The following is a 57,671-nucleotide window of genomic DNA, read 5'->3' as shown; positions in this document are numbered from 1 at the left end:
CCGACGTCCTGAAACACGATGTCCGTACCGAGCGTGTCAAACTGAAGAGTTACATCGTCAATCTGGCTTATGGTCTCAAACCGATGGCTACCATCAAGGTGGAAATCAACGGACAGGAGTACGAGGAAAACAGTAGCGGTGACGGTCAGTACGATGCTTTTGTCCGTGCCTTGCGTAAAGTATATAAAGGCACGTTGGGACGGCGTTTCCCCATGCTGACCAATTATGCTGTCAGCATTCCGCCCGGAGGACGTACCGACGCTTTCGTGCAGACAGTCATCACATGGAGCTTCGATGACAAAGTTTTCCGTACCCGCGGTCTTGATGCCGATCAGACGGAAGCTGCTATCAAGGCTACGATGAAGATGCTGAACATGATAGAAGACGAATACGAAAACAAAAATTAGTGATGAGAAAGATTGTATTGAAGCCTTGGCAACTTTATGTGCTGATATTCATTCTGGTGCTGGGTGTCAACGTCGGTTTGCGTTGGCTCAGTCCCGATAAGGAATGGAAAGACGGTAATTTGCTGGTGAATCTTGTGGTGTCAGCTTTGCTGACGTGCGGTTTCATTGCAGGCGACCGTCGGCTCCGTAAGAATAGAAAATACAAAGATAAAGTGAAAGAATTACTGAAGAATAACGAATAAACAATATGGAACTGAAAGTAGCAGTATTGGCCGGTGACGGTATCGGCCCCGAAATATCCGCCGTAGGTGTGGATGTAATGACCGCCGTTTGCGAGAAGTTTGGTCACAAGGTGACGTATGAATATGCCATTTGTGGTGCGCATGCTATCGATGAAGTGGGCGATCCCTTCCCCGAAGATACCTATAATATATGTAAGAATGCCGATGCTGTACTTTTTTCGGCAGTAGGCGATCCTAAGTTCGATAATGATCCTACGGCCAAAGTGCGCCCAGAACAAGGACTGCTGGCCATGCGCAAGAAACTGGGACTCTTTGCCAACATTCGTCCCGTACAGACTTTCAAATGTTTGCTTCATAAGTCGCCTCTGCGTGCCGAGCTGGTTGAAGGAGCTGACTTCCTCTGCATCCGTGAACTGACGGGCGGTATGTATTTCGGCGAGAAGTATCAGGATAATGACAAGGCATGGGATACGAACTATTACACTCGTCCCGAGATTGAACGTATCCTTCGCGTAGGTTTCGAATATGCCATGAAGCGTCGCAAGCATCTTACTGTGGTCGACAAGGCTAATGTTCTGGCTTCTTCCCGCCTTTGGCGTCAGATTGCTCAGGAGATGGCTCCGCAATACCCTGAAGTAACGACCGACTACATGTTTGTGGATAATGCAGCCATGAAGATGATTCAGGAACCGCGTTTCTTCGACGTGATGGTGACCGAAAATACTTTTGGTGACATTCTGACCGATGAAGGTTCTGTGATCAGTGGTTCGATGGGCTTGTTGCCTTCCGCTTCAACGGGAGAGAGTACACCGGTATTCGAACCCATCCACGGTTCGTGGCCACAGGCTAAAGGACTGAACATTGCCAATCCGCTGGCTCAGGTACTGTCTGTGGCTATGCTTTTCGAATATTTTGATTTGAAAGAAGAAGGCGCCCTTATCCGTCGTGCCGTTGACGCTTCGCTCGATGCCAATGTTCGTACCCCCGAAATTCAGGTAGAAGGTGGTGCCAAGTATGGTACAAAAGAAGTAGGTGCTTGGCTGGTGGATTATTTGAAGAAGGCTTGATGTAAGTCCGATGAAAGAAGAAGTTTTGAAACAGAGAGTGCAGCAGAAGATTCTGCTCCTCTCTTTTCTGATTCTTGTAGGGAAGTTCGTTGCTTATTGGCTGACAGATTCTGTCGGTATTCTGACCGATGCTCTTGAAAGTATTGTTAATGTTGCGGCGGGTGCCATGAGCTTGTATGCACTCTATTGGTCGGCTCGTCCTAAAGACAAGAGTCATCCTTTTGGTCACGGAAAGGTTGAGTTACTTTCGGCTTCGGTAGAAGGCATCATGATCAGTATGGCCGGGCTGATGATTATTTACGAAGGTATCAAACGGCTGTTCTTTCCGGTAGAAGTACAGCGGCTCGATATTGGTATTATCATTGTAGCACTTTCGGGTTTGCTGAATTATGCGATGGGATGGTACAGTATCCGTACAGGAAAGCGTTATTCATCTGTTGCACTGGTGGCAGGCGGCAAGCATTTGCAGTCGGATACCTATTCTACTATTGGGTTGGTAGCTGGTTTGTTGCTGCTGCATTTCACGCACATCATGTGGATAGATAGTGCGCTGGCATTACTTTTCGGATGTATTATCATTTTTACCGGCATATCTATTTTACGTAAGACTACTGCCAACTTGCTTGATAAAGCCGATGAAGTATTGTTGCAACAGCTGGCCGAAACTCTCAACGAGAAGCGTGGTCCTGAATGGATAGATATTCACAATACCAAAGTCATTAAGTATGGAAGTTTTCTGTATATGGATTGTGACCTTACCATACCTTGGTACTATACAATAGAAGAAGGACACAAATCGGGCGACCGGCTGAAGGCTGCCCTTGAGGAGCGTTTTGCTGACCGCATTCAGTTGACTGTCCATCTGGATCCTTGCAATATCTTTGACCGTTCGCGTTGCGATTGCTGTCCGTTGGAGTGCAAATACCGAAAAGAGGCTTTTAAACAATTGGAGACTATCAGTTTTACCTCTTTTGTGCGGTTGGAAAAGGAAGACTGATATTAAAATAAAATGAGATAATTAGTTGTGATATGCAGAAGATAGCAAAGAACCTTATCGACCTTGTAGGACATACGCGGCTTATGGAATTGTCAGCATACAGCCGTCTGCATGGTTTGTCTTGCCCGCTTGTGGCAAAACTTGAAATGTTTAATCCTTCGGGCAGTGTCAAGGCACGTACGGCATTGGCTATGATTGAAGATGCCGAGAAACGGGGTGTGCTGAAACCCGGTGCAACCCTGATTGAACCTACCAGCGGAAATACCGGTATTGGCCTTGCCATGGTAGCTACCATCAAAGGGTATCGGCTGGTGCTGACCATGCCCGAAACCATGAGTCTGGAACGTCGTAACCTGCTGAAAGCACTTGGAGCGGAAATTGTGCTGACACCGGGTGCCGAAGGTATGGCGGGCTCCATTGCCAAAGCCGAGGCATTGCGCGATGCTACGCCCGGTGCCGTTATTCTTCAACAGTTTGATAATCCGTCGAACGCTGCCGTACATGAATGTACGACCGGCGAAGAAGTGTGGGCCGATACGGACGGAAAGGTCGATGTCTTCGTGGCAGGAGTCGGGACGGGAGGTACAGTCAGCGGAGTAGCCCGTGCGTTGAAGAAACATAATCCTCGGGTTCGTGTAGTAGCTGTCGAACCGGCTGCATCGCCTGTACTCGAAGGCGGTAAGCCAGGACCACATCGCCTTCAAGGGATCGGTGCTAATTTCATACCGGGCAATTACGACGCTTCTGTCATAGATGAGGTTATTCCAGTGGTCGATGACGATGCTTTCCGTGCATCCCGCGAGTTGGCTGCTACCGAAGGACTGCTTGCCGGTATCTCTTCGGGTGCTGCGCTTCACGCCGCCAGTGTTTTGGCAAATCGGCCCGAGATGAAAGAGAAATGTATTGTTGTACTTTTGCCCGATACAGGCGAACGCTATATGTCATCAGGGTTGTATTGATTTGTTTTTTCCCTACTAATCCTTCTTTGACTTATGAAAAAAATTACGTTTTCTTTTCTTTTGGCAGCTTTCTCTATTCTTCCGGCTGCGGCGCAGACTTATAACGAATTGTGCGAGCGTGCGGTGGCAGCGACCGAACAGGACAGTCTTCAGCAGGCTGAGTCATACATCCGTCAGGCATTGCAGCTCGAACCTGCCAATCCGCATAATGCCTTGCTGTTTTCCAATCTGGGTACTATCCAGCGCCGGCAACACCGGTATGAACTGGCTTTGGAGTCTTATCGGATGGCATTGAACATCGCACCTATGTCCATTCCTATTTTGATGAATCATGCTACGCTTGCTTTGGAACTGGGGCAAGACGATAAAGCCCGTGCCGATTATTCTCAGGTTCTGGAGTTTGATCCGCACAATCGTGAGGCTTTGTTGATGCGTGCATATATCTACATGCAGCAGCGAAGCTATAAGTTGGCCCGTCAGGATTACGATACTTTACTGAAGGTGGAACCGCAAAGTTACAGTGGCCGGCTGGGACTGGCCACACTCTGTCAGCGCGACACTAAGTATGATGAAGCCTTGATGGTACTCGATGGAATGCTGGCCGATAAGGGTGGGGCGACACCTTATACGCCGCATGAACTGGCTGTTATCTACGTGGCCCGTGCCGGTGTGGAGCTGGATATGCTGAAAAGCGATCTGGCTATGCTTGATTTGGAGAAAGCTATTCAGCTCGACCCCAGCCAGGCCGAAGCCTATCTGATGCGTGGGCGTATTTATCTGCTTCAGAAGAAGAAGGCTCAGGCTAAACAAGATTTTGAAAAAGCAGTTTCGTTGGGAGTTCCTCAAAGCGAAGTCCGCGACTTGATGCGCCAGAGCAAATAAAGCGTTACACCTCAGACAAATCGTCTGATAAGCTCGACGAAGGCCTGTCCGTATTTGCGTTTCTTGTATTCGCCTATGCCACTGATGTTTCCGAATGCTTCGATAGTGGTTGGCCTTTGCTGCACCAACAGGTGTAGTACTTTGTCGGATAATACAATGTAGGCAGGCAGGACTTCTTCGTCGGCCAGACGCTTGCGTAAGGCTTTTAATGCTTCGAACAGTTCTTCTTCTCCGGTTTCGATGCCGGCGAGGGGGAGTTGAGGCGTACTGACAACCTTTCTGTATTTGCTTTGTTTCTTATCTTTTGTTTCTTCGCGTCTGATGACTACCAGACTTGCTTTTTCCCTGCCGAAGAGTACGTCGTTGCCGGCAGGAGTAATCTTTAAATGATTGTTTTCGTTATAGGCTATCTCGAAGTATCCCAGTTGTAGCATTTGCAGCAGATAGTCTTGCCAGTCGCGGGCAGGGATGTCTCGTCCTGCTCCGTATGTTTTCAACTGATGGTATTCTTTCTCTTTCAGCTCTGCGTTCAGGTTGCCTCGCAGAATGTCTATCAGCATTTGTGTGCCTACCTGCTGGTTGGTACGTGCGATGGCGCTTAAAGCCTTTTGTACGATGATGGTACCGTCGAAGCGCTCGGGCGGGTTTTTGCATACATCGCAATTACCACAATCGTGCGTTCGCTGTTCGCCAAAGTAGTTCAGCAGAATACGCCGCCGGCAGATGTCGGCTTCGGCATACTGTTGCATGCGGTGCAGCTTTTCCAGATTAATATCACGCTGCCCGCTTTCGGTAGCAAATTTGGTCAGCAGAATGAGGTCGGCCATAGAGTAAAATAGCAGGGTGTCACTGGGCAGTCCGTCGCGTCCGGCACGTCCAATCTCCTGATAAAAGCTTTCAATGCTTTTGGGCAGGTTATAGTGTATCACCCAGCGCACGTTGCTTTTGTCGATCCCCATGCCAAAGGCGACTGTGGCGCATACCACCTGTACACGGTCGTTGATGAAATCTTCTTGTGCCTGATTTCGTCTTTCTGGCTCCAGTCCGGCATGATAGATGGCTGCCCGTATTCCGTTTTTCCGTAGCATTTGTGCTACTGTTTCCGTCTTGTTCCGGCTCATGCAGTAGATGATTCCGCTTTCTCCCCGGTGTCTTTCTATAAAGTCGAGAATCGCTTTGCTTTTCTCTTTTTGCTGATACCCTCGTTTCACAGTCAGACTTAGGTTGGGACGGTCGAATGATGATATAAAGATGCGCGGCTCTCGTAGCCGCATCTGTTTAACGATGTCCTGCCGGGTCAGTTTGTCGGCGGTGGCGGTCAGGGCAATGATAGGTATCCGTGGAAACATCTCCCGCAGAATACCCAGTTGGGTATATTCGGGTCGGAAGTCGTGTCCCCATTGCGAGATGCAATGTGCTTCATCGATGGCAAAAAACGAGATGTGTATGTCGCGCAACAGGTAGTTGGCTTCGGCCAACAGTTTTTCTGGCGAGATATACAGTAGTTTCAGTTTGCCTTCCATGCAGGAACGGCGGATCTGCATGTTCTCGGTTTCATCATTGTTGCTGTTCAGCGCAGCGGCTGCTATTCCGTTGGTACACAGACTCTCTACCTGATCTTTCATCAAGGAAATAAGTGGAGAAATTACGATGGCTGTACCTTCGCAAAGAAGTGCAGGTATCTGGTAGCAAATGGATTTGCCTCCTCCGGTAGGCATTAGTACCAGCGCATCTTTTTTCTGTAGCAGGTGACGGATAATTTCTTCTTGCTGGGGTCGGAAACTGTCGTAACCGAAATATGTCTTGAGGGTATGTAGCATATAATGATGTTTGGTTTCAGGGGACAAAATTACATTATTTATCAGGAATGTCTGCAATTCTTTGAATGCTTGTTTATTATTAATTTGTCAAGTGTAGAAAGCAATTATACGTTAAAAAATCTTATTAGACCTGCTTTAGACGCTTTATATCCATATTTTGCATGTTTATGCACTAAAAATATGTACGGAAAAAGTTGCATATAAAAAAAAAATGTCAGACTTTTGTAAAGTATAAAAGGAAATTGTTGAGATTTTCTTGAAATGAATAAACCCCTAACCAGTTAAGTAAAATGAGTGATTTAGAAAACAAAGTGCAGGAAGAAACTTCAAAGAAGCGTCCTTACAACCTGCGCGAGAAGAAAGAAAAGAATGCTGCTTACCGTTCTTTGATCCGTCCGGAATTGGCAGATGAGTTGTACGACAAAATATTGAACATTATTGTTGTGCAGAAGAAGTACAGAGATCCCGATTATTCAGCCAAAGATTTGGCAAAGGAGTTACAAACAAATACACGTTATTTGTCTGCTGTGGTTAATTCTCGTTTTGGAATGAATTATTCTTGTTTGTTGAATGAATATAGAATCAAGGATGCATTGCATTTGTTGACCGATAAACGTTATGCCGACAAAAATGTAGAAGAAATCAGCACGATGGTAGGCTTCGCCAATCGTCAGTCGTTCTATGCTGCGTTCTACAAGAATATGGGCGAGACTCCAAACGGTTACCGTAAACGTCATGCCGAGAAAAATAAAAAGTGAAAAGCTTGCATAAAGCTTGGCCGAGTTTCGCAAATTTAATTTCATGACACAACATGGGAATGGTTAATTGAGTTTGCGAAAGTGGGAAAGCTCGTAAAAAGGAAATATTCTGAAACTGGGTTTTGGAATACTTCCTTTTCTCGTTTAAAAATACAGATATCATTAGCTACTGTTTTTTTTGAGTAGTTTATTTTAATGCGAATCTTGTCCTTATTTTGAATATGATGAAGAAACAATTATTATCGATGGCCGCTGGGGTAGCTTTATTGGCTGCATGTGGCGGAAATCCCAAAACAACAACTGCCGAGGCAGACAAATTTGATTATACAGTGGAACAATTTGCTGATTTACAGATTTTACGTTATCGGGTGCCAGGGTTTGAAGACCTGTCCCTGAAACAGAAAGAACTGGTTTACTATCTGACTGAAGCGGCTTTGCAGGGTCGCGATATTCTGTTCGACCAGAATGGTAAATACAATCTTCGTATTCGCCGTGCACTCGAAGCTGTTTATACCGGCTATAAAGGCGATAAGAATTCTGCCGATTTCAAGGCAATGGAAGTGTATCTGAAACGGGTGTGGTTCTCCAACGGCATCCATCATCATTACGGATGCGAAAAGTTTGTGCCGGGCTTTACTCCGGAATTCTTCAAGCAGGCTCTGGCCAGTGTCGATGCTTCCGAACTGCCTTTGGCCGAAGGGCAGACATTGGATCAGTTCTGTGATGAGATATTTCCGGTGATTTTCGATCCTACCGTAATGCCTAAGCGTGTCAATCAGGCCGATGGCGAGGATCTGGTGCTTACTTCCGCCTGCAACTATTATGAGGGAGTGACGCAGAAGGAAGCCGAAGACTTTTATAATGCCATGAAGGATCCGAAGGACGAAACGCCTATCTCTTACGGATTGAACAGCCGCTTAGTGAAGGAGAATGGAAAAATTCAGGAGAAAGTATGGAAGGTCGGCGGTCTTTACGGACAGGCACTCGAAAAGATTGTCTATTGGCTGAAGAAGGCCGAGACTGTAGCCGAAACGCCCGAACAGAAGGCTGTTATCGCCAAACTGGTGGAATATTATGAAACGGGCGACCTGAAGACGTTCGATGACTATGCCATCCTTTGGGTAAAGGACTTGAATTCGCGTATCGACTTCGTCAACGGATTCACCGAGAGTTATGGCGATCCGCTGGGAATGAAGGCCAGCTGGGAGTCGTTGGTCAACTTCAAGGACCTGGAGGCAACCCGCCGTACCGAGATTATCAGCAGCAATGCCCAGTGGTTCGAGGATCATTCGCCCGTCGATAAGCAGTTCAAGAAAGAAAAGGTAAAAGGTGTATCGGCCAAAGTGATTACCGCTGCCATCCTGGCCGGTGACTTGTATCCCTCCACGGCAATCGGAATCAACCTGCCCAATGCCAACTGGATTCGCAGTCAGCACGGTTCCAAGTCGGTTACCATTGGCAACATAACCGATGCTTACAACAAGGCTGCTCATGGCAATGGCTTCAATGAAGAGTTCGTTTATAGTCAGGCCGAGCTGGACAACATCAACAAATATGCCGATCTGACCGATGAACTTCACACCGACTTGCACGAGTGTCTGGGACATGGTTCCGGCAAATTGCTTCCGGGTGTCGATCCTGATGCACTGAAGGCTTATGGCTCTACCATCGAAGAAGCACGTGCCGACTTGTTCGGTTTGTATTACGTAGCCGATCCTAAACTGGTCGAGCTTGGCCTGCTGCCCGATGCCGATGCTTATAAGGCGCAGTTCTATACTTATCTGATGAATGGCTTGATGACGCAGTTAGTGCGTATTGAGCCGGGTAATCAGATTGAGGAAGCCCACATGCGCAACCGTGCCCTGATAGCCCGTTGGGTGTACGAGAAGGGTGCTGCCGACAAGGTGGTCGAACTGAAGAAGAAAGACGGCAAAACCTACGTGGTAGTGAACGACTACGCCAAAGTGCGCACTCTGTTTGGCAACCTGTTGGCCGAGATACAGCGTATCAAGTCAACCGGCGATTTCGAGGCAGCCCGTCAGCTGGTCGAGAACTATGCCGTGAAGGTTGATCCTGAACTTCATGCCGAGGTGCTCGAACGCTACAAGAAGCTGAACCTGGCTCCTTACAAAGGTTTTGTCAATCCGAAGTACGAGGCCGTTACCGATGCCAATGGCAATATCACCGATGTAAAGGTGACCTACGACGAAGGTTATGCCGAGCAGATGCTTCGCTATAGCAAGGATTATGCTACTCTGCCTTATGTCAACGAATAAGGCTTGAGGTCGCTTTGTTTGGATAATTCAGGCATGGATTGCACGGAAAAACACGGAGAGGAAAATAAAGATAATCCGTGAAAATCCGTGTCACCCGTGCCTAAAATGATTTTATATACCGCATTTGAATGATGGACTTACACGAACAACTGAAAGATATCAAGACTCAACTCCGCCTTTCGATGAACGGCGCCGTGTCACAAAGCATGCGCGAGAAAGGTCTTGTCTATAAACTGAATTTTGGTGTGGAACTGCCGCGTATCAAAAGCATTGCCGCCGCTTACGAGAAAGATCATGCGCTGGCGCAGGCCTTGTGGAAAGAAGACATTCGCGAATGCAAGATTCTGGCCGGTCTGCTGCAACCCGTTGAAACGTTCTATCCCGAGATTGCCGATATCTGGGTGGACACCATGCCCAACAACGAGATTGCCGAACTTACATCGATGAATCTTTTCCAGCATTTGCCGTATGCTCCGGCCAAGGCTTTACAGTGGATTGCCGATGAACGCGAGCTTGCACAGGTCTGCGGTTTCCTGACCATTGCCCGTCTGCTGATGAAGAAGGGCGACATGACCGACCGCGTGGCCAATGAGTTTCTCGATCAGGCAGTTTGTGCTTTTCTGTCGGGAGGGTATCAGGTACGCAGTGCCGCTATGGCCGCCATTCGTCGCTTCATACAGCACAGCGAAGAACATGCCTTTATGGTTTGTCGCCGTGTCGAGGGGATGAAGGATTCTTCCCAAGAATCGGAACAGCTTTTGTATGGCTTGGTAAAGGATGAAGTAGGAGGGTAAAGACGTAAGTAAGAAGGGGAAATTCAAAAAAAGAAAGAACTGTACTTCAAAAGTTTTTATTAAATCTTTGGAGTGCAGTTCTTTTTTTATATTTTTGCCGTGCAAGAGTAGCGACTCTACACAATACATATTAGAATTTTAAGAAGCGTTATGCTTATCTTGTAAAGTTGAAACCTGAGAAATTTCATAAGTGAATACAAGGATAGCATAGTGGTTCTCACGCATATAGCGTGGGCTGCTATTACCTTATCTGTCTGTATTCACAGGTTTTCTCAGGACCTCAACTTTAGACGTGGGCATTGCAGTTCCACGCTTCGTGTTTTTATAACTATCTTGGGGGCTGGAGATAATAATATGGGAGGTGATTATATGGAAAAGGTGGTCTGTCCGAATTGTGGGGAAAAGTTAGTGGTGGATAGATGTTTAAGTGAAAAAGATGCTGTAATGAAGTGTTGTCATTGCAAGAAGAACTTTAATGTCTCTTACGATGAGAAGACTTTTCCTGCTAAATTCAACTCATTCAACTGGGGTGCATTCTTAATGGGGTGGATATGGTGTTTAGGTAATGGAAAAATAGGGTTAGGTTTTCTGTTATTCTTGTTATATTGCTTTGTGAATATACCTTATATTGGGATTTTGTTTTCAATTCCAGGGCTTATCATTTCTTTTTGGTTAGGCGTAAGAGGGAATAAAATAGCATGGAATAATAAAGCGTGGAAATCGGTAGAAGAATTTGAGAAAGTACAAAAAAGTTGGACTGTCGCAGGGGTAATACTTCTATCTATTGCTTTCATTTTCGGTCTTTTCGCTGTTTCTAAACTTTAACTGTAATATTATGAGAATAGAAGAAATTGATCCTAAGGAAAATCATCCCGTCATTAATGAACGCCAAACGAACATTAAGACAATAAAAGAAACCCATCCGAACAAAAATAAGCAGATGCCCTCACGTAGTTATTGGTTCCCATTATCAGAAGGAAACAATAGGTTATTATGTGTATTATGTGTTATTTTAACGGTAATCGTGGCAGCAGGGCAAGATGAGGATGATGTCGTGACTGCTATCTTCGTTACTCCCATTGTTGGATTTATATTATACTTGGCTGCAATTTGGGTATATCAAGGTTTCAAAGAATCCTCAAAAGTCTCCGACGACAATGAAAAATAGATACGCAATCCCGTTGGCTGTATTAATCATATTGATATTGGGTATATTGAGCTCTATTGTCGATATGGAAGTCGAAGAAAAGAAAGAAGAAAATCGGGAACGGTATTTATCGGGATATTACGATGAACCCGTCTTAATGGAGCAGTCTATTTTTACGAAAGATTGGGATACATATCAGATGTATGGGGTATTTAGCATTAAAATACCTCCTTCGATGGAAGTTAAAGATACAAGTTGCATTTATACGCCTAATATGTACGATTATCACTGGAAAAGGAGACGTATTAAAAGTCTCCCTATCATCTTTACCCAAAAGGGACTGGCTGCAAGAGACTCTTCTGCATTCAACACTTATTGTCGGATCATTATTGATTTGGAACAAGGGCAGAAAGGAGATTTCTTGAAAGCGGACGAAAAAGAAGAACTGTCCATTGAGGATATTCGCTATATTCAAGAATTAGTAGATGTTGGCGACTACAAGTTGTTGGGAAAACCGGATGTCTGTTGGGCTAGAATCGGAACTATATATGCCCTAAACATTGAATACGAAAGGGAGGGTGAAGAAAATTACCAAACAAACGTAAACACCTATCTACTATTTAATGATGACCAAAATATTGTCATAACATTATCTTATAGGAGAGAAGATGAAAGCCTGTGGGAAAAGGACCTGGAAGCTGTCATAGGCAGTTTCAAATGGGGGTAGTCCTTGATAGGAAGCCGTCGTAACTAAGTTTTCAAGTTCAGAAATCCTGCTATTGATACGTGACACAAATAAGCTGATAAAACACCCTCTACATTTTATCAGCTTATTTGCATTTTTACGGGTTCAGCTTATCCTAACGGATCCTCACCTCCACCTCCGGATGAAGTCCCTCCTTCGCTGCTGTCAGGAGTGGTCAGTGCTTTGTCGTATTCAATCCATTCGAGGCTTTTGCTAACCATACTGCGGGTGGCTGCTCCTGTAGAAGCAGGATAGGTGGTCTCGGGGGTGAAATTTACTTTTACGCGTTGCAGTTGTGTCTGAAAATCGAAGTCTTCTTCGTTTTTCACGCCTTTTGTGTTCAGTCCTAATCGGAAAGAACCGAGTCCTTCCAGTTTTACGCTTTTGCCTTGGGCCATGTATTGTGACATGACGTCTGCCATTTCCGTCAATACGGCTTTAACGTCCGTTTTGGTGACGGTGCTTCTGTCGGCCAATGCTTCTGCTATTTGATCGGTATTGATGGCGGTGCCTATGGTGATGGCACGGGGATAATATACTTCGGTTTTCTTATTGTATGCTTTTTTATAGAATGCCATATTCGTGATATTTATTGGGGGTTAATAATCTGATTGTGTTTTGTGATGGGTTTGTCGCGATGGCTTTATGGGGGTACTTGTTGGGCTATGTCCTGTTGTCTCTATGGGCATATCCCAGCGAAGTTTAGGCCATGAGGGCTGTATTATGATAGTGGATGGTGAAATAATGGGATGGCGAAGCTGGTCTTATTTGTATGGATTATGGTTTTACTTTGTAATCTATTTTATCATTTGCTTTTGATGCTCTTCTTCTCTCTTTTAGATAATATAACGGAGAAAATCTGTTTATGTTGCTCTGTTGTTTAGGTTTTTCATACATAATACATATTTTTTAATAGCGTTTTTGCCTATGTTTGAAGCACTAAGCTATAAAATAATAGCAAAAGTCTTTTTTGAAGGGCGCTTCCGTGGCTTTTGAATTCGAAAGAACGTTTTGTTTTATAGCTAAGTACTTATTCCTGAGCCCTTAACGAATTGGGGATGGATTGGTCTCTGAGACGTGAGTTTGGAACATTCAGAAATTGCGAAATCTGGATTGGGAATTTGCGATGGAGAATTTTTCCAAAGGGGCTTTCGGAGGTAATTTTTCTTAACCGAAAAGTTGCCATGTTGGGTATTTCAAAAGGTATTAGCTTTTGAAACAGGTTTTTGTATGCAAAATTAGTATTTTTAGCCAAGAGCCCAAGATTTGTTTCTCTCCTTCCTTTTCCCTCTTCTGATACTCATATTGTAAAAAAAAGTAGTAAGAAAATTACAAAAAAAAGAAACTTTTCCCGATTTTCTTCGTTACTACTTATGAGTAGTTAATTAAGTAGTAATATCAGTAGTAAGTAGTCATACTATAAATAATATCAGTAGTAATATCAATAGTAGGTAGTCATACTAATGTATTATCAGTAGTAAGTAGTTATATGATGTCCTTACTTTAGATATTATGTCTTTACTTTGGAAATCTATTTTTCTCTCTTTCTCTGTAGTTTCTAAAGAAAAAATCCCTATTATCACTTGCTTTCAACAAAAAAGGCTTAACTTTGTAAACTGTAAGTAACTGAACCCCGATATGGAAAGTCAGAATGTGAAAGATACGGTCAGGCAGATATTCACCGAATATCTCAATGCGCACGGGCATCGCAAGACACCCGAACGTTACGCCATACTCGATACCATCTATTCCATTGACGGGCATTTCGACATTGATACGCTTTACTCGCTGATGGCCGATCAGGAGAATTTCCGTGTCAGCCGTGCCACCCTCTACAATACCATTATTCTGCTTATCAATGCCCGGCTGGTCATCAAGCACCAGTTTGGCACATCTTCCCAGTACGAAAAATGTTATAACCGCGATACGCATCATCATCAGATCTGTACGCAGTGTGGCAAGGTGACCGAGTTTCAGAATGAAGAGCTGCAGCATGCTATTGAAAATACCAGACTGGGGCGTTTCAACCTGACGCACTATTCATTGTATATGTATGGCTTGTGCAGCAGGTGCGAGCGTGCCAACAAACGGAAAAATAAGAACAACAATAATAAAAAAGAAAAATGAAAGTAGACATTCTATTAGGATTGCAATGGGGCGACGAAGGCAAAGGCAAAGTCGTTGACGTATTAACTCCGAAGTACGATGTAGTAGCACGTTTTCAGGGTGGACCGAATGCCGGTCATACGTTGGAGTTCGAAGGACAGAAATATGTGCTCCGTTCCATCCCCTCGGGTATTTTTCAAGGTGACAAGGTAAATATCATCGGTAATGGTGTCGTGCTCGATCCGGCTTTGTTCAAGGCTGAGGCCGAGGCGCTGGAAGCTTCCGGACATCCGTTGAAGGAGCGTTTGCACATCTCCAAGAAGGCACACCTCATTCTGCCTACTCATCGTATTCTGGATGCTGCTTACGAAGCTGCCAAAGGCGATGCCAAAGTAGGTACTACCGGTAAGGGAATCGGTCCTACGTATACCGACAAGATCAGCCGTAACGGTGTGCGCGTAGGCGACATCCTGCACAACTTCGAGCAGAAATATGCAGCCGCCAAGGCCCGTCACGAGCAAATCCTGAAGAGCCTGAACTATGAATACGACCTGACCGAACTGGAGAAAGCCTGGTTCGAGGGTATCGAATACCTGAAGCAGTTCCCGCTGGTAGACAGCGAGCACGAAGTAAACGGACTGTTGAAGGAAGGCAAGTCGGTGTTGTGCGAAGGTGCACAGGGCACGATGCTCGACATCGATTTCGGTTCTTATCCGTTTGTAACCTCTTCCAACACCATTTGTGCCGGAGCCTGCACAGGTCTGGGTATAGCTCCTAATAAGATTGGAGATGTATACGGTATCTTTAAGGCCTACTGTACACGTGTCGGAGCTGGTCCGTTCCCTACCGAGCTGTTCGACGAAACCGGTGAGAAGATCGGAGCACTGGGACATGAGTTCGGAGCAGTGACAGGTCGTAAGCGTCGCTGTGGATGGATCGACCTGGTAGCTTTGAAGTATTCGGTGATGATCAACGGCGTTACCAAACTGATTATGATGAAGAGCGATGTGCTCGACACATTCGATACCATCAAGGCATGCGTAGCTTACAGAATGAACGGTGAAGAAATCGAATACTTCCCCTACGACATTACTGAAGGTGTAGAGCCGGTTTATGTAGAACTGCCGGGTTGGAAGACCGACATGACCAAGATGCAGAGCGAAGACGAATTCCCTGAAGAGTTCAATGCGTACCTCACCTTCCTGGAAGAACAGTTGGGCGTACCCGTTAAAATCGTTTCAGTAGGTCCCGATCGCGAACAGACGATCGAACGATATACCGAAGAATAAGCCAGAATTTCGGATTCGAAAGAAGAAGAGGGTTTGTCAGGAAAAACATGATGCCTTGTCCGCTGCCTGATGGCGGGGATGTTGCGTAATCGTGGTTTCCGGACAGGCTCTCTTCTTTTTTATTGAGCACGAGTGAGAAGTTTTCCGGGGTATTACCGGCTGGGGCAGTACGTAGCCGTTTACAGTTTCAGGGCTTCGTAGATGTGGCGGTGTTCTTCTCCCCAGTCGTCCATTATGTCGATGATGGGCAGCAGGCTTTTACCCAGTTCTGTCAGATGGTATTCGCTGTGGGGTGGCAGTTCCGGATAAATAGTCTTGGCTATGATCTGGTCTTCTTCCAACTCGCGGAGGTTCTGGTCCAGTACGCGGTTGATGGCTTCCGGTATTTCCCGATGAAGCTGGCTGGGACGTTTAGGCCCCTCGCGCAAGGCATCGATGATGCAAGGTTTCCATTTTGAGCTTATCACACACATGGTGATGCGGATGCCGCACGACAGATCCAAAGGATTTTTTCTTTTGTACATGGTTTATTTTTGTTTTATGCGCAAATGTATGAATTATATTCTGTTGTAAGTCAGTATACCAGTTAATTTATCGGTATATGTATAATTTCTCATGTATTTATTAATTCAATGTCGTATACTATCTTTGTGCTTATAATTGCAGATATGGATATACTATTATTGTTTACTGGTATAATTATAAAAAAGGACTGACATTATGAATTACAGAATTTTAGGGAAAACCGGCTTTCGTATCAGCGAGGTTTCACTTGGCACATGGCAGCTGGGTTCGAAGTGGGGCGATCCTTTCGATAAAGAAGTAGCCTTCAAAACGCTTGAAGCAGCATGTGAGCAAGGCATCAATTTCTTCGATACAGCCGATATTTATCAGGGCGGATTGAGCGAAAAAACTATTGGCGAGTTCTTGAAAGGACGTAGCGAGCGCATTTACGTGGTGACGAAATGTGGTCGGGGACTTAATCCTCATAATGCGGAAGGCTATAATGCCGAAAACCTCCGTCGGTTTGTTTTCAACTCCTTGCAGAATATGCAACGGGATTGTCTCGACATGGTACTTCTGCACTGTCCGCCTTCGGAGGTCTACTCCAAGCAGGAAGTGTTCGATACGCTCGATGCGTTGAAGCGGGAGGGTTGTATTCTGCATTATGGAGTAAGCGTGGAACGTATCGATGAGGCTCTGGAGGCAATGAACCACGACATCTCGGCCATAGAAATCATATTCAACATGTTCCGTTTGCGTCCGGCTGATGAACTGTTCGCTAAAGCCAAGCAGCAGAATGTGGGGGTTATTGTCCGGGTGCCTTTGGCAAGCGGGTTGCTTTCGGGAAAATATACGCTGGAAACTACCTTCGGTAAAGACGACCACCGTTCGTACAACCGTAACGGAGAATTTTTCGATAAAGGCGAAACCTTTTCCGGTGTCGATTATGCTACCGGCGTAAAGGCGGCACAAGTGATCAAAGAACGGTTGAATACAGACAACCTGGCTTTGGCTGCCTTACGCTACATTCTGATGTACGATGCTGTCAGCACGGTGATTCCCGGAGCCAGCACACCTGCCCAGATTGCAGCCAATGCAGCCGCTTCTGCCCTTCCTGCATTTACTGACGAAGAGATGAAGGTGGTGCGTGAGGTATACGATGAATATATCAAGGAGCAGGTTCATAAGTTGTGGTAAAAACGGCATTATTCGCTGTTTTTATTCGCGGTTTTCATCGATTTCATTAACTTTGTATGTTGTACGCCCGTGGTGGCAGAACGGTTGTCTGTTCTGCTGGCATGGGATACATTATATATAATATAGTATATAACTATAAGGTTACATCGGGACCTGAATATAGCTTACTTATTGACGGGTACTGAGGTAGCTTTTACAAAAAACAATGGTGATTTATGAAAACACATTTTCTTGCTTCCCTGCTGTTGTTGGCCGGCTTGTCGCTGCCTCTGCGTGCACAGCATTATGTTCCTACTGAGGAGAATCTGAAATCGCGTCAGGAGTTTCGCGATGCCCGTTTCGGCATTTTCCTGCACTGGGGCCTGTATGCCATGCTGGCTACGGGCGAGTGGACCATGACCAACAACAACCTGAACTATAAGGAGTATGCCAAGCTGGCGGGAGGTTTCTACCCATCCCGCTTCAATGCAGCCGAATGGGTGGCAGCCATCAAGGCTTCGGGTGCCAAGTATATCTGCTTCACCAGCCGTCATCACGAAGGATTCTCCATGTTTCATACCCAGTACTCTGATTATAACGTAGTCGATGCCACTCCCTTCAAGCGTGACATTCTGAAGGAACTGGCCGACGAGTGCCACAAGCAGGGCATCCGTCTGCACCTGTATTATTCGCACCTCGACTGGTATCGCGAAGATTACCCATGGGGCCGTACCGGCCGCGGGACAGGACGCCCCGACGCCAAAGGCAACTGGCCTACCTATTATCAGTTTATGAACAACCAGCTCACCGAACTGCTAACCAACTACGGCCCGATAGGAGCTATCTGGTTTGATGGTTGGTGGGATCAGGATCAGAATCCCGACTTCGACTGGCAGCTTCCCGGACAGTATGAGCTTATCCACAAGTTGCAGCCTGCCTGCCTTGTAGGCAACAACCACCATCAGGTGCCTTTCGAGGGTGAAGATATCCAGATTTTCGAGCGCGATCTGCCGGGCGAAAACAAGGCTGGACTTTCGGGACAGGACGTCAGCAGCTTGCCGCTGGAGACGTGCGAAACCATGAACGGCATGTGGGGATATAAGATTACCGACCAGAACTACAAGTCGGTTAAGACTTTGATTCACTACTTGGTGAAGGCGGCAGGCAAGGATGCCAACTTGCTGATGAACATCGGCCCTCAGCCCGACGGCTGTCTGCCCGAAGTGGCTGTACAACGCCTGAAGGAGGTTGGCGAATGGATGCAGACTTATGGCGAAACCATTTACGGCACGCGTGGCGGATGCATTGCTCCGCACGACTGGGGAGTGACGACACAAAAGGGGAACCGCCTGTTTGTACACATCCTGAACCTACCTGACAAAGCACTCTTCCTGCCGCTGGAAGGCAAGCAGGTGAAACAGGCGCTCGACTTCGTTACCCGTCAATCGCTGAAGTTCAAGCGGGTGGAAGGTGGCATCACCCTGTTGCTTGATGAAGTGCCGACCGAAACCGACAAGGTGGTTGAATTGGTGCTCGGCTAGTGAACCGAAGCCGATGACTCAGAAAACAAATGCAATGGCGGCGCCCAGTGTGATGTTATGCATGCTGGTGCGCCGCGTGTACGATTGTACGTCTCTGTTTCCTTCGTCGTCCGTCCACGAGTTTTTCAGGTCGTATGTCAGGCGGGGAGCGGCATAGTCATAGTCGGCAAACAGGCGCAGAGCTGCATCTTTCTTGTAGCGGTAGGTCAGCCAAAGTCCTGTTCCTATCTTGAAGGAACTGCTTCTTCTTATTTTCAGGAAATCGTCGTCCACAAACTCTTCATTCAGCAGTTCCTGTCGCGACAGACCTTCCTGCTGCATGTAGTAATCTACGTCTTCTTTGTAGAACCGGTTGTAGGTCGCTTCGTCCACCCGTGTGCGGTCGAATATCTGCGGATTGATGCGGCACACCGATTGCAGGTCGAAGTTGGCGGTCAGCCTTCGTCCTGCCAGCAGTTTGGTACCGATCTGGAACTGTGGACTGAGAGGGTAGGAGAGGTAGAGGCCTAAGTCCACGTCGAACATGCCCAGGTGGTCCGATTCCAGACCGTTCAGCAGAAACATGTTTACCGGTGCACCTTCCTGCCGGTCGTTGTCCATGTCGAAACGTTTCATGTTCTCGGCAGGGATTTCCGCTATAAGCGGAGTAGTCGATACTTTCAGTCGTCCGCCTATGCCGATGTAGGTATTCAGGAAGTAGGCTCCTTCAGCGCTGACCACCGTACTGGCACCGATGTGCAGCTTCATGCCCAGTGGTGTTCCCATTTCTGTGTCGTACAGTTCGGCGGTTTTCAGGTGAGACGGTCCAGTGGCTACCCCCATGTTGAAGGCGAGGAAGGAGGGCGGATCGTACCGTCCGAAATCTGCCGCTGCATTGCGGGCAATGTGCTGAGGCTTGAATATCAGGTCGCTGAAGAAATACCCCAGATCGGTCGCAATCATTCCGATTCCTGCTCCTACCAGCACGTCGCCTATCCAGTGGCGGTTGTTCAGCTGTCGGGTGATGCCGGTCAGCCCGGCCAGCGTGTAGCCGCCGATGCTGTACCAGGGGCTCTTCATGCCGTACTCTTTGTGCAGGATGGTGGCGCACATAAAGGCAGTGGCCGTGTGTCCCGAAGGGAAAGAGTTACGGGTTGAGTTGTCTGGCCTTCTTTCTTTGACGGTATATTTCAAGGTGTTGACCGTTCCGGCCATCAAAGCGGCTGAAAGCATATTGCTTACCGCCAGTTCTTTCCACGAACTGCGCCCTTCTATGCCGGCCAGCTTCAGTCCCCAAGTGGCAGCCAGTGGCACGTATTGCGTATAGTCATCGTAGCGTTTGTGGAAGTTGGGCTCGAACCGGTTGCGTAGGGTACGGAAATGTGTGTTCTGTTCCTTCACGATGATGCCCGACACGATTAGAGGAATGCCCATGTACGAGAAGTTTCGGGCGAAGGCTCCGTTGCTTTTGCCGGGTTGTGGAATGGCGATGCTGTCAGTCGTGTCATGTACATTACATGTTCTGGTATCTGCTTTGAGCTGGAGGAAGACAAGCTGCAATAAGATGGCGGTTAGGATAATTTTCAATGTCATAAATTCGTTCGGATAGTTCTTTGTCTCTGCCCCGTTTGTTTCGGGCTGGTAAAGATAATGCCTTGCGAGGAAAAAAACGGAGAAAGATGATGTACATGTTTTCTTTGCAATGTATTGTTTTACAGTTTATTGTGACTTTGTTTGCTGTACATTTGTTTTTTGTCTGTATGGCTGTCTGTCATGCGGGAGTGTTTTCTTTTTCTTTGTGTCTTCGTAGCTTTTTACAAGAAAGCGTGTGAGGAAAATCTATAATCTGTGTTAATTCTTGTGGTATCCTGCCAATCTTACGTTATATTTGGCAAACAATTTGTTCTGATATTTGAAAAGACAAATTTGGATTATTAATTTAAAGTAAAGAAAACAGTATGGGAACAGGAATGATAGGAATGCAATGGATTATATTTATCGGCGTAGCCGTGGTGAGCTGGATTGTGCAGATGAACCTGCAAAGCAAGTTCAAAAAGTATTCGCAGATACCGACTAACAACGGCATGACCGGAGCCGATGTAGCGCGTAAGATGCTCAACGACAACGGCATCTACGACGTGCAGGTGACTCATACACCGGGACATCTGACCGACCACTACAATCCGGCCAACAAAACCGTGAACCTGAGTGAAAGCGTATATAGCAGCAACAGCATCATGGCTGCCGCCGTGGCTGCCCACGAGTGCGGTCATGCCTTGCAGCACGCCCGTGCCTATGCGCCGCTTACCATGCGCAGCAAGTTGGTGCCGGTAGTTTCGTTTGCTTCCAGCATCATGACGTGGGTGATATTGGCAGGTATTCTGATGATCAATTCTTTTCCGGAATTGCTGCTGATCGGCATCATTCTTTTTGCCACTACTACGCTGTTCAGCTTCATCACCTTGCCGGTCGAGATCAATGCCAGCAAGCGTGCTTTGGTATGGCTCAGTGCCAGTGGCATTACCAATGCCTACAATCACAGTAAGGCCGAAGACGCTCTCCGTTCCGCCGCTTACACTTATGTGGTGGCAGCTTTGGGCTCGTTGGCAACGCTGTTTTACTACATTATGCTATTCATGGGAGGCCGTCGCGACGAGTAATCCGCAACGCCTCGCAGCATGCAACCCAAGTTTGGCTTCATCGATTTTCAGATTCCCTGTCTATTCACGGAAGGTGAGCCGGACTTGGGTTTCGTGTTGAGTGTCAACGGGTGACAGAAGCATAGGATGAGTCACGTGGATATTTCCCTTAAAAGATTGATATAAATTCCGATGAAAGATTTCGCAGCCATCGATTTCGAGACGGCCAACGGCAACCGTTCCAGCGTGTGTAGTGTGGGACTGGTTGTTGTCCGCGACGGGCGGGTGACCGACCGCTTCTACCGTCTGATCCGTCCTTACCCCAATTTCTACAGCTATTGGAATACGCAGGTGCACGGCCTGACGCGGGAAGACACCGCCGCTGCCGCTCCTTTTCCCGACGTGTGGAAGGAGGCTGCGCCGCTTATCGGCGACTTGCCTTTGGTGGCGCACAACAGTCCTTTCGACGAAGGTTGCCTGAAAGCCGTTTTCCAGGCATATGGCATGGACTATCCCGGCTATACATTTCACTGCACTTGCCGCGCTTCGCGCCGCGTGTTCGGTAAGGAACTTCCCAATCACCAGTTGCAAACCGTGGCGGCTCGTTGCGGTTACGACCTGACGCGGCACCATCATGCTCTGGCCGATGCCGAGGCATGTGCCTGCATTGCGTTGCTGATACTTTGAGCGACGCTTGTGCGGCTCGCGAGAGACACTTGTGTGGCTCGGGAGCAACACTTGCACGGCTCGCGAGCCATGCAAGCAATACTCGTGGGAGTTGCAGGCAAAACCCGTGGCAATTGCAAGTAAAACCCGAGGCCTTTGTGTGTAAAACTCGTGGACTTTTCAGACAAAACCCGGCGGCATTTTGTTCAAATCACGCCGGCTGATTACCGACGTTGCGTGGCCAAAGTTGGTAGTTACGTCCGCCATGCAGGACTTTAGTGGGTGAAAGATGGATACCAGACGCCTCTGACTGTGTGGATATACACGTATAAAAACAGAATGCAGGGAATTGCCTTCACGCTTTCACCGGTAATTTTAGGCCTGAAAATCAGTAGAATATGGTGAAAGATGAAGTTTCACCTTGATTCAGTGGAAAGCCGAAATAATGGATAAATCCGCGTTCGTCCGCCCTCATTCGCGTAGTCCGCGTATCTATCCTTCACCACAAACGGTTTATCTTCAGGGCGTTACGGTGAAACTTCACTTGGGAAATGCTGAAAAATGCATCACGGATTACTCAGATTATCACAGATTGATCATTCGGTTGCTGGTTGTATATGTATGTGGACACTACCTGCATAGGGGAACGTTTGAGGTGGATGAAAGTAAGTTTGTTGTTCGTTTTAGAGTTTAATAATATGTATAAAAATGAATATGAAATATGGATAGCAAGTCCATCTGATAGGGAATATCTGGTTGCAGAAGTTTATCATAAGTTGTTGTTCGCTGAAATAAATCAAGAACATGGTTATCTGGAAATACAGATATATCCAACTTCTGACCGGAAAATCATGGTATCCTTAAACGATTTTGTTGAGGCACTCCATGCTGCCAAGGAACATCTTCAGGCCAAACATGTTCACGCGGCTGCCGAGGATCGGATAACAATAAGGCAAAAAGACAGTAATGAGGTTTGTTTACTTAGTGAAAACAGGATGTTTGCCACAATATCAAACGGCTTGTTAGAGCTAAATATTCCCCAAGGAAGCCTCCTGAAATTACCGTTGGATCGGTTTGTAGAGATCCTAAGCAGTTACATTATTGGATGACTTTCAGATGTGTCTGTACCTTTATGGGGCGTGGGTATGTTCTTCTCCTGCAGTTCCCTGGTGTAATTCCTGTGAAAGCATGGAACGGAGTATTTTGCCCGATTGGCTGACAGCCGTTGGAATATTTAGCCCGCAGATGCCGATTTTCCGGATAAAATACTGTAACTTTGCCGCCTGATTATAAATGTAACTGATACGAATATGGCAGCAAAACCTTGTATTCCGAAAGGAACCCGTGACTTTTCGCCGGTAGAAATGGCGAAACGTAACTATATATTCAACACCATCCGCGACGTGTATCACCTCTATGGCTTCCAGCAGATAGAAACACCCGCTATGGAGATGCTTTCTACGCTGATGGGCAAGTATGGCGAGGAAGGCGACAAGCTCCTGTTCAAGATACAGAACTCGGGCGACTACTTCTCTGGCCTGACCGATGACGAACTGCTGAGCCGCAACGCCGCCAAGCTGGCCTGCAAATTCTGCGAGAAAGGCTTGCGCTACGACCTGACGGTGCCTTTTGCACGCTACGTGGTGATGCATCGTGACGAAATTACTTTCCCTTTCAAACGCTATCAGATTCAACCCGTATGGCGTGCCGACCGTCCGCAGAAAGGACGTTACCGCGAGTTCTATCAGTGCGATGCCGACGTGGTGGGCAGTGATTCGTTGCTGAACGAAGTGGAACTGATGCAGATTGTTGACACGGTGTTCAGCCGTTTCGGTATACGGGTGTGCATCAAAATCAACAACCGCAAGATTCTGACCGGTATTGCCGAAATTATCGGCGAGGCAGACAAGATAGTAGACATCACCGTAGCCATCGACAAGCTGGACAAAATAGGTTTGGACAACGTGAACGCCGAACTGCGTGAAAAAGGCATCGGCGACGAGGCCATCGCCAAACTGCAACCTATCATTCTGCTGAGCGGATCGAACGAAGAGAAACTGGCTACACTGAAGCAGGTATTGGCAGCCAGCGAAACCGGACTGAAGGGAGTGGAAGAGAGCGAGTTCATCCTTTCTACCCTGAAGGGATTGGGACTGAAAAACGAATTAGAGCTTGATCTGACCTTGGCACGCGGACTGAACTATTATACAGGTGCTATCTTCGAGGTGAAAGCCTTGGACGTGCAGATAGGTAGCATCACTGGTGGCGGACGCTATGACAACCTGACAGGTGTCTTCGGCATGGCCGGTGTGAGCGGTGTGGGTATTTCGTTCGGTGCCGACCGCATCTTCGATGTACTCAACCAGTTGGATCTTTACCCGAAGGAAGCCGTGAACGGCACCCAACTGCTCTTCATCAACTTTGGTGAAAAGGAAGCAGCCTTTTCCATGCAGGTACTGGCGCAGGTACGCGGTGCAGGCATTCGTGCCGAGATTTTCCCGGACAGCAGCAAGATGAAGAAACAGATGAGCTACGCCAACGCTAAAGGTATTCCGTTCGTGGCACTGGTGGGCGAAAACGAGATGAACGAAGGCAAGGTGACCCTGAAAAATATGGAAACCGGCGAACAGCGTCTGGTGACTCCTGATGAACTGGTGGCAGAATTGGGTGACTAACCGATAAGAAAGATAAAAGACTATTAAAAGGGAGTGGGTTTCTGCTCCCTTTTTTGTATATTTGTAATCAGGGTGTAAAAGCAATGTAACAGGCGTGGGTTACTTTTGCATCGGACTTATAAATATGGAGGAGGTTATTATGTTTTCCATTCAACTAAACGAGAACAGGCACAATCTGCTGATTGGGGTAGTAATGTTTATTGTGGCCATTTTGTTTCTTTTGTACATGGGAAGTGCCATGGTCAGTTCGACGAAGGCATTCTGGAGCATTTGAACAAGATAAACTGTGCCGAAGAAATACGGCTTTGAGAAACGAATTGATTGATTCCCTGACGATGGATTTTTCCATAGTTAGGGAATATTTTTTTCCCAGTTAGGAAATTATTTTTTCCCAGTTAGGGAAAAAATATTCCCCAGTTAGGTAATTTTCTGCATCTTCCTGACGGGCTGAAATCTGAAATTATTGCATAGGTTTGATTCGTGTAGCGTCAAATTGGCAGGAAAGGTCTGCCAATTTGTGCCGGTTGGCGTTTGGCACGCTTTTCGTATATTGTTTATCGCCTGCGTCAAGGTAGGCAGAAACAAGAAAAAATAAGTAAAACATATAAAAACGAAAAGAACTATGAACATTAAACCATTGGCAGACAGAGTTCTGATACTCCCTGCACCTGCAGAAGAAAAGACAATCGGCGGTATCATCATTCCTGATACAGCAAAAGAAAAACCCCTGAAAGGTGAAGTGATTGCAGCCGGTAACGGTACGAAAGACGAAGAGATGGTACTGAAAGCTGGTGACCATGTTCTCTACGGCAAATACGCAGGTACTGAAATCGAACTCGACGGTACTAAATATCTGATCATGCGTCAGAGCGACGTACTCGCTGTACTGGGATAAATTATCAATTTTCAATTATCAATTTTTAATTAGACGAAATCATGGCAAAAGAAATATTATTCAATATTGATGCCCGCGACCAATTGAAGAAGGGTATCGACACACTGGCTAACGCTGTAAAGGTAACACTGGGCCCGAAAGGACGTAACGTGATTATCGAGAAGAAATTTGGTGCTCCCCACATCACAAAGGATGGTGTGACTGTAGCGAAGGAAGTAGAATTGGCTGATGCTTACCAGAACACCGGTGCACAACTGGTAAAGGAAGTTGCTTCGAAGACTGGCGACGACGCTGGTGACGGTACAACAACAGCTACCGTATTGGCTCAGGCCATTGTAGCCGAAGGCTTGAAGAACGTTACTGCCGGTGCAAGCCCGATGGACATCAAGCGCGGTATCGACAAGGCCGTAGCTAAGGTGGTTGAATCTATCAAGGCTCAGTCTGAAATGGTTGGTGACAACTACGACAAGATTGAACAGGTAGGTACCGTATCTGCCAACAACGATCCCGTTATCGGTAAACTGATTGCAGATGCCATGCGTAAGGTTTCGAAGGACGGTGTCATCACCATCGAAGAGGCTAAGGGTACGGATACAACGATCGGTGTGGTAGAAGGTATGCAGTTCGATCGCGGCTACTTGTCAGCTTACTTCGTAACGAATACGGAAAAGATGGAATGTGAGATGGAGAAACCTTACATCCTGATTTACGATAAGAAGATTTCGAACCTGAAAGACTTCTTGCCTATTCTGGAACCTGCCGTACAGACTGGCCGTCCGTTGCTGGTTATCGCCGAAGATGTTGACAGCGAAGCTCTGACTACCTTGGTAGTGAACCGTCTGCGCAGCCAGTTGAAGATCTGTGCCGTGAAGGCTCCGGGCTTTGGCGACCGTCGTAAGGAAATGCTGGAAGACATTGCTATCCTGACCGGTGGTGTAGTTATCAGCGAAGAAAAGGGCTTGAAACTGGAACAGGCTACTATCGAAATGTTGGGTACTGCCGAGAAGGTTACCATCACGAAGGACAATACGACCATCGTAAACGGTGCCGGCGACAAGGAAAACATCAAGGAACGTTGCGAACAGATCAAGGCTCAGATTGCCGCTACGAAGAGCGATTACGACCGTGAGAAGTTGCAGGAACGTCTGGCCAAGTTGTCAGGTGGTGTAGCTGTACTCTACGTAGGTGCTGCTTCCGAAGTTGAGATGAAGGAAAAGAAAGACCGTGTAGACGATGCACTCCGTGCCACACGTGCTGCTATCGAAGAAGGTATCGTGCCGGGTGGTGGCGTAGCTTACATCCGTGCATTGGAATCGCTGGAAGGTCTGGAAGGTGACAATGCCGACGAGACAACCGGTATCCACATCATCAAGCGTGCCATCGAGGAACCGCTCCGTCAGATCTGTGCCAACGCTGGTAAGGAAGGCGCTGTAGTTGTTCAGAAGGTTCGTGAAGGTAAAGGCGACTTCGGTTACAACGCACGTACCGATGTTTACGAGAACTTGCATGCCGCAGGTGTAGTCGATCCGGCTAAGGTTACCCGTGTAGCTTTGGAAAACGCCGCTTCTATTGCCGGTATGTTCCTGACTACCGAATGTGTAATCGTAGAGAAGAAGGAAGACAAACCCGAAATGCCGATGAACGCCGGTATGGGTGGCATGGGAGGCATGATGTAATCAGCCGATTTCCCCTGATTAATTAGTATAAAAGCAGCCGCGGTGTCTTGCCTTGTAAAGATGCCGCGGCTTTTTTAATGATGAAGCATAAGAATATGAGAAGTTTTGCATCAGACAACAACTCAGGTGTGCATCCGCTGGTGATGGACGCCCTGAACCGTGCCAATAAAGACCATGCGGTGGGCTACGGTGATGATCCCTGGACGGAAGAAGCCGTAGGCAAGATACGCGAAGCCTTTACGCCCGATTGCGAAGTCCTGTTTGTGTTCAACGGTACCGGTAGCAATGCTGTTGCCCTGCAACTGTGTACACGTCCTTACAACCTGATACTCTGTACCGAGACGGCCCACATCTACGTGGATGAATGTGGTGCTCCTGCCCGTATGACGGGTTGTCAGATCAGGCCAATAGCGACTCCGGACGGGAAGCTGACGCCCGAACTCCTGCGGCCTTATCTGTGCCACTTCGGCGAACAGCATCATTCTCAGCCGGGAGCCATTTACCTTTCGCAGTGTACGGAGTTGGGTACGATATACAAGCCCGACGAACTGCGTGCCATTACGGAGCTGGCACACGCACATGGAATGTATGTACACATGGACGGTGCGCGTCTGGCCAATGCCTGTGCGGCACTTGGGCTGACGTTTAAGGAACTGACGGTGGACTGTGGTATTGATATCCTCAGTTTCGGAGGTACGAAGAACGGACTGATGATAGGCGAGAGTGTTATTATTTTCCATCCCGACCTGAAGAAGGAAGCGCGATTTGTCAGGAAGCAGTCGGCACAGTTGGCATCGAAGCTGCGTTATCTCTCCTGTCAGTTTACAGCCTATCTGAAGGATGACTTGTGGCTGAAGAATGCCCGTCATGCCAACCAAATGGCATTGCTGTTGCGCGACGGATTGAAAGAGCTGCCCGAAGTACGGTTCACACAGGAAGTGGAAAGCAATCAGTTGTTCCTGACCATGCCCCGTCGGGTGATCAATAAACTGCTGCAGTCGTATTTCTTCTACTTCTGGGATGAGGCGGCTGATGAAATCAGGCTGGTGACCTCGTTCGATACTACGGAAGAGGACATCCGCGAATTGCTTGCAACAGCAAAGAGCTGTTATTGAGAAGGGTGTCAAAATTAAGGGTAGCTGTATATTGGTACTTTCAGGTATGGATGACATGGCTTGGTTTGACGCATCCGCATGAGATTGTTGGCCTGTCCGTAAGAGTCAGGCGGAGGAATGGTGTAGTTTGAAATATAAAATTAGACAGAATATGGCATATATTGATTATTATCAAGTACTGGGGGTGGACAAGACGGCATCGCAGGATGATATCAAGAAAGCGTACCGTAAGCTGGCACGTAAATTTCATCCTGACCTGAACCCGAATGACCCTACAGCAAAGGAAAAGTTTCAGGCCATCAACGAGGCAAACGAAGTGCTGAGTGATCCTGAAAAGCGAAAGAAGTACGATGAGTATGGTGAACACTGGAAACATGCCGATGAGTTCGAAGCGCAGAAGCGTGCCCGCCAGCAGGCTGGTGGCGCCGGGTTTGGCGGCTTCGGTTCGGGAGGCTTCGGTACGGACGGTAACGGTACGTATTGGTATTCGTCCGACGGGCAGGAGTTTACCGGAAGCAATGCCGGTGGTTTCTCGGATTTCTTTGAAGAACTCTTCGGGCACCGGGGACACGGCAGCAGAAGCCGGGGTGGTTTCCGCGGACAGGATTATCAGGCCGAACTGGAGCTGTCCTTGCGTGAGGCTGCACAGACACACAAGCAGGTGCTGACCGTGGGCGATAAACAAGTGCGTATCACCATACCTGCCGGTGTAGCCAACGGACAGGTCATCAAGTTGAAAGGATACGGAGCTCCGGGTATGAACGGTGGTCCTGCCGGTGACTTGTATATCACGTTTGTGATCCCTGACGATCCGGTGTTCAAGCGGCTGGGCGATGACCTTTATGTGGATGTCAATACCGATCTGTATACGGCTTTGCTGGGTGGCGAGCAGTTGGTGAGTACTTTGGACGGACAAGTGAAGCTGAAAGTGAAACCGGGTACGCAAAATGGTACCAAGGTGCGCCTGAAAGGTAAAGGTTTCCCTGTCTACAAGAAAGACGGAGAGGCTGGCGACCTGATTGTGACCTATCATGTTGTGTTGCCAACCAACCTGACTGAACAGCAGAAAGAAATGTTCCGTAAAATTCAGAGTATGAACTAAAAATGTATCACTATGCAGAACGATTTGATTATTGTCAGCGATTATTGCGACAAATGCCACATAGAACCTGCCTTTATCGACCTGTTGCAAGAGAATGGGCTGATAGACATTTTGCTGGATGAAGGAAAGCCGTGTCTGGCTTTCTCGCAACTGCCGGATGTAGAGCGTTACAGCCGTATGTATTATGATCTTTCCATCAATATGGAAGGAATTGATGCCATCCATCACTTACTGGAACGTATGGAAAGTATGCAAAAGGAGATTGCTGCTTTGCGCGGACGGCTGAGGATGTATGGTGACCTGTTTTGAATATCTGGACAGGAAAAAGAAACGAAGCGGAAGGAAGCACGTTTGTGGATACTACACGACGCGCTTCTTTCCGCTTTATTGTTTAAACAGAGAAAGGGGCCTATAGGGCGCATGCATTTCCTTCGCAGTATTCCTGGCTGGGAGTGCCGTTGTACTCCGGATGGCGCTGCAACCAGCGGACAGCATAAGCGCAGGTGGCTACGCAGGCATAACCCTGCTGCAGGGCATAGTCGTAGGCAGCCTTGACAAGGGCCGAGGCGATGCCTTGTCCTTCGAGGGGAGCGGGAACGATGGTGTGGCGTATGTCGAGTGCGCCGTTTTCGATGAGATAAGCTACATGGGCTGTTTCACCGTTTTGAGTCAGGGTGAAACGACGTTGTTCGGGGTTGTGCAGAATATTCATGATACTAGAGATTTTTATGTAAAACATCTTTTATTGGTAAAAGGTTCATTCGTTTCATAAATTCGTCAGCATAAACTCGTCCGATGGGCAACTCGACATTTCGGTGATGCAGCGTGAGTTGGCGACGGTTGTAACTGGCTATTTTATGTAAGGGAACAATGTATGATTTGTGAATCCGCATGAAGCGTTCGGCGGGTAATAACTCCATGACTGTTTTCATGCTGGTTTGCGACAGAACCGGCTTGTCTGAAGTGAGTATTACCCGTATGTAGTTGTCCATGGCTTCGATGTATTCAATGTCCGCCAGCCGTATTTTGACATTTTTATATTCTACTTTCAGCGTGATTTCTTCATCGGCAAATACAGGTTTGGCTTGGAGGCGTTGCAATTCTTGCAGACGTTTCACTTTTTCCACAGCCCGTTCGAAACGGTTGTACGAAAAAGGTTTGTGCAGAAAGTCAACAGCATCGAGGTCGAAACCGTCGACTGCGAATTCGGCATAGGCTGTTGTAAATATCAGGAAGGTACCTGCGGGCAGCTGGCGCGCTACGTCAATGCCATTGAAACCACCCATCTCGATGTCGAGAAAAACAAGATCAGGATGCATGTCTTTCACCTTTTGTAGTCCTTCAACAGGGTCGGTGAAGGTGATAAGTTCGATGTCGCCGCTTCGTTGGCAGAATTGCCGGATGATGCCGAGGGCTACCGGTTCGTCGTCGATGGCAATACACTTCATGGCTGTTTCTTTTTAAAGTTTTTATGCAGACAATTTTATTTCCAGTTCTACTTTATACCATCCATCCTGTTCTTGGATGTTCAGTTTGTGAGCCGAGGGGTAGAGCAGTTCCAGGCGCTTGCGGCAGTTGGCAATGCCGATACCGTGTGCTTTGTCGGCTGGGCGTGGATTTACAATCGGGTTTTCGGCTATGAAGCAGAGGGTATTGTCTTTTACTTGTAGGCGGATGCGAATCAGACTTTTCTCATGTGCCGAGGTTCCGTATTTCAAGGCGTTTTCTACGAAAGTGATTAATAGCATAGGGGCTATCTGTGCATTGGGGCAGGCATGGTCGTTTTCGTAGGTATAATCTACTTGGGTACGACTTTCGTCCAACCGGTTTTTCTGTAGTTCGATGTACTGTTCGATGTATTGGGCTTCTTCTGCTATGCTGACCTTGTCTTGGGTGGCACGGGTATACATGTATTTCACCAGGTGAATGAACTGTACGAAAGCTGCCTCTGCTTTTTCCGATTGTGCCAGCATGAGGCCATAGAGGGTATTCAGTGTGTTGAATAGAAAGTGAGGATTGATCTGTGCCTTGTAGAGGGCCAGTTCGGCTTTCTTCTTTTCGAACTCTACACTTTGCCGTTCGCTCATCTGTCGGTAAAGCTCCGTGAGCAACCCTACAGCGATGCTGAAGCAGATAGTTACGAGATAGAGGAACCATGTTCCCTGCTGGTGTAGCCTGATTTTCGAGAGGTTGGTAACACGTCTGATGCGCTCGGAACGCGGATGGTCGCCGCGAAAAGGAAATTCCATCTGATATTGTGTGACGAGCCATGTTACCAATACCGTACCGACTAAAAGACACAAGGCAATGATCAGCTGGCGTCGCGAGCGGAAGAGCATCGGCACACAGGCCTTGCGTGTCAGGAAGTAGACGGTATAGAGCCATCCTACGAGCAGGACAACGAAGGTCGAGTTGTTCTCCAACCAGCGCTCTACGGGGAGTAGCGTGATCATGGCTGGCAACAGAATGAGGCAGAAGAACAGGTCAATGCCCAATGGTAAGTATTTGTTGTTCATGGCGGTTGAGGTTTCTTTCTCTGTTTTTTATTTCCAACAAAGATACAAATAAAGGATAAATCCCAGTTTATTTTCTGTTTATCGGTAATAAACTCCCAGTTTATAGCCTTTAAACTCATAGTTTATTGGCTTTAAACTGTCAGTCTACTGCCTTTAAACTGTCAGTACAAAGGCCTTGTACTGTTCTTCCGACGCCTGTTGTACGGAAGTCTTTTTGTGTCGTTCGCCATCTCATACGTGTCGTTCACCACTGCATACGGGTAGGGGTATTTTACGATAGCCAGGCTTTGCATAGTTTTGCATCAGATAATTGAAACATAAACGGACTTTACAAGGTATGAAGAGATTGTTTTTACTTTTGATTTTGATGGCTTTTAATGCTGCATTGAGGGCACAGGGAGAAGCAACGGTAAGCGGTACTGTGACCGACCGTACTGCTGGCGAGCCTTTACCTGCTGCTACTGTGAGTATTGCACCTGTTTCGGACACATCGGCCAAGACTTATACTTCGACCGACGGTGAGGGAGTTTTCTCTTTTCGTGCCATGGCGGTGGGCGAGTATGTAGTTAGTGTAAGTTATGTAGGCTATAAGCCAATGGAGAAAAAAGTACGGATAACGGATAAGCAACAGTCGTATACATTGCGTATCGTTCTCGAAGAGGATGCGCAGCTACTGGGCGAAGTATCTGTTCAGGGACGTGCTACACGGGCCGAACAACGTGGAGACAGTTTGACGTATAATGCCGAAGCTTTTCAGGTGATGGAGGGAAGTTCGGCCGAAGATTTGCTGGCCAAAATGCCGGGTATTGTAGTCGAAGGCGGTACTGTGCAGGCACAGGGCGAACAGGTTCAGAAAGTGTTGGTAGATGGTAAGGAATTCTTTGATGGTGATGTAAACCTGGCTATCAAGAATCTGCCCTCGGACGTTATTGCCAGTATTGAGGTGTTCGACAAGAAGAGCGAACAGGCAGAGTTTACCGGCTTCGACGACGGCGAGGAGGTGAAGACTATCAATATCATTACCAAAGGAGGTTTCCGTCAGGGCACCTTTGGTGAAGTGTCGGGCGGTTATGGTACGGACGATCGCTACAAGGTAAACGGTAACATCAACTTCTTCGATGACGACCGTCGTATTTCAGTGTTGGGTATGACTAATAATGTCAACCAACAGAACTTTTCGCAGGAGGACTTGGCTGGTGTAATGTCGTCGGGAGCCAGCGGTCGCGGAGGCCGTGGTGGCCGTGGCGGTGGAGGCCGCTCGGGCAGTGGTGCGGGAGGTGCTTCTACATCGAACTTCATGGTAGGCTCTTTAGGAGGCGTAACTTCGGCCAATGGTCTCGGCTTGAACTATGTAGACCAGTGGAGTGATAAATGGAAGATAACCGGTAGTTATTTCTTTAACCAGTCGGACAATCTGACGCAGCAGCTGACCGACCGCGAATATTTTGAGTCCGTATTGCCGGGTATGACTTACAGTGAATACCAACAAAGCCAGATGGAGAACTGGAACCATCGATTCAATCTGAAGCTGGATTATCAGATCAGCGACCGCACTTCCTTGCAGATTCGTCCTTCGCTGAGTTTTCAGAATAACGACAGCTACAGCCTGCTCCAAGGCAAAAACTTGCTGGACGGTACGGCCGAAAGCGAAACCGAAACAACTGCGAACGGTAGTACAGATGCTTACAACATAGGCGTTGACCTCAATCTTCGTCACCGTTTTCTGAAAGAAGGGCGTACCCTTTCGCTGATGCTTAGCGGTAAGATGAGCAATACCGATGGTGATACCTATACCGATTACCTCAATACGCTTTATGGTGTAAACGGATTGTCGACAACAGATAATTATAGTCAGCTGAAACAGACGTTGAATCGTCAGTACAGTCTTCGCTCCAATCTTAGCTATACGGAAAAGCTGACCGATAACCTGCAACTTCAGTTGGGATATAAGTTGAGTTATACTGATTCGGAGAACGACCGTAAGACTTATGAACGCTCGGCTGTGACCGACCTCTATGACCAGTTGGACGAGAGTCTGTCCAACGAATATCAGTCGGGCTACCTGACACAAGCCGGAAGTGTAGGGTTGCGTTATCGCGTGGGACAGTTCAATGCCATGCTGGGTGTCGATGCCCAATGGGCCGATCTGACAGGCGATTTGGTCTATCCACAACCCGACGAGCTGTCACACAACTATTTTTCTGTGTTGCCGTCGTTCACTTTGCGTTATTCATTGGACCGTACCAATTCACTGCAATTGCGTTATCGCAGCAAGTCGTCGGCTCCTTCGGTCACCAGCCTGCAGAATGTGATAGACAATTCCAATCCGCTTTTCCTTTCTGCCGGTAACCCTGACCTTGACCAGCAAATATCGCATACGGCCAATCTGCGCTACATCCGTACTACCAAATCGGGACATACGTTTATTGCCATGGTAGGGGCTACTATCCAGAAAGATTACGTGGCCGACAGTACTTTTGTGGCCAAAGAGGATATTGCCCTCTCGCCGACGGTGACCCTTAATAAGGGTTCGCAGTTTACCCGTCCTGTAAACTTGGATGGTTACTACAGCTTGCAGTCTATGCTGACTTATGGTTTCCCTATAGATTTCATTCGTAGTAATGTCAATCTCAGTCTTTCGGCCAACTATGCCAACGTTCCTACTATTTTTGACGGAGTGGAGAGCCGGACACGTGAGCTGAGCCTCATACCTAAGATTATCATTGGTAGTAACATCAGCAAGAATCTCGATTTTACAGCTTCCTATTCGGCTGGCATCAACAAGATGTTCAGTTCGCTGGATACAGCCACGGGCAGCGACTATGTGACCCATACAGCAGCCGCCAAGTTGGGCTGGACCTTCTTCTGGGGACTGACTTTCCGCAGCACGTTTAACTACATTGGCTATACTGGTCTTGACACAGGCACGGAGGACTATTTCCTGTGGAACCTCTCGTTGGGCAAAAAGTTCCTGAAGAACAATGCAGCCGAAATCAGGATTGAAGCTTTCGACGTACTGAAACAGAATCAAGCCTTCACTCACCGCACAGGCAGTAACTATTACGACTATGTGAACAGCAATGTGCTGCAGCCGTATGCGATGGTGAGCTTTGTATATACTATTCGATAACCTTTTAAAAATGACAGAAAGATGAAGAAAATTCTTTTCTTGGCCCTTGTGGCCATGCTGAGCGTGCAGAGTGCCGATGCTCAGCGCAAAGGCGGTAATGACCGTAAACGTACTCCTGAACAAATAGTGAAAAGCCTCGACGAGAAGTTGGATTTGACCGACGAGCAAGAGAAACAAATCACTGCCCTTTACACCGACTTCTTTAAAAAGGAACTTTCGCGCGAAGAGCGCCGGACTGCTATGCAGGAAGTGGAGAAGAAGTGACTTCTCTTCTTACCGACGAGCAGAAGAAAACTTATGAGCAAATGAAGAAGGAACGTCCGCAGCGGAAACGTAAATAATGTTGGCATAAGAAAACGAGCCGGGGATTACCCCAGCCCGTTTTGCGTAATAATTCTTCTATTTCGTGTGAGGAAATGTTCTCGCGTTCGGCCTTGTCGTAAATGTAAAGTAGGTTGATTTCCGTTTCATCGACCGCGGCGATTACGGTAAATGTGATGACCCGCGCTCCGCCACTTTTTCCTCGTCCTTTCGAGGTGATGGCCATGCGTATCTTACGCAGACCACCGCCGAGGTCGGTACCAAGGTGGGGATTTTGTTCCAAAGCCTCAATCAGCGTTTCATAGTCTTTGGCAAACGAACGGTAATGTTTGGCCATCCGTTTGGCTTCCCGTTGGAAGGTTGGCTTAACTAATATCTTGTAGTTCATACAGAAACTCTCTTGCTGTTTTTTCTTCCAACTTTCCTTCTCGCGTTTGTTTGACTTCCTTAAGCCCCGCATCAATTCCTGCCAGGATTTCTTCCTTGCCGATGCTTTCCTCTTCTATCTGAAGATCTTCAATCAGTTTGTCGGCCAGCCATTTTTTATTCTTTGGTGACAATGACTGAATGGTTTGCCACAGGCTTTCCATTGAGATGGTTGCTTTCATACGTTGGTTCTCCTTTTTAATCTATTTCTTGATTACAAAGATACGATATTCTTCGTAATAGCCTTGTAGAAAAGAAGATAAAAAATCCTTTTCCCGTCGTTGCTGCAAACGTTTTCCGGCAGGTTGAGAGCGGTTTGTGTACGAAGTTGCTGTAGATTTACCATATTTTTCCTAATATTGCAAACTGAAAAATAAAGACACAACTTATATCAACAAAAGCTATGAAACATCGTTTTCTTACTTTGCTGGCCGTGCCCGTACTGATGTCATGCGGGTCGGCAGACAAAACTCCTTCTATTCCTGCACTGACAGTTGATGAACTGGGCGTGGAGGTCGCTCCCGAAGCAAATCGTGAATATTCGTATACCGACAAGAAGGCGGGATACTGGTATGGACGTACACATCAGGACGAGCCTACCGATTGGTATGCCGGATGGAATCAGGCTAAACGCCGTATTTTCTCAGACTATGCTTTGACAGTGGACGGCAAGCCTCTATTAAGAAGCAAATCGCAAGTGTGTGTTTACCCCGACCGATTGGTACGTCGTTGGCCTGTTGCAATCGAAACACTGGCCATGGTGGACAACCGGGAATTGCTCAGTATTGCAGTGGATAAGGTGCAGGGCGACAGCATCGGCATTACACTGAATGAAACGCTGCTGAAGGATGTCAACCGACAGACTGACGCATTGTGTTACACACCACAGGAGGCAGAGAATAACCGATTGAAGGTAGTCCCTTTGAATCCCGTTGGCATCAGCTTCAATGGTAACTGTATGCAGGCACCCGCATCTGCCGGAGGCTTCCTCATTGCTTATGGCACAGAAGCACATTGCGACTCGCTCATCGCCGGTTATCGGCAGGAAGGTGCGGAATGGCTGGATCAGCGCAAGGCACGCATGAACGACTTGGTTACTGAGAACAATCCGCTGCACACCAACTTGCCCGAACTGGACAAGGCGCTGGCCTGGATTACCCTGACCATGGACGAACTGATTACCGAGCAGCAAGGTAAGGGCATTTATGCAGGTTTGCCATGGTTCAACGAATATTGGGGGCGCGATATGTTTATCGCCATGCCGGGTGCTACACTTGTTACGGGTCAGTTTGAAGTAACGAAAGATATTCTGAAGGATTTTGCCAAGTTGCAGGATCACGATACTACTTCAGTGACTTGCGGCCGCATCCCCAATCGCGCCAATCTGGAGGGGATTCTCTACAATACTGCCGACGGTACGCCGCGTTACGTCATCGAGGCTGAAGAACTCCTTCGCTATTCGGGCGACCGCAGTTTCCTTCGTGATATTTATCCTTCCGTTGTCCTCAGCATCGACCAGAGCTTGCGCCATCACACGGACGAGAAAGGTTACCTGCTGCATGCCGATGCCGACACGTGGATGGACGTGAAACGTAATGGCATCCCTGGTTCACCTCGCGGCAATCGTGCCAACGACATCCAGTATTTGTGGTACAAACAGCTGGAGGCCGGTACTCACTTGGCTCGTCTGATGGATGATGCACCTCATGCCGAAGCTTGGCACGAAGCAGCCGTTCGCCTGGCTCGCAACTTCGAGGCTGATTATTGCAACAAGGATAGCCTTCTTATCTACGACCACCTGAATGCTGACGGCACTCCCGACCTGCAATACCGTCCCAATCAGCTTTATTGTTTCGACCTGATAGCCGACGAGGATTTCAAGCAACGCGTCACCCGTCGTGTGTGGGAAGAACTGGTTTATCCGTGGGGCGTGGCTTCATTGGCGCAATGGGATCTTCAGTTTCATCCGCAGCACGAGAACTGGCATTATTACCATAAAGATGATGCTTATCACAATGGTACCGTCTGGTTGTGGAATAACGGCATTGCCATGCAACGCATGATAGAGTATGGTCAGCAGGAGACAGCTTGGAAACTCTTCCAAAACATGAACCGACAAGCCTTACACGAAGGTGCAGTGGGCAGTCTTAGCGAAAACGCTGATGCCCATCCGCGTGAAGGACACTCGTGGGCAGGCCGTTCGGGTACTTTCCTGCAAGCGTGGAGCAACTCCGAACAACTGCGTGTGTGGTACCAGTACTTTCTCGGCATCCGTCCCGACCTGATGAGTGGTACGGTGACTGTCGAGCCCAAGTTACCGGCTGATATCACTGAATTGCAGACTTCGGTCAAGATAGGCCGTGGTACATTATATTATACGTATAAGAATGGAAAGTTCGATGTACGTCTCGAAGGTGAGGATGCCAAGGTCAATCTCATTCTGCCTCAGGCTGCTGCTCCCAATCCGATATTCGATGGCATAGACTTCTGTCAGCCTCGTCCGTTGGAACATTATCCGTGTTTCGACACGTATCATGAAGAGGCGTTGACATACTAAAGGAATTACTTTACAAGTCATATAGTATTACCCGGATTTTCACAGATTAATGCACTGTGATAGTCCGGGTAATGTCGTTTCTGTATTTCCTTTTATTTCAGCAGATACCAGCAGGAGGTGGAGAAGAAACCGCACAGTATGGGAAAACGGCTGAGCGGCTTCCACAGTTTGCGGGGGTACAGGTGGAATTTGGTTTCGTAGTGCGGATTGATGAACCACAGCTGTCGGTCGGCAATCCGGTAGTGCTGGCGGGCCAGTTTCTCGAATTGTTCGATGGTAGTACGTGTACGACGGATGTTCATCAGTTCGTTGATGCCACCTTGGGGTTCACCAGCCAGACGGAGCAGTCCTCGATAGGCTACTCGTGGCAACAGATGGATGAAGGGCAAGTGGGCAAGCAGGGTATGATGGCAAATCTGCTGGTGGCCACCGAAGGGCATCTGCCAGGCAGGAAAGGCGATGAAAAGGAGGCCGCCGGGCGACAGGAGATGCTTGATAGCGGCGAGCAACTGCCCTTTGTCTGCAATGTGCTCGATGACGTCGTGCATCAGGATAAGGTCGAAGGTCTCTTTTGTCACTGGTGCATATTGCAAGATGTCGGCAGCGAGGAAAGTACCTTTTGCTTCGGCCTGACAGAAGAAACGACGTGCCTCTTCAATACGCGTGGTAGCCAGGTCGATGCCTGTCACCCGGCAACCGGCTTGTGCGAAAGGCAGAAGGTTGCCACCTTCGCCGCATCCTATTTCCAATACACGAGTTTGGGACGTGATGCGGATAAAAGATTGCACATAGGGAATGTAGTGAAGGCGGCAGGTCTGTACCTGCTCGCGGAAGTAGAGTTCTCTGTTTTGATGTCTTTGCTGCATGTTGTTTTGGGTTTTGATGATGCAGCAAAGTTACGGGCTAATCTATGGCAGACGAAAAGAAACGGATGACATGATAATTTTGCTAAATGCTGTATTTCAGTATATTATGAACTACTCGCATGACATTTCGTTTCCGGTTGCTTCCATGCGTAGTTTCATGCGTCGTTTGCGCTGGGCTACGATGCCTGTATCCGTATTGCCAAAGCAGAGGGCAATGGCAAACGTTCCGAAGCCTGCCGATGCCAGGCAGTGATAGAGCAGGTCGCCTTCGGTAAGGCGCGGATAGCGCTCTTTCAGGCGGGCGGTTTCATCGGCGTAGATGTCGGTTACGGCTTTTCGCAATTCGGTCTGTTCCTTCTCGGTCAGTACGCGAACATTGCGCTTGTCTTTGCTGTCTTGTTCGGCCAGCAGGATGACGCGGCGGCCAATAGCAGTGCGTTTCAGGGTCACGGATCGCAGGTGAGCAATCTGTTCCTCGGTGTGTTGCAGCAGTGCTTCGCGTTCGCGGTCGTTTGCGTTCAGGTTATCCTTCAGCGAAGCTATTTTTTCGTTGAGTCCTTGTAGGGCAGCTTCGTACTTCAGTTGTTCTTCCCGTTTCTTGCGCCGCTGGTTTTGCAGGGCGAGGAGGAAAGCACTTGCGGCCACAGTCAGTGCAAGTATGCCCAAACCGATGTAGAGCCGGTGGCGCTCTTCTACCTGACGGATTTTCAGTTCGGCTTCGTGCTGGTAGGCCAGTTTTTCTATTTCGAGAGTCTTTTGTTGGGCGTATAGAGTGTCGGCAGATAGGGTATAGGTCAGTAGTTGGTTATAGGCTGTCGAGTCGTTTCCCAGGTGATGTTCCAGTTGGGCGCTCAGCATCAGACTGGTCATACGATCCTTGGTGTCGGGTGCATGGATGCCTAAGTTGAAGTAATAACGGGCAGAATCTACGTCGAACCGATGTCGGTGGATTTCGGCCAGTGTGGCATAGAGTTTGGCCGGCTTTTGGCTGAAGTCCATGCTGAGGCGGGTATAAAAGGCAGCCGAGTCGAAATTGTTTTTCTCCAGAAAGTGCCAGCCGTGCAGACGATAGATTTCGGCTAAGTTGACCGAGTCCTTAATCAGTCGGGCCAGGTGGATAGCACGGTTATATAAGCGGATATTTCCGATGCTGTCTCCTAAGATATGTCGTATGGTGCCAAGGGCTTCCAATGTCTTGACCATGTCCGACGTGTCACACAATAGCGAATCCCGTTGGTAAGCCTGGGTATAAGCATCGGTGGCTTTATCGAAAACTCTGTCCCACAAATAAATGCTTCCCAAGTTATAATAACTGCGTGATTGGATGTGTGGATCGTCTGTCCGGCTCAGTACCTCGTAGTACAGGGCCATTGCTTCGGTCGGCCGTTTGTTTCTCTGCATTTCGGTAGCTTGTTCGAATATGTCTTCTACATCGGGGCGTGGACGCAAGTTGCAGGCTTGTGTCAGCAGAAGCAGAAACAAAACGGGGATAATTGCAGGCTTGCAGTTCTTGATTCTCATGTTAAGGTGTTGTTGGTGTGAATGGAAGTATTACCTAGAGGAACAGAGCTACAGTCCACATCCGGAAGTAGTCGAGGCTCATGTACATCAGTCCGTGATAGCGGTTGTTCGTTCCCCACGAGTTCTGTGCCACGAAGTAGGGACGGCCTTCGTTGTCCGTTGCCCATCCTACAAGCAGCAAGGTGTGGTTGTCGTCCAAATGGCCACGGCGGTAATTGTTTTCGCGGTCGTCGGGACTGACGGGTGCATCGTGCCAGATGGCCAATCCTTCGCGCCAGTAGAAGCCGTTGTTGCTTGTGTCGCCTTCCCATACTACGGTGCCGCCTTTCTTCACTGTCTGTTCGGCTATGCGGCAGAGTGAGTCGAGGGGCAGGTTCATGAAGTTTTTCCGTTCGTAGTTGTCGGGATAGTCCAGTTCCAATTCCTGGTTATAGGGTGTGTATTGGAAACTGGTCAGGCGTTTTACGTCGGGCATGCCGGCGGTCAGTCGGTGGTAATATTCCAGTGGCGACAGGGAGAGACTGTCTGTCCGTACTTGTTTGGGCAGTGTACCCATGTAGCGGTCGAGTACGGTGTTGACTTCTTGCAGGAAGCGTTTGCCGTTGTCCGTGTCTTTACGATGTTGTTTCAGAAGGTCGGCCAGTTCGCTGTTCATATCTTTCAGTCGGGCATGCGGGCGGCAGGGATATTCGTCTTGTGGAACGATGCCATAGCGTCCGGCCAGTGATAGAAAGGTATGTCCCATTCCACGGATAGAAACCTTGCGGGCCTTGTCCTGCCAGGCGCGGAGGGCAGCTTCTTCGTAGGCTTTCCGTGTGATGAACCAGGGGGAAAGGGCAATTGTATCGCCGCGTTGCATCAGCAGATTTTCCAGACGGGCGGTCATAGAGTATCCCCAGCAGCTTTCTGCCTGTCCCTGATTGCGGGGCGGGGCGGGCAAGGGGCTAAGGCATTCGTTGTGGAACGTCAGTTCGGGCGCCGTCGGCTTGGAGGTCCATTGACAGCCGGTTGTCATCAGCATACTGAGAAGGACCGAGAGAAAGATATAATGGGTTTTCATGGCTCTGTATCGGATTTATTCTTTTCAGATTGAATATTTGGGTGCAAATATCGGCTTTTTAAAGGAGTATTAGGTAAGTTCTGGGTTATTATTTTTGTGAATTGTGTGGTTAGAAAAAAGAAAGAGACTATTCCCTTTGGCAGGAATAATCTCTTCCTTATATATAGTATGTTGTGATCCTTCTGGATTACTTGCGATAGTTTTCCAGCTCTTCAGCCTTGAACTTGCGGATGAAGTTGAAGTGTTTCTCAACTTCGGCTTCAGCGTAGTTGACGTACACTTGTGCTGACTGAGCGAAGAGTTCGGGAGCCTTTGTTGCATCCTGAATAATGAGTTGCGACATCACGCAGTCGGCAGCCATCTCGTAGAGACGGCGTGCGGTGAAGTCGAGCAATTCCTGATTCTGGGCTTCCTTCACGGCATTGGTGCAAGCTTCCAGTTTGTTGGTCATTTCCTTTACGCGGTCCATCAGCGGTTGCATGGCTTCGCTGCACGGGATTTGTTCGTACTCGCGCAGGATAGAAGCATAAGTACCGTTTGTTACGTAGCGGATGGCAGCAACCGTTTGCAGCTGGGTAGTACCTTCGTAGATGCTGGTGATACGTGCGTCGCGGTAGATGCGTTGGCAAGCATATTCCATCATGAAGCCCGAACCACCGTGAATCTGAATACAGTCGTAAGCGTTCTGGTTGGCATATTCAGAGTTCATACCTTTGGCCAGCGGTGTAAAGGCATCGGCCATCTTGGCGTAGCGCTTCTGCTCCTGACGTTCTTCGGGCGTCAGCTTGCGTTCGCGGGCGATGTCATCCAGGGCTTTGTAGATGTCAACATAACGCGAAGTTTGGTAAAGCAGCGAGCGACCAGCGTCGAGTTTGGCCTTCATGGTAGACAACATGTCGTATACGGCAGGGAACTCGATGATGGCTTTGCCAAACTGCTTGCGGTCCTTGGCGTAGGCCAGACCTTCGTTGTAGGCTGCCTGGCTGAGGCCGACAGACTGTGCGGCGATACCCAGACGGGCACCATTCATCAGCGCCATTACGTATTTAATCAGACCCAGCTTGCGGTCACCGCAAAGTTCGGCCTTGGCATTCTTATAAACCAATTCGCAAGTGGGTGAGCCATGGATACCGAGCTTATTCTCGATGCGGCGTACGTCTACACCGCCGTCGCGCTTGTCGTAGATGAACATGGAGAGTCCGCGGCCGTCGTGTGTACCTTCTTCGGAGCGGGCCAATACGAGGTGCAGGTCAGCGTCGCCGTTGGTGATGAATCGCTTCACACCATTCAGGCGCCAGCACTGGTTGGCTTCGTCGTAGGTCGCTTTCAGCATGACGCTCTGCAGGTCGGAGCCGGCATCGGGCTCGGTCAGGTCCATAGACATGGTTTCGCCGGCGCAGATGCGGGGGATGAAACGGCTGTGCTGGTCTTCGTTACCGAATTCGTACAGCGTTTCGATACAGTCCTGCAACGACCAGATGTTGCCGAAACCGGCATCGGCCTGAGCCACGATCTCCGCACACATGGTGTAGGGAGTGATGGGGAAGTTGAGACCACCGTAGCGGCGCGGCATGGTCATACCGTTCAGGCCAGCCTTCACCATAGCGTCGAGGTTCTGCTTTGTACCGCTGGCATATTCCACACGGCCGTTGGCACAATGAGGCCCTTCTGCGTCTACGCCTTCTGCGTTGGCGGCAATCACTTCGCCGGTAATCTCGCCGGTGATTTCCAATACTTTGTCGTATGAGTCCATAGCGTCGGCATAGTCCTGCGGCGCGTAGTCGTACTCATCCTTGTCTTTATATCCGCGTTCCTTGAGTTCGCAGATACGTTCCATCAACGGGTTGTTCAAGTGGTACTTGAGTTCCGGATGTTCAGTATAAAAATTGGGCATAACTTTTTACTTTTAGGAAGTTAGAGAAGTTAAAGAAGTTATCCATTCACTTCGTTCATGTAGAAGTTAAAGCCAAATGATTTGCTTATGAATCTTCTATCGTATCGGTAAACTTACTGCTTTGAACAGCCTTGCAATAGGCATTCAGTAAGCGACTGACATTCTCTATTCTTTCAGTTAATATTAAACTAATTTCTTCAGTAATGTATTTCAAGTCTTTAGAAAGAAGTATATAGTATCTGCACTCTTCTAAACTGCCTTGTGCAATATTCATTAATCGAAGTTTATCTGATTTGCCAGTCTTTTTATATCCTTCGGCAATGTTTGCGGCAATGGAAACCGCAGCACGTTGGAATTGTGACATTAATCCAAAGCGTTCATGGTTGGGGAAAGTATTGGTAAACTTGTACACTGATAGTACAAATTCATGCGCTTTTTGCCAAGCAATCAGATCCTTGAAACTTTGTGTCATAGCAAAACTATTGGCTTTAACTTCTATAACTTCATTAACTTCTATAACTTCTGAATAAAAACTACTTACTGTTCTTCTTATAATACTTAATCATTTTAGGAATTACCTCTTCCACCGTTCCATTGATGACATAGTCGGCGATGGAGTTGATGGGGGCATTCTCGTCGTTGTTGATGGAGATGATGATACCCGCATCCTGCATGCCGGCGATGTGCTGGATCTGGCCGGAGATACCGCAGGCGATGTACAGTTTGGGATGAACCGTAACACCGGTCTGGCCAATCTGACGGTCGTGGTCGGCAAAGCCGGCGTCGACGGCGGCACGGCTGGCACCTACTTCGGCGTGGAGTTCCTTGGCTAGTTCGAACAGCATGTCGAAGCCTTCCTTCGAACCCATGCCATATCCTCCGGCCACTACGATGGGAGCGCCCTTCAGGTTGTGTTTTGCCTTTTCTACGTGGCGATCGATGACTTTCACTACGTAATCTGTTTCGGGCACGTACTTGGCCACGTCGTGGCAGATCACTTCGCCCTGATAGTTCTCGTCGAGGATTTCTTTCTTCATCACGCCTTCGCGAACGGTAGCCATCTGCGGACGGTGTTCGGGGTTGACGATGGTGGCCACGATATTACCACCGAAAGCAGGACGGATCTGGTAGAGCAGGTTTTCGTAAGTCTTGCCAAGCTTCTTGTCCTCGTGGCTACCGATTTCCAGCTGTGTACAGTCGGCGGTCAGTCCACTGGTCAGGGCTGAAGATACACGCGGGCCGAGGTCACGGCCGATGACAGTAGCACCCATCAGGCAGATCTGAGGCTTCTCTTCCTTGAACAGGTTGACGAGGATGGAAGTGTGGGGCAGGGAAGTATAGGGGAAGAGGCCCGGAGCGTCGAACACGTGTACGCGGTCCACGCCGAAAGGCAACACTTGTTTTTCCACACCTTCGAGGCCGGTGCCGGCGCAGATGGCTTCCAGTTGGCAGCCCAGCTCGTTGGCCAGCTTGCGGCCTTTGGTCAAAAGTTCGAGACTGACGTCGGCAACATGGCAGCCGTCCATCTCACAATATACAAATACGTTGTTCATAGTTCAATTGCTAAAATTCATCATCTTCGTAAAAAGTTTCAATACAATTGGGAATTCGGAAGTTATTAAAATCTAAATTTTTATTTAAATATCCATCCCAAAAACAAAATATGGGGAAGTAATCATCAAATGTGAATAACAAAGTACCACCTCTTTTAATTTGTTCAATTTCGCTATCTTTATCAAAACAATTTCCTATTTGGAATATATAAAAGTCATAACTAATGCCTTTAGAGCATTTCATAACTTTATTAAAGAAGTATTGTGTATTGAATAATATGTCATCAATTCTTTTACGTTCTTGTTTATCTTTGAATTTATATGCGAGATAAATTTCATTAGTAGAATAACTTTTGGGTAATTTTGTGTATAGTCCAACAAAACTATCAGATATTAATGGCGCTGGTGTCCTAAGAATTTTGGGAGCCATTATAAAAGTTGTCTTATTGAATTTTAAATTATCCATAGTTACCCAATCGTATGATTTGCAATCAGTTCTACAATCAGGTTTTCTACATCTGCGTCGCTGCCGGTCAGGGTCTTGCTCTCTTTGGCCTGGAAGACGATGTTTTCGATCTTCTTCACCTTGGTGGGCGAGCCGCTGAGGCCGCATTGCTTGGTGTCGCCGTTGACGTCGGCCACGCTCCACTCTGTGATGTTCAGGTAGGGGCGTTGTTCGTACAGGTAGGCGTAGGGCAATTCGGGCAGGGCGTTGGGGTTGCAATGAGTGGCTGTCAGGGCTGCTTTCTCCTGTCCACCCATGGCACGTTTGTACTTTTGTACCAGTTTGGCGTTGCGCGGACGGCAGGGAGCGGCGCTACCGTTTACGGTGAGCACGATGGGCAGCGGACCTTCTACGGTCTCCACGCCGCCGTCGATGTGGCGTTTCACGCGGATGCGTCCGTCTTTCACTTCCTCAATTTCTTCTACATACGTTATTTGTGGCAAGCCCAGCTTTTCGGCTACTTGCGGGCCTACCTGTGCTGTATCGCCGTCGATGGCCTGACGACCGCCGACGATGATGTCATACTCGCCGATTTTGCGGATGGCTGTGGCCAGGGCATACGATGTGGCCAGTGTGTCGGCACCGGCAAAGGCGCGGTCGGTCAGCAGATAACCGCCGTCGGCACCGCGGTAAAGTCCTTCACGAATGATTTCGGCTGCACGTCCCGGTCCCATGGTGAGCATGGTGACGGTCGATCCCGGGTGTGCGTCTTTCAGGCGGAGCGCCTGCTCCAGCGCATTGAGGTCTTCCGGATTGAAGATGGCCGGAAGGGCCGCACGGTTGATGGTACCGTCGGCGTTCATGGCATCCTTGCCCACACAGCGTGTGTCGGGCACTTGTTTTGCCAATACTACGATTTTCAAACTCATGATATTAAATAAATAATTAGTATAAGTATTTATCTTTTGTCGGAGCCAATGCCGGCAGGAGGGTTTGGGGCCTGTCCTGTCAGGATATGCAATTGGCTATCAGCTTGCAAATTTACTGAAAGTGTCGGGTTTGGCAAGAAATAGGAGCAGAAAATGCACAAAGCAGATGGAACTGAGCAATTTCTTTGGTTTCTTGTAGTACTCTGCTTGGTATATTTCCGGCGTTTGGCTTACGTCTTGGCTGCCGGGATGTATATCCCGGCGCGCGGGATGCACATTTCAGCACGCGGGATGTATATCTCGCGGCGCGAGATGAAACGAAGGTAAGGGGAAGGACATAGAAAGGCCACGCGTAAGTGCTACGTATGGTGGTAGTATGGGCAAGGCGGTACTGGCTTTGGATATGCAAAATGCCCGCCTTCCTCGTCAATAGGGGAAGTGCGGGCATTGCTTTAAAGGAATCTATTACTGGTTTAAAACAGTAGGACGGATGGTCAGAAGATGATACCGAGGCGGAATCCTGCGTTGTTCTGACCTTCGATGTCGCCGGTTAGTGTGGCCGTACGGTTGGTGGCATAGCTGTAGTAGCCGGCCAGGTGGAATCCCCAGTTCTTCTGCTTCGTGGGATAGATTTTCAGGCCGACTTCGGGCGAGGCATAGAAGCCCCATGCCTTGTCGTAGAGGCCGCGTGTGCCGAAGTAGGTAGTGTTGCGGGCAAACATGGCTCCCAGCTTGGCGCCTACATAGGGGCAGACTTGCGAGTGTGTGCAGAGTGCGTAGTTGATGGCGGCTCCGAAAGGCAACTGGAAGGCCGACCGTTGCTGGTCGGTCGTAAGGCTTTCGGTTGGCGAAAGTTGCAGTGTCTGTCGGCCGACGTATTGGTGATTGGTGTGAAACGATACGAAGGCACCCGCCGAAAGTCGGGGTGTGATGTCGTACAAGCCTTCGAAGTTCATTCCCCAGCCGCTTATCTTATCGGCAAAGTCGGTGTTCAGCGGGGCGTTCATCTGCCAGTCTACAATGAGGTGCGCCCTACGTTCGGGGTTGCATTGTGCGTTGGCTTGCTGGTTGATGCCCAGGATAAGGCAGGAAGCCAGCGTCAGGGTTTTCATCAGAGTTGTGATATATGTTTTCATTGTTTACCTCCGTTTCTTATTTGTTGGATTGGATATAGGGTGACTGTTCGAAAGCCTGTCCGATGGCATCGGTCATCAGCTGGATGTTGTACCAGGAGTTGTACTGGTAGCCCGAAGCGTTGGCGTACCAGATGACGGGCAGTTTGGCATTCTCGGTGCCATTGTCCGACAAGTCTATCATTTCCATCACCAGTGTGTTGGTGTCGTAGCTGTAGCTCACGGTGTAGGGGTAGTACCAGCCTCCCCACCAGGGACCCCAGTAGCCGTAGTCCCACCATCCGTTCCAGTAACCGCCGCTTACGACGTGGGTGGTCTGTTCGATGTACGACAGCTGTACGCCCAAGTCGGCCTCGTCTTTCTGTTCGGGATCGGTGATGCGTTGATATCCACGGCTGTTCATGGCGTTTTCGACGGCTTTAATCAGCTTTTGGGCGTTCTCGTCTTTCCAGTAGGTGGCACGGTAGGTCCCGGCTTCGAGAATACTGTCGGGCAGGAAGTAAGTTTGAAACTTGCCGAAGTCGGCTTCATTGTCATAGTCGGTATAGACCACCATATCACTGTCCAGTTGATTCATGTCCGGATCTTTTTCGCACGACATGATGGCAAATGCCATGCATGCCAATAACAAAATCTTTTTCATAATTTTCTGGTTTGGTTTATTAAAATGAAGGAAAGCGCTGTACGGTCAGGCTTTCCCGGATGTGTTTGTTTTGTCTCTTTCCGTATCAGAGGGAGCGGCCTTTGAATATGCTGCTTTTTTCCAGCGGGACGATGACGCCGCTCAGTGTCATGCGGTTGGAGTTGAAGTTGGGGGTGATGTTTACCGTAGCCTTGTTGTTGCCGTTGTAGAGGGTGATATCGACCCGTGCAGAGATGCCGGCACCGACCACGTTGAGGGTAAGCATCATGTTGCCCTTTTTGTCTGTCTTCAGGTCATAATCCGAGAAGCTGCCTTCTACGGTGACGCCTCCCAGTCCGTTAGGTCCGCTAACGGGAATGTTGAAGGCTACTTGTACGACGGCATGGTTGTCCTTGACGGATACGAAGTTGGTGTTGGAAGTCACATAGGCTGTTTGTCCGTATTTGAAGACTACTTTGTCTGCTTCCAGCGTAAAGGCCCGGTTGTTGAGGGCGCGTGCGGCTTCGGCAAATTGCAAACTGTCTATTTCGGCCTGTAGGGCTTTCTTTTCTTCACGGGTCAGTTCCCGGGTTTCTTCTTGTGCGGCTGCGCTTCCTGTCAGCATAAGCAGGAACAGCGTCAGCATGAATGTCAGTCTTTTCATTGTTCAATACATTGTTTAGTTTCGGCGAGGTGGCCATGGGGCGGTTTGTGGGTGCAGGCCCCATTCGGCTTCCCGCTTCTGATTATAGAAACAAATAACTCCCGTTTTTACTGCTTATGTTTTGATTAATAATGATTAAAGATGTGTTTATTTATCTTTCGTTTATACTTCCGGCTTCAGAAATAAAAAAAGGAGAGCTCGTTGACGGCTCTCCTTTTTGATTATGAGATTGGTTCAGGGGATTACTTGATTCCCAGTTTGGCTTTGATTTCGGCAGGTATAGCATCCTTGTGTACCAGGATGTTCATCGTCTTGTATGCCACGAAAGCTTTCGATGCATACCAGATGCCTTTGTACTTGCCGCTCAGTCCCCAGGAGTTCTTCACCATGAAGTACTCTTTTCCGTTCTGGTCCTTGGCAATGCCGTAGATCACCATGCCGTGGTCGTCGGTCGTTTCCCAGTTGTCGAAAGCAATCTGGCGCATTTCCTGAGTGACGTTGACCTCGGGCAGCGGTTTGCTGGTCAGTTCCTTGCGCTTGTCGGCAGCTGTCATGCCTGTCCAGCGTGCCATGTCCGAACCGGTCAGTTCGGCGCCGCGTGCAGCGTCGGGCATTACGGCAATACCGTCGCGGGTAAAGCCTTGTTCGCTGACGTCGCTACCCCAGGCAAAGGTGTATCCTGTGCGGATGGCGTTGTCCATAACGGCCATCAGTTCGTCAATCGGCAGGTTGTAGGACAGGCCGTTGCGCCAGTTGTCCTGGATTTCGATGGCAAACTGCGTGTAGAACGGATGGTGTGTATATGACGTCAACGATACATAGTCGTCCGGATTGATGCCTAAACTTTCGGCAAAGCTCTTCGGAGTGTATTGCTTGCCCTGATAAGTAAACGTTTCGGGGCATTTGCCTAAGTAAGTATCGTAAATGGCGCTGATGCCATTCTTCCAGACCGGAGTCAGCTTGCTGAACTTGCCTTTGCCGATGGCTTGTACGTAGGCGCCGGCTACGGCGTCGAGTTCGTTGTGTACGGGCAGCGAGTCGCCATACATGATGCCCGGCATGGCTTCCTGAGGTACAAGGCCGTAATTCTTCATGCAGTACATGATGTCGTAAAAGCTTCCGCCCGGCGAGAAGGAAGCATCGCCGTGATAGCGTACGTAGTTGACGGCACGGTCAACCATCGTATGGTGAACCACGAACATTTCAGACAGGTCGTACGTACCTTTGCCCAAACGCAACAGTTCGCTTTCGAGGAATCCGAGGCTGGAGAAGCTCCAGCATGTGCTCGAACGGTTCTGGTTCTTGATACTGGTGATGGGATTTTCTTTCACTGTGGTGAACACGAAACCCTCTTCTTTGGGTTCGGTCTTCTTCTTGGCCGACATGTCGAAGGCCACGAGAGCCAGTGCGGCAATGAGGATAGTTTTTTTCATCATGATTAATTTAGTTGGAATTTTCTGTTACCGGTGGCAAATATAGTGAGAATATCACTAACAAAAGCTATCTTTGACCGTTAATTCGATAGAAGATATGAAAACAACCATACAAATAGACCCTCATACCGGTCTGGTACTTGAAGGTGGAGGCATGCGAGGGGTGTTTACCTGCGGTGTGCTCGACAGCTTTATGGATCGGGGCATCCGTTTCCCGTATGTCATCGGAGTCAGTGCAGGAGCCTGTAACGGGCTTTCCTATATGTCGGGACAACGTGGAAGGGCCAGATTCAGCAACATCGAAATGCTGGAGAAATATCATTATATCGGCCTGAAGTATTTGTGGACCAAGCACAATATCATGGACTTTGACCTGTTGTTCCACGAATTTCCCGAACACATCGTTCCTTATGATTATCAGGCATATTTCGACAATCCGGCCCGCTACGTCATGGTGACAACCAATTGCCTGACGGGTGAGGCCTGCTATTTGGAGGAGAAGCACAGTAAGGAGAGGGTAGTGGACATTGCCCGGGCTTCGAGCAGTTTGCCTTTTGTCTGTCCTATTACGTGGGTGGACGGCATTCCGATGCTTGATGGCGGCATCGTGGACAGCATCCCGCTGGCACATGCACTGGCCGACGGGTGTACGAAGGCTGTGGTGGTGCTTACCCGTAACTATGGGTATCGCAAGAAGATCCAGGGTACGCGTGTCCCTTCTTTTATATATAGGAAATATCCGTTGTTGCGTCAGGCCATCAATCGCCGCAGTGTGGTTTACAACGAGCAGTTGGCATTGGCCGAACAGTTGGAAACGGAGGGTAAGGCAGTCGTTATCCGTCCGCAACAGCCAGTGCAGGTGGACCGCATTGAGCGTGACGTGAACAAACTCAAGGAGTTGTACGACGAGGGTTATCGCTGTGGAATGGAGTTGGATGTCCTTTATTCATAGCGCGTTATTGCCCAATTAGAATAGGACTGAATTCCCCGGTACAGATCCTATCATTTTTAAAGTGATGTGGGACAGAGGCTGCGGCAGGGAGAAAATAGTGCACCAGTTAGTGCACAGATAATGGATATTTTGCTGGTGTGACTTCTATTATATAGCAATCCCCTGCAAGGTCGTTGTGCCTTACAGGGGATTGTCTATATTATCAGAAAGAAGTGGGACACGTCTGGTCCCCTTCTTCCTTTTTCTGAGCATTTGGCTTATTCGGCTACTTCAGCTCCCCAGTTTTCGCGGGCCAGACGCTTGTAGCTGTTGTAACGCCACTTAGCGTTGTCCTCGGCTGCCTGGAAGAGTTGGTCAGCTTCTGCAGGATATTGCTTCATTACCGATGCGTAACGAACCTCACCCTTCAGGAAGTCTTTGAAGCCTTCCCATTCGGGCTCTTTGCTATCCAGCGTGAACGGGTTCTTGCCTTCAGCTTCCAAAGCCGGGTTGTAACGCCACAAGTGCCAGTAACCGCACTTAACAGCTTTTTCTTCCTCAGCCTGGCTCTTACCCATACCGGCTTTCAGACCGTGGTTGATACACGGAGCGTAAGCGATGATGAGTGACGGACCGGGATATGCTTCAGCTTCGCGCAGAGCCTTCAGAGTCTGAGCCTGATCGGCACCCATAGCGATCTGTGCTACGTAAACGTAACCGTAAGTAGTAGCCATCAGACCGAGGTCTTTCTTACGTACGCGCTTACCGGCTGCAGCAAACTTGGCAATAGCACCTACCGGAGTAGCCTTAGAAGACTGACCACCCGTGTTAGAGTAAACCTCTGTATCGAGTACGAGGATGTTAACGTCCTTACCGCTGGCGATAACGTGGTCGAGACCACCGTAACCGATATCGTAAGAAGCACCGTCGCCACCGATAATCCACTGGCTGCGTTTTACGATGTATTGTTTCAGGTTGTAGATACCTGCGCAAACCGGACATTTGTCTTTAGCAGCTTCCAACATCGGAACGATGCGTTCGTAGATGTCTTTCGTCTTGTCAGCATCCAAAGCGTTGTCCAACCATTCCTGGAAGATAGCTTTGTACTCAGCCGGAGTAGCTTCGTTTTCGATGCCTTCCTGCATCAGTTTGGCAATGCGGGCACGCATCTTTTCGTTGGCCAGTTCCATACCCAGACCGAATTCGCAGAAGTCTTCGAACAGAGAGTTAGCCCATGCCGGACCGTGACCCTTCTCGTTCTTGGTGTAAGGAGTAGAAGGAACAGAACCAGAGTAGATAGAAGAACATCCTGTAGCGTTGGCTACCATTTCGCGGTCGCCGAAGAGCTGAGAAATCAGTTTCACGTACGGAGTTTCGCCGCAACCCGAGCAAGCGCCTGAGAACTCGAACAACGGAGTAGCGAACTGAGAGTTCTTCACGTTGGCCTTGATGTCTACCAGGTGTTGTTTGGTCTTCACGTTTTCTACGCAGTAAGTCCAGTTGTCGGCTTCGGCCATCTGGCTTTCCAAGTGAACCATTGACAAGGCTTTGCCACCCTTCTTCGGATTGCCCGGACATACGTCAACACAGTTACCGCAACCCAGACAGTCGAGTACGTCAACCTGCATGCGGAATGTCATGTCGTCGAATACCTTACCAACAGCTTTCAGCTGAGTGAAGTTAGCACCCTTCTGCTCTTCAGCATCGAGGATGAACGGACGGATGGCAGCGTGAGGACAAACGTAAGCACACTTGTTACACTGGATACAGTTTTCGGCATTCCATGCAGGAACGAATGCGGCAACACCGCGTTTTTCGTACTTGGCAGTACCTTGTTCCCAAGTACCGTCTTCGATACCCTTGAATGCAGATACCGGCAGCAAGTCGCCGTCCTGAGCATTGATAGGACGAACTACTTCGTTGATGAAAGCAGGATCGTTGTTGGCAGCCTTTTCGTCGTCGGCCAGGTTAGCCCATGCCGGATCGATGGTCAGCTGCTTGTATTCGCCACCACGGTCAACGGCAGCATAGTTCTTGTTCACAACGTCTTCACCCTTCTTGCCATAAGACTTCACGATGAACTTCTTCATCTGTTCTACAGCCAGGTCAACGGGGATAACGCCTGTGATGCGGAAGAATGCAGACTGCAGGATAGTGTTGGTACGGTTGCCCAAACCGATTTCCTGTGCAATCTGAGTTGCGTTGATGTAGTAAACGGTGATGTTGTTCTGTGCGAAATATTTCTTCACCTTGTTCGGCAGGTTCTTTGCCAGTTCTTCACCTTCCCAGATGGTGTTGAGCAGGAACGAACCGTTCTTGCGCAGACCGCGGGTTACGTCGTACATGTGCAGGTAAGCCTGTACGTGGCAAGCTACGAAGTTAGGTGTATTAACCAAGTAAGTAGAGCGGATAGGAGTGTCACCGAAACGCAGGTGAGAGCAAGTGAAACCGCCTGACTTCTTAGAGTCGTAAGAGAAGTATGCCTGACAGTGCTTGTCGGTATTGTCACCGATAATCTTCACTGAGTTCTTGTTGGCACCTACTGTACCGTCGGCACCCAGACCGTAGAACTTAGCTTCGAACATGCCTTCGCCACCTACTGCGATTTCAGCTTCCTGAGGCAGAGAAGTGAAGGTAACGTCGTCTACGATACCGATAGTGAAGTGGTTCTTCGGAGTCGGCAATGACAGGTTGTCGTAAACGGCAAAGATTTGTGCCGGAGTGGTATCTTTCGAACCCAGACCGTAACGTCCGCCAACGATAAGCGGAGCATTTTCCTGTCCGTAGAAGCAGTCTTTAACATCCATATAAAGCGGTTCGCCGTTGGCACCCGGTTCCTTTGTACGGTCGAGTACGGCAATGCGTTTAGCTGTCTTAGGCACTGCAGCCAGGAAGTGTTTGGCAGAGAACGGACGGTAGAGGTGAACAGCTACCAAACCTACTTTCTCGCCTTTGGCGCGCAGATAGTCGATTACTTCGCGGATAGCTTCGGTTACCGAACCCATAGCGATGATAACGCGTTCTGCCTCAGGATCACCGTAGTAGTCGAACAGACCGTAGTTACGGCCAGTGATTTCGCTGATCTTCTTCATGTAGTCTTCTACGATAGCGGGAACAGCATCATAGAAGCTGTTGCATGATTCACGGTGTTGGAAGAAGTGGTCGGGGTTTTCAGCCATACCACGTGCTACCGGAGTCATAGGATTCATAGCGCGGCTACGGAATTCAGCCAAAGCTTCCTGATCGATCAGCGGAGCGAGGTCTTCGTTGTCCAGCTTCTCGATCTTCTGGATTTCGTGTGATGTACGGAAACCGTCGAAGAAGTTGATGAACGGAACGCGTGCCTTCAGTGTAGACAGGTGAGCAACACCGGCGAGGTCCATCACTTCCTGTACAGAACCTTCAGCCAGCATGGCGAATCCTGTCTGGCGGCAAGACATTACATCCTGATGGTCGCCGAAGATACACAGAGCGTGGCTGGCCAGTGTACGTGCAGATACGTGGAATACGCAGGGCAAGTTTTCACCGGCAATCTTGTACATATTGGGGATCATCAGCAACAGACCCTGAGAAGCAGTGTAGGTGGTAGTCAGCGCACCTGCCTGCAGTGAGCCGTGTACGGCACCGGCAGCACCGGCTTCCGACTGCATTTCCTGTACCAATACTGTTTCGCCGAAGATGTTTTTACGACCTGCGGCAGCCCATTCGTCTACGTGTTCAGCCATCGTAGATGACGGGGTGATGGGGTAGATGGCTGCTACCTCGGAGAACATGTACGAGATGTGTGCAGCGGCTTCGTTACCATCACAAGTGATGAATTTTTTCTGTTTAGTCATAACTAAATGAATTTTATAAAGTAAAAAATCGTTTTTTCTTCTGTTTGGAAGTATTTGTTTTTCTGGCCTATATACTTCTTAGTATAAGAATCCGAATAGCCAAAGCGGTATCTGGTTATTCCGTCCTATCTCTGCTTTGTGCAGGGCGTAGGTGATACCGGGGTTGTTCTTAATCTTCATACCTTCCGGGCATATCTTGAACGGCATGACCTCGTCTACCATAAACGAGACGTTCTTATCGCCTTTGTTCACCTTGTGGTCTTTCCACATGGTGTTTACAAAGAAGGTGTCGAGAACGTCCTGTTCTTCTACTTTCACCGGATAGATGGAGTACATCAGGTTGGGGTTGTGCATCATTATCTTCGATGGCTTTTTGGGGAATTCTTCTCCTTTCGGATAGACCATGTTGATAAGGCGCGCATCTGCCAGATATTTGATGTAATTCATCACCGTGGCACGCGATGTCTGTATGTCGTTTGCCAGTTGGCTGACGTTCGGAGCTTTCGGCCCGTCTACAGCCAGCAAATATAATAATTTTTTTATTTTAGAAAGATATTTCAGCTCGATTTGTTTGATAAGCAGGATGTCTACTTCCACCATCATGTTCATGGTCTTCAACAGATTCTCCGAGAAGTTGCGTTTTTCAAGGAAGAAAGGGTAGAATCCGTGGTGGATATAGTCCTGAAAATAATCCAGCGGGCGTACTTTCGATAAGATGCCTTTGGCTATCTGCTCGTGGCTGCTCAGGATTTCCTCCAGCGTATAAGCATGGAATTTCATTCCTGTCTGCAGGTTCAGGAATTCGCGGAAGGAGAATCCGCGCAGGTTGTAGCTTTTTACCACATCGCGCAGTTCAAGGTTCTCTTCTTTCAGTCGCATGACTGACGAACCGGTAAATACTATTTTCAGGTTGGGGAAGCGGTCGTAGCACATTCGCAGTTCCTGACTCCAGTCGGGGTGTTTGAACACCTGGTCAATCAACAGCACTTTTCCCCCACGACGTTGAAACTCGTAGGCAAAATCGACCAAGCTATGTCCCGAGAAGTAGAAGTTGTTCATGTTGATGAACAGGCAGGAACGGTCGGTGCCGAATTTTTCTTTGGCATATTGCAGCAGGAAAGTTGTTTTGCCTACGCCACGTGTGCCTTTGATACCGATGAGACGGTCGTTCCAGTCGATCTCGTCCATCAGGTCGCGGCGGACAGGGGCGTTGGTATGTTCTACCAGATAAGCGTGCGTACGATAAAATGCTTCCATGCTTTATATTCCATATTTATCAGGCGACAAAGATATAGCTTTTTTATAGATTTGCAAAGTGGAGATAGCAAAATATTGGAAATTAATTCTTATCTTTCCTCCCGGAAACAGCAGAAACAGGTGTATATGGAACTCTATCTTTTCAATCCCGATGCCGACATGGCGCTTGCAGACAACGGCGGACATTACATTGCTCCGGCTTCCGTACGTCGTATGACTGCGGATTTGGCTTGGCTACCTTTGTGGTATGCCGCACCGGGAAGCGGTGTGCTGATGTCGGAAGAGGCAGAATATGATTTTGCCGGGCAGATGCGACAATATTTCCCGTTGGATGTGATGCTGGTAGTATGGAATCAGTTGCCGGAAGTTTCACCTGCAAGCTTATATCCCTGGGGATGGAATGTTTCTTTGCGCCGTTCTTTACTGAAAGCTGGAGTGTGCGAAGACGCATTGCCGACGGTGGAAAGTCTGAACCGGTTGCGGGCTTTAGCGGGACGCGATGTAGCATTGCGTATTCTGCAAGCCTTGGCAGGATTGCCTTTTTGTTGTGGTAGTGGTGTGGTTCTGTTGGATGTACAGGCGTGTAGCGATTACGCCCGCAGGCTGGGTAGTTGTGTGTTCAAGACTCCTTGGTCGGGCAGTGGAAAGGGATTGCTGTGGTGTCGCAGTGGTTTTACGGAGGTGATGTCCAGCCGGTGTGCACGCATTATTCGTGAGCAGGGATTTCTGACAGGGTTTCCTATATATAATAAGGTATTGGACTTTGCGTTGGAATATCAGTCCGACGGGCAGGGAAATGTGGCCTTTATCGGTTATTCACTGTTCGATACAGATGAACGAGGTGCTTATTCGGGGAATAGGCTGTTGTCCAATGAGGCAATCGAACAACAGATTCTGCATTTTCTTCCTTTGGCGGCCTGGCAGCAGATATGTATCTGTCTACAGCAAGAACTTACCAGTTGTTATGGTTGGGCATACAAAGGCTTCTTGGGAGTAGATATGATGATTTGCAGGGTGGGGGATGAGGAGAATGGTGAATATCGTGTTTTTCCTTGTGTGGAGGTAAACCTGCGTATGAACATGGGAGTGGTGGCCCGTCTCTTCTTCGATCGTTTTATGT

At 48.4% G+C, this 57,671-nt stretch carries 52 protein-coding genes and 1 pseudogene (1 of these 53 running past the window's edge); 30 read left to right on the top strand and 23 right to left on the bottom strand.

All coding sequences use genetic code 11. The annotated features are described in order from the left end of the window. The 6 genes in view from Q3C19_RS12635 to Q3C19_RS12610 are tightly spaced (at most 33 nt apart) and all read left to right on the top strand, a layout consistent with a single transcriptional unit that may run on beyond the window. Positions 1–407, top strand: partial view of an alpha-isopropylmalate synthase regulatory domain-containing protein gene (locus tag Q3C19_RS12635; RefSeq protein WP_235817051.1) — the end only. Its footprint begins 1,135 nt before the window's first position; only the last 407 of its 1,542 coding nucleotides appear in the window; the start codon falls outside the window, past its left edge; its stop codon occupies positions 405–407. Between the two features lie 2 nt (positions 408–409). Further along, entirely contained in the window at positions 410–649 is a 240-nt protein-coding gene (locus Q3C19_RS12630; RefSeq protein ID WP_022162178.1) for a hypothetical protein, read from the top strand. 5 nt (positions 650–654) lie between these two features. Next, on the top strand, positions 655–1,716 hold the full coding sequence (gene leuB / locus Q3C19_RS12625) for a 3-isopropylmalate dehydrogenase (protein ID WP_022162177.1): 1,062 nt from the start codon (positions 655–657) through the stop codon (positions 1,714–1,716). 10 nt (positions 1,717–1,726) lie between these two features. Next, positions 1,727–2,713 carry a cation diffusion facilitator family transporter gene (locus Q3C19_RS12620; protein WP_287642303.1) on the top strand — a complete coding sequence of 329 codons (987 nt, stop codon included), beginning with the start codon at positions 1,727–1,729 and terminating at the stop codon, positions 2,711–2,713. Positions 2,714–2,745: 32 nt separating this feature from the next. After that, positions 2,746–3,672 carry a cysteine synthase A gene (gene cysK / locus Q3C19_RS12615; protein ID WP_277122853.1) on the top strand — a complete coding sequence of 309 codons (927 nt, stop codon included), beginning with the start codon at positions 2,746–2,748 and terminating at the stop codon, positions 3,670–3,672. 33 nt (positions 3,673–3,705) lie between these two features. Next, positions 3,706–4,554: a tetratricopeptide repeat protein gene (locus tag Q3C19_RS12610; protein WP_277122854.1), complete on the top strand. Its 849-nt coding sequence runs from the start codon at positions 3,706–3,708 to the stop codon at positions 4,552–4,554. Positions 4,555–4,565: 11 nt separating this feature from the next. Here Q3C19_RS12610 and recQ read toward each other — a convergent pair whose 3' ends face one another. Further along, on the bottom strand, positions 4,566–6,374 hold the full coding sequence (gene recQ / locus Q3C19_RS12605; protein ID WP_302729728.1) for a DNA helicase RecQ: 1,809 nt from the start codon (positions 6,372–6,374) through the stop codon (positions 4,566–4,568). Positions 6,375–6,664: 290 nt separating this feature from the next. On the opposite strand from recQ, the gene Q3C19_RS12600 reads away from it, so the two are divergent. The 6 genes from Q3C19_RS12600 to Q3C19_RS12575 all read left to right on the top strand — a co-directional run bounded on the left by Q3C19_RS12600 (position 6,665) and on the right by Q3C19_RS12575 (position 12,076). Next, entirely contained in the window at positions 6,665–7,132 is a 468-nt protein-coding gene (locus Q3C19_RS12600) for an AraC family transcriptional regulator (protein ID WP_071148852.1), read from the top strand. A 224-nt stretch (positions 7,133–7,356) separates the two neighbouring features. Further along, positions 7,357–9,408, top strand: coding sequence for a dihydrofolate reductase (locus tag Q3C19_RS12595; RefSeq protein WP_302729740.1), 2,052 nt, complete (start codon positions 7,357–7,359; stop codon positions 9,406–9,408). A gap of 131 nt (positions 9,409–9,539) precedes the next feature. Further along, positions 9,540–10,202, top strand: a complete 663-nt coding sequence (locus Q3C19_RS12590) for a DNA alkylation repair protein (RefSeq protein ID WP_302729738.1) — start codon at positions 9,540–9,542, stop codon at positions 10,200–10,202. A gap of 354 nt (positions 10,203–10,556) precedes the next feature. Then, positions 10,557–11,027, top strand: coding sequence for a hypothetical protein (locus tag Q3C19_RS12585; RefSeq protein WP_288910932.1), 471 nt, complete (start codon positions 10,557–10,559; stop codon positions 11,025–11,027). A gap of 10 nt (positions 11,028–11,037) precedes the next feature. After that, on the top strand, positions 11,038–11,370 hold the full coding sequence (locus Q3C19_RS12580; protein ID WP_302729725.1) for a hypothetical protein: 333 nt from the start codon (positions 11,038–11,040) through the stop codon (positions 11,368–11,370). Continuing rightward, the gene (locus tag Q3C19_RS12575) at positions 11,360–12,076 is read left to right on the top strand and encodes a hypothetical protein (protein WP_302729723.1); all 717 of its coding nucleotides are present in this window, start codon (positions 11,360–11,362) and stop codon (positions 12,074–12,076) included. The genes Q3C19_RS12580 and Q3C19_RS12575 overlap by 11 nt, the downstream gene beginning before the upstream one ends. Positions 12,077–12,204: 128 nt before the next feature. On the opposite strand, the gene Q3C19_RS12570 is transcribed toward Q3C19_RS12575, so the two are convergent. Beyond that, positions 12,205–12,672 (bottom strand): HU family DNA-binding protein, encoded by a 468-nt coding sequence (locus tag Q3C19_RS12570; RefSeq protein WP_302729721.1) that lies wholly within the window; start codon positions 12,670–12,672, stop codon positions 12,205–12,207. 1,060 nt (positions 12,673–13,732) lie between these two features. Here Q3C19_RS12570 and Q3C19_RS12565 point away from each other — a divergent pair. Then, on the top strand, positions 13,733–14,221 hold the full coding sequence (locus tag Q3C19_RS12565) for a Fur family transcriptional regulator (RefSeq protein ID WP_022162165.1): 489 nt from the start codon (positions 13,733–13,735) through the stop codon (positions 14,219–14,221). Beyond that, on the top strand, positions 14,218–15,489 hold the full coding sequence (locus tag Q3C19_RS12560; RefSeq protein WP_022162164.1) for an adenylosuccinate synthase: 1,272 nt from the start codon (positions 14,218–14,220) through the stop codon (positions 15,487–15,489). The genes Q3C19_RS12565 and Q3C19_RS12560 overlap by 4 nt, the downstream gene beginning before the upstream one ends. Before the next feature lie 179 nt (positions 15,490–15,668). Here the strand turns inward: Q3C19_RS12560 and Q3C19_RS12555 are convergent, their stop codons facing one another. Further along, entirely contained in the window at positions 15,669–16,013 is a 345-nt protein-coding gene (locus Q3C19_RS12555; RefSeq protein WP_022162163.1) for a helix-turn-helix domain-containing protein, read from the bottom strand. A gap of 196 nt (positions 16,014–16,209) precedes the next feature. Between Q3C19_RS12555 and Q3C19_RS12550 the strand changes: the two genes are divergently transcribed. After that, on the top strand, positions 16,210–17,190 hold the full coding sequence (locus tag Q3C19_RS12550) for an aldo/keto reductase (protein WP_302729718.1): 981 nt from the start codon (positions 16,210–16,212) through the stop codon (positions 17,188–17,190). A gap of 215 nt (positions 17,191–17,405) precedes the next feature. Further along, the gene (locus Q3C19_RS12545) at positions 17,406–18,710 is read left to right on the top strand and encodes an alpha-L-fucosidase (protein ID WP_277122720.1); all 1,305 of its coding nucleotides are present in this window, start codon (positions 17,406–17,408) and stop codon (positions 18,708–18,710) included. Between the two features lie 18 nt (positions 18,711–18,728). Here Q3C19_RS12545 and Q3C19_RS12540 read toward each other — a convergent pair whose 3' ends face one another. After that, positions 18,729–20,282: a phosphatase PAP2 family protein gene (locus Q3C19_RS12540; protein WP_302729716.1), complete on the bottom strand. Its 1,554-nt coding sequence runs from the start codon at positions 20,280–20,282 to the stop codon at positions 18,729–18,731. A gap of 365 nt (positions 20,283–20,647) precedes the next feature. Between Q3C19_RS12540 and Q3C19_RS12535 the strand changes: the two genes are divergently transcribed. The 9 genes from Q3C19_RS12535 (at position 20,648) to Q3C19_RS12495 (ending at position 29,766) form a co-directional block, all read left to right on the top strand. Continuing rightward, positions 20,648–21,349 carry a zinc metallopeptidase gene (locus tag Q3C19_RS12535; RefSeq protein ID WP_302729714.1) on the top strand — a complete coding sequence of 234 codons (702 nt, stop codon included), beginning with the start codon at positions 20,648–20,650 and terminating at the stop codon, positions 21,347–21,349. Between the two features lie 171 nt (positions 21,350–21,520). Beyond that, positions 21,521–22,015: a 3'-5' exonuclease gene (locus Q3C19_RS12530; protein ID WP_302729712.1), complete on the top strand. Its 495-nt coding sequence runs from the start codon at positions 21,521–21,523 to the stop codon at positions 22,013–22,015. Positions 22,016–22,653: 638 nt separating this feature from the next. Beyond that, positions 22,654–23,103 (top strand): hypothetical protein, encoded by a 450-nt coding sequence (locus tag Q3C19_RS12525; protein ID WP_302729710.1) that lies wholly within the window; start codon positions 22,654–22,656, stop codon positions 23,101–23,103. A 201-nt stretch (positions 23,104–23,304) separates the two neighbouring features. Continuing rightward, positions 23,305–24,669: a histidine--tRNA ligase gene (gene hisS, locus Q3C19_RS12520; protein ID WP_287642297.1), complete on the top strand. Its 1,365-nt coding sequence runs from the start codon at positions 23,305–23,307 to the stop codon at positions 24,667–24,669. A gap of 622 nt (positions 24,670–25,291) precedes the next feature. After that, a complete protein-coding gene (locus Q3C19_RS12515) occupies positions 25,292–25,564 on the top strand; it encodes a co-chaperone GroES (RefSeq protein WP_021847043.1) in 273 nt (90 codons plus the stop codon). Between the two features lie 41 nt (positions 25,565–25,605). Further along, the gene (gene groL, locus Q3C19_RS12510; RefSeq protein ID WP_071148982.1) at positions 25,606–27,240 is read left to right on the top strand and encodes a chaperonin GroEL; all 1,635 of its coding nucleotides are present in this window, start codon (positions 25,606–25,608) and stop codon (positions 27,238–27,240) included. Positions 27,241–27,335: 95 nt separating this feature from the next. Next, the gene (locus Q3C19_RS12505) at positions 27,336–28,355 is read left to right on the top strand and encodes a low specificity L-threonine aldolase (protein ID WP_302729705.1); all 1,020 of its coding nucleotides are present in this window, start codon (positions 27,336–27,338) and stop codon (positions 28,353–28,355) included. 151 nt (positions 28,356–28,506) lie between these two features. Then, positions 28,507–29,457: a DnaJ C-terminal domain-containing protein gene (locus tag Q3C19_RS12500; protein ID WP_071148983.1), complete on the top strand. Its 951-nt coding sequence runs from the start codon at positions 28,507–28,509 to the stop codon at positions 29,455–29,457. 12 nt (positions 29,458–29,469) lie between these two features. Continuing rightward, positions 29,470–29,766, top strand: coding sequence for a chaperone modulator CbpM (locus Q3C19_RS12495; RefSeq protein WP_022164009.1), 297 nt, complete (start codon positions 29,470–29,472; stop codon positions 29,764–29,766). Between the two features lie 100 nt (positions 29,767–29,866). Here Q3C19_RS12495 and Q3C19_RS12490 read toward each other — a convergent pair whose 3' ends face one another. Genes Q3C19_RS12490 through Q3C19_RS12480 form a run of 3 tightly spaced genes read right to left on the bottom strand, consistent with a single transcriptional unit; the run spans position 29,867 to position 31,973 of the window. After that, positions 29,867–30,169, bottom strand: a complete 303-nt coding sequence (locus Q3C19_RS12490; RefSeq protein ID WP_071148985.1) for a GNAT family N-acetyltransferase — start codon at positions 30,167–30,169, stop codon at positions 29,867–29,869. Between the two features lie 4 nt (positions 30,170–30,173). Further along, positions 30,174–30,905, bottom strand: coding sequence for a LytTR family DNA-binding domain-containing protein (locus tag Q3C19_RS12485; RefSeq protein ID WP_302729702.1), 732 nt, complete (start codon positions 30,903–30,905; stop codon positions 30,174–30,176). Positions 30,906–30,926: 21 nt separating this feature from the next. Then, the gene (locus Q3C19_RS12480) at positions 30,927–31,973 is read right to left on the bottom strand and encodes a sensor histidine kinase (protein ID WP_302729700.1); all 1,047 of its coding nucleotides are present in this window, start codon (positions 31,971–31,973) and stop codon (positions 30,927–30,929) included. 337 nt (positions 31,974–32,310) lie between these two features. Here Q3C19_RS12480 and Q3C19_RS12475 point away from each other — a divergent pair, with 337 nt between their 5' ends. Beyond that, positions 32,311–35,103: a TonB-dependent receptor gene (locus tag Q3C19_RS12475; protein ID WP_302729698.1), complete on the top strand. Its 2,793-nt coding sequence runs from the start codon at positions 32,311–32,313 to the stop codon at positions 35,101–35,103. Between the two features lie 21 nt (positions 35,104–35,124). Further along, complete coding sequence (locus Q3C19_RS12470; RefSeq protein WP_302729696.1) at positions 35,125–35,367, top strand: hypothetical protein; 243 nt, start codon at positions 35,125–35,127, stop codon at positions 35,365–35,367. Between the two features lie 118 nt (positions 35,368–35,485). On the opposite strand, the pseudogene Q3C19_RS12465 reads toward Q3C19_RS12470, so the two are convergent. Then, positions 35,486–35,812 (bottom strand): annotated as a pseudogene (locus Q3C19_RS12465) (type II toxin-antitoxin system RelE/ParE family toxin); the annotation flags it as partial. Next, positions 35,790–36,032, bottom strand: coding sequence for a surface protein (locus tag Q3C19_RS12460; RefSeq protein WP_277120598.1), 243 nt, complete (start codon positions 36,030–36,032; stop codon positions 35,790–35,792). The pseudogene Q3C19_RS12465 and the gene Q3C19_RS12460, both read right to left, overlap by 23 nt. Positions 36,033–36,253: 221 nt before the next feature. Here Q3C19_RS12460 and Q3C19_RS12455 point away from each other — a divergent pair, with 221 nt between their 5' ends. Continuing rightward, on the top strand, positions 36,254–38,407 hold the full coding sequence (locus Q3C19_RS12455) for an amylo-alpha-1,6-glucosidase (RefSeq protein WP_302729693.1): 2,154 nt from the start codon (positions 36,254–36,256) through the stop codon (positions 38,405–38,407). A gap of 92 nt (positions 38,408–38,499) precedes the next feature. On the opposite strand, the gene Q3C19_RS12450 is transcribed toward Q3C19_RS12455, so the two are convergent. From Q3C19_RS12450 to Q3C19_RS12395, 12 genes are all read right to left on the bottom strand, one after another. Then, positions 38,500–39,273: a bifunctional 2-polyprenyl-6-hydroxyphenol methylase/3-demethylubiquinol 3-O-methyltransferase UbiG gene (locus Q3C19_RS12450; protein WP_302729691.1), complete on the bottom strand. Its 774-nt coding sequence runs from the start codon at positions 39,271–39,273 to the stop codon at positions 38,500–38,502. Positions 39,274–39,384: 111 nt separating this feature from the next. After that, positions 39,385–40,794, bottom strand: a complete 1,410-nt coding sequence (locus Q3C19_RS12445) for a hypothetical protein (RefSeq protein ID WP_302729689.1) — start codon at positions 40,792–40,794, stop codon at positions 39,385–39,387. Between the two features lie 34 nt (positions 40,795–40,828). Further along, positions 40,829–41,854 carry a C1 family peptidase gene (locus Q3C19_RS12440; RefSeq protein ID WP_302729687.1) on the bottom strand — a complete coding sequence of 342 codons (1,026 nt, stop codon included), beginning with the start codon at positions 41,852–41,854 and terminating at the stop codon, positions 40,829–40,831. A 187-nt stretch (positions 41,855–42,041) separates the two neighbouring features. Then, the gene (locus tag Q3C19_RS12435; protein ID WP_302729685.1) at positions 42,042–43,748 is read right to left on the bottom strand and encodes an acyl-CoA dehydrogenase family protein; all 1,707 of its coding nucleotides are present in this window, start codon (positions 43,746–43,748) and stop codon (positions 42,042–42,044) included. Between the two features lie 85 nt (positions 43,749–43,833). Next, a complete protein-coding gene (locus tag Q3C19_RS12430; RefSeq protein ID WP_302729683.1) occupies positions 43,834–44,220 on the bottom strand; it encodes a four helix bundle protein in 387 nt (128 codons plus the stop codon). Between the two features lie 61 nt (positions 44,221–44,281). After that, entirely contained in the window at positions 44,282–45,301 is a 1,020-nt protein-coding gene (locus tag Q3C19_RS12425; RefSeq protein WP_302729681.1) for an electron transfer flavoprotein subunit alpha/FixB family protein, read from the bottom strand. 10 nt (positions 45,302–45,311) lie between these two features. Then, a complete protein-coding gene (locus Q3C19_RS12420; protein ID WP_071148997.1) occupies positions 45,312–45,767 on the bottom strand; it encodes a hypothetical protein in 456 nt (151 codons plus the stop codon). Positions 45,768–45,769: 2 nt separating this feature from the next. After that, complete coding sequence (locus Q3C19_RS12415; RefSeq protein WP_277120590.1) at positions 45,770–46,675, bottom strand: electron transfer flavoprotein subunit beta/FixA family protein; 906 nt, start codon at positions 46,673–46,675, stop codon at positions 45,770–45,772. A 494-nt stretch (positions 46,676–47,169) separates the two neighbouring features. Then, complete coding sequence (locus tag Q3C19_RS12410) at positions 47,170–47,811, bottom strand: outer membrane beta-barrel protein (RefSeq protein ID WP_302729678.1); 642 nt, start codon at positions 47,809–47,811, stop codon at positions 47,170–47,172. A gap of 16 nt (positions 47,812–47,827) precedes the next feature. Continuing rightward, positions 47,828–48,451 carry a DUF4136 domain-containing protein gene (locus Q3C19_RS12405; protein WP_302729676.1) on the bottom strand — a complete coding sequence of 208 codons (624 nt, stop codon included), beginning with the start codon at positions 48,449–48,451 and terminating at the stop codon, positions 47,828–47,830. Between the two features lie 85 nt (positions 48,452–48,536). Further along, a complete protein-coding gene (locus Q3C19_RS12400) occupies positions 48,537–49,094 on the bottom strand; it encodes a DUF4251 domain-containing protein (RefSeq protein WP_277120585.1) in 558 nt (185 codons plus the stop codon). A gap of 242 nt (positions 49,095–49,336) precedes the next feature. After that, on the bottom strand, positions 49,337–50,527 hold the full coding sequence (locus tag Q3C19_RS12395) for an aminopeptidase C (RefSeq protein ID WP_277120610.1): 1,191 nt from the start codon (positions 50,525–50,527) through the stop codon (positions 49,337–49,339). A 97-nt stretch (positions 50,528–50,624) separates the two neighbouring features. Here Q3C19_RS12395 and Q3C19_RS12390 point away from each other — a divergent pair, with 97 nt between their 5' ends. Then, positions 50,625–51,479 (top strand): patatin family protein, encoded by an 855-nt coding sequence (locus Q3C19_RS12390; RefSeq protein ID WP_277120584.1) that lies wholly within the window; start codon positions 50,625–50,627, stop codon positions 51,477–51,479. A 257-nt stretch (positions 51,480–51,736) separates the two neighbouring features. Here Q3C19_RS12390 and nifJ read toward each other — a convergent pair whose 3' ends face one another. Continuing rightward, positions 51,737–55,294 (bottom strand): pyruvate:ferredoxin (flavodoxin) oxidoreductase, encoded by a 3,558-nt coding sequence (gene nifJ, locus Q3C19_RS12385; RefSeq protein WP_302729673.1) that lies wholly within the window; start codon positions 55,292–55,294, stop codon positions 51,737–51,739. Positions 55,295–55,372: 78 nt separating this feature from the next. Next, positions 55,373–56,551 (bottom strand): ATP-binding protein, encoded by a 1,179-nt coding sequence (locus Q3C19_RS12380; protein WP_022161790.1) that lies wholly within the window; start codon positions 56,549–56,551, stop codon positions 55,373–55,375. A gap of 126 nt (positions 56,552–56,677) precedes the next feature. On the opposite strand from Q3C19_RS12380, the gene Q3C19_RS12375 reads away from it, so the two are divergent. Further along, on the top strand, positions 56,678–57,671 hold a 994-nt coding region (locus Q3C19_RS12375; RefSeq protein WP_302729671.1), incomplete at its 3' end, for a hypothetical protein.

The sequence above is a fragment of the Bacteroides sp. ET489 genome, assembly GCF_030518095.1.
Taxonomy (GTDB): Bacteria; Bacteroidota; Bacteroidia; order Bacteroidales; family Bacteroidaceae; genus Bacteroides; species Bacteroides ndongoniae.
Note: the sequence above shows the minus strand (reverse complement) of the source record. Positions and strands in the feature narration are given on the sequence as shown.

Bases quoted from the DNA above. Each gene is read 5' to 3' on its own strand.
- Q3C19_RS12630 (WP_022162178.1), top strand. From the start codon at position 410: ATGAGAAAGATTGTATTGAAGCCTTGGCAACTTTATGTGCTGATATTC.
- leuB (WP_022162177.1), top strand. From the start codon at position 655: ATGGAACTGAAAGTAGCAGTATTGGCCGGTGACGGTATCGGCCCCGAA.
- Q3C19_RS12620 (WP_287642303.1), top strand. From the start codon at position 1,727: ATGAAAGAAGAAGTTTTGAAACAGAGAGTGCAGCAGAAGATTCTGCTC.
- cysK (WP_277122853.1), top strand. From the start codon at position 2,746: ATGCAGAAGATAGCAAAGAACCTTATCGACCTTGTAGGACATACGCGG.
- Q3C19_RS12610 (WP_277122854.1), top strand. From the start codon at position 3,706: ATGAAAAAAATTACGTTTTCTTTTCTTTTGGCAGCTTTCTCTATTCTT.
- recQ (WP_302729728.1), bottom strand. From the start codon at position 6,374: ATGCTACATACCCTCAAGACATATTTCGGTTACGACAGTTTCCGACCC.
- Q3C19_RS12600 (WP_071148852.1), top strand. From the start codon at position 6,665: ATGAGTGATTTAGAAAACAAAGTGCAGGAAGAAACTTCAAAGAAGCGT.
- Q3C19_RS12595 (WP_302729740.1), top strand. From the start codon at position 7,357: ATGAAGAAACAATTATTATCGATGGCCGCTGGGGTAGCTTTATTGGCT.
- Q3C19_RS12590 (WP_302729738.1), top strand. From the start codon at position 9,540: ATGGACTTACACGAACAACTGAAAGATATCAAGACTCAACTCCGCCTT.
- Q3C19_RS12585 (WP_288910932.1), top strand. From the start codon at position 10,557: ATGGGAGGTGATTATATGGAAAAGGTGGTCTGTCCGAATTGTGGGGAA.
- Q3C19_RS12580 (WP_302729725.1), top strand. From the start codon at position 11,038: ATGAGAATAGAAGAAATTGATCCTAAGGAAAATCATCCCGTCATTAAT.
- Q3C19_RS12575 (WP_302729723.1), top strand. From the start codon at position 11,360: ATGAAAAATAGATACGCAATCCCGTTGGCTGTATTAATCATATTGATA.
- Q3C19_RS12570 (WP_302729721.1), bottom strand. From the start codon at position 12,672: ATGGCATTCTATAAAAAAGCATACAATAAGAAAACCGAAGTATATTAT.
- Q3C19_RS12565 (WP_022162165.1), top strand. From the start codon at position 13,733: ATGGAAAGTCAGAATGTGAAAGATACGGTCAGGCAGATATTCACCGAA.
- Q3C19_RS12560 (WP_022162164.1), top strand. From the start codon at position 14,218: ATGAAAGTAGACATTCTATTAGGATTGCAATGGGGCGACGAAGGCAAA.
- Q3C19_RS12555 (WP_022162163.1), bottom strand. From the start codon at position 16,013: ATGTACAAAAGAAAAAATCCTTTGGATCTGTCGTGCGGCATCCGCATC.
- Q3C19_RS12550 (WP_302729718.1), top strand. From the start codon at position 16,210: ATGAATTACAGAATTTTAGGGAAAACCGGCTTTCGTATCAGCGAGGTT.
- Q3C19_RS12545 (WP_277122720.1), top strand. From the start codon at position 17,406: ATGAAAACACATTTTCTTGCTTCCCTGCTGTTGTTGGCCGGCTTGTCG.
- Q3C19_RS12540 (WP_302729716.1), bottom strand. From the start codon at position 20,282: ATGACATTGAAAATTATCCTAACCGCCATCTTATTGCAGCTTGTCTTC.
- Q3C19_RS12535 (WP_302729714.1), top strand. From the start codon at position 20,648: ATGGGAACAGGAATGATAGGAATGCAATGGATTATATTTATCGGCGTA.
- Q3C19_RS12530 (WP_302729712.1), top strand. From the start codon at position 21,521: ATGAAAGATTTCGCAGCCATCGATTTCGAGACGGCCAACGGCAACCGT.
- Q3C19_RS12525 (WP_302729710.1), top strand. From the start codon at position 22,654: ATGAAAGTAAGTTTGTTGTTCGTTTTAGAGTTTAATAATATGTATAAA.
- hisS (WP_287642297.1), top strand. From the start codon at position 23,305: ATGGCAGCAAAACCTTGTATTCCGAAAGGAACCCGTGACTTTTCGCCG.
- Q3C19_RS12515 (WP_021847043.1), top strand. From the start codon at position 25,292: ATGAACATTAAACCATTGGCAGACAGAGTTCTGATACTCCCTGCACCT.
- groL (WP_071148982.1), top strand. From the start codon at position 25,606: ATGGCAAAAGAAATATTATTCAATATTGATGCCCGCGACCAATTGAAG.
- Q3C19_RS12505 (WP_302729705.1), top strand. From the start codon at position 27,336: ATGAGAAGTTTTGCATCAGACAACAACTCAGGTGTGCATCCGCTGGTG.
- Q3C19_RS12500 (WP_071148983.1), top strand. From the start codon at position 28,507: ATGGCATATATTGATTATTATCAAGTACTGGGGGTGGACAAGACGGCA.
- Q3C19_RS12495 (WP_022164009.1), top strand. From the start codon at position 29,470: ATGCAGAACGATTTGATTATTGTCAGCGATTATTGCGACAAATGCCAC.
- Q3C19_RS12490 (WP_071148985.1), bottom strand. From the start codon at position 30,169: ATGAATATTCTGCACAACCCCGAACAACGTCGTTTCACCCTGACTCAA.
- Q3C19_RS12485 (WP_302729702.1), bottom strand. From the start codon at position 30,905: ATGAAGTGTATTGCCATCGACGACGAACCGGTAGCCCTCGGCATCATC.
- Q3C19_RS12480 (WP_302729700.1), bottom strand. From the start codon at position 31,973: ATGAACAACAAATACTTACCATTGGGCATTGACCTGTTCTTCTGCCTC.
- Q3C19_RS12475 (WP_302729698.1), top strand. From the start codon at position 32,311: ATGAAGAGATTGTTTTTACTTTTGATTTTGATGGCTTTTAATGCTGCA.
- Q3C19_RS12470 (WP_302729696.1), top strand. From the start codon at position 35,125: ATGAAGAAAATTCTTTTCTTGGCCCTTGTGGCCATGCTGAGCGTGCAG.
- Q3C19_RS12460 (WP_277120598.1), bottom strand. From the start codon at position 36,032: ATGAAAGCAACCATCTCAATGGAAAGCCTGTGGCAAACCATTCAGTCA.
- Q3C19_RS12455 (WP_302729693.1), top strand. From the start codon at position 36,254: ATGAAACATCGTTTTCTTACTTTGCTGGCCGTGCCCGTACTGATGTCA.
- Q3C19_RS12450 (WP_302729691.1), bottom strand. From the start codon at position 39,273: ATGCAGCAAAGACATCAAAACAGAGAACTCTACTTCCGCGAGCAGGTA.
- Q3C19_RS12445 (WP_302729689.1), bottom strand. From the start codon at position 40,794: ATGAGAATCAAGAACTGCAAGCCTGCAATTATCCCCGTTTTGTTTCTG.
- Q3C19_RS12440 (WP_302729687.1), bottom strand. From the start codon at position 41,854: ATGAAAACCCATTATATCTTTCTCTCGGTCCTTCTCAGTATGCTGATG.
- Q3C19_RS12435 (WP_302729685.1), bottom strand. From the start codon at position 43,748: ATGCCCAATTTTTATACTGAACATCCGGAACTCAAGTACCACTTGAAC.
- Q3C19_RS12430 (WP_302729683.1), bottom strand. From the start codon at position 44,220: ATGACACAAAGTTTCAAGGATCTGATTGCTTGGCAAAAAGCGCATGAA.
- Q3C19_RS12425 (WP_302729681.1), bottom strand. From the start codon at position 45,301: ATGAACAACGTATTTGTATATTGTGAGATGGACGGCTGCCATGTTGCC.
- Q3C19_RS12420 (WP_071148997.1), bottom strand. From the start codon at position 45,767: ATGGATAATTTAAAATTCAATAAGACAACTTTTATAATGGCTCCCAAA.
- Q3C19_RS12415 (WP_277120590.1), bottom strand. From the start codon at position 46,675: ATGAGTTTGAAAATCGTAGTATTGGCAAAACAAGTGCCCGACACACGC.
- Q3C19_RS12410 (WP_302729678.1), bottom strand. From the start codon at position 47,811: ATGAAAACATATATCACAACTCTGATGAAAACCCTGACGCTGGCTTCC.
- Q3C19_RS12405 (WP_302729676.1), bottom strand. From the start codon at position 48,451: ATGAAAAAGATTTTGTTATTGGCATGCATGGCATTTGCCATCATGTCG.
- Q3C19_RS12400 (WP_277120585.1), bottom strand. From the start codon at position 49,094: ATGAAAAGACTGACATTCATGCTGACGCTGTTCCTGCTTATGCTGACA.
- Q3C19_RS12395 (WP_277120610.1), bottom strand. From the start codon at position 50,527: ATGAAAAAAACTATCCTCATTGCCGCACTGGCTCTCGTGGCCTTCGAC.
- Q3C19_RS12390 (WP_277120584.1), top strand. From the start codon at position 50,625: ATGAAAACAACCATACAAATAGACCCTCATACCGGTCTGGTACTTGAA.
- nifJ (WP_302729673.1), bottom strand. From the start codon at position 55,294: ATGACTAAACAGAAAAAATTCATCACTTGTGATGGTAACGAAGCCGCT.
- Q3C19_RS12380 (WP_022161790.1), bottom strand. From the start codon at position 56,551: ATGGAAGCATTTTATCGTACGCACGCTTATCTGGTAGAACATACCAAC.